Source organism: Bacillus sp. SIMBA_008 (genome assembly GCF_046535495.1).
Lineage (GTDB): Bacteria > Bacillota > Bacilli > Bacillales > Bacillaceae > Bacillus > Bacillus subtilis.
The window spans coordinates 230,687-288,357 of the sequence record NZ_JAWRWL010000005.1; the positions used below are offsets into that span (position 1 = coordinate 230,687).

General features: G+C 43.3%; 55 protein-coding genes, 4 tRNA genes and 2 pseudogenes (2 of these 61 running past the window's edge). 19 read left to right on the plus strand and 42 right to left on the minus strand.

Annotation, left to right across the window (positions count from 1 at the left end; translation table 11 throughout):
* Window positions 1-606: the 5' portion of a TetR/AcrR family transcriptional regulator gene (locus SB658_RS17445; protein WP_144500439.1), read on the minus strand. It extends 540 nt beyond the left edge of the window; only the first 606 of its 1,146 coding nucleotides appear in the window; its start codon is at window positions 604-606; the stop codon falls past the left edge of the window.
* A 142-nt stretch (window positions 607-748) separates the two neighbouring features.
* Between SB658_RS17445 and SB658_RS17450 the strand changes: the two genes are divergently transcribed.
* Together SB658_RS17450 and SB658_RS17455 are read left to right on the plus strand one after the other, a co-directional pair.
* Window positions 749-2,086 (plus strand): aldehyde dehydrogenase family protein, encoded by a 1,338-nt coding sequence (locus SB658_RS17450; protein WP_069837885.1) that lies wholly within the window; start codon window positions 749-751, stop codon window positions 2,084-2,086.
* Between the two features lie 164 nt (window positions 2,087-2,250).
* Entirely contained in the window at window positions 2,251-2,718 is a 468-nt protein-coding gene (locus SB658_RS17455; protein ID WP_029726141.1) for an RDD family protein, read from the plus strand.
* 43 nt (window positions 2,719-2,761) lie between these two features.
* Here the strand turns inward: SB658_RS17455 and SB658_RS17460 are convergent, their stop codons facing one another.
* Window positions 2,762-3,994 (minus strand): outer membrane protein assembly factor BamB family protein, encoded by a 1,233-nt coding sequence (locus SB658_RS17460; protein ID WP_128740870.1) that lies wholly within the window; start codon window positions 3,992-3,994, stop codon window positions 2,762-2,764.
* Between the two features lie 100 nt (window positions 3,995-4,094).
* On the minus strand, window positions 4,095-4,520 hold the full coding sequence (locus SB658_RS17465; RefSeq protein ID WP_144500438.1) for a DUF5391 family protein: 426 nt from the start codon (window positions 4,518-4,520) through the stop codon (window positions 4,095-4,097).
* A gap of 254 nt (window positions 4,521-4,774) precedes the next feature.
* Between SB658_RS17465 and SB658_RS17470 the strand changes: the two genes are divergently transcribed.
* Window positions 4,775-5,230 (plus strand): RDD family protein, encoded by a 456-nt coding sequence (locus tag SB658_RS17470; RefSeq protein WP_015250840.1) that lies wholly within the window; start codon window positions 4,775-4,777, stop codon window positions 5,228-5,230.
* A 29-nt stretch (window positions 5,231-5,259) separates the two neighbouring features.
* Here the strand turns inward: SB658_RS17470 and SB658_RS17475 are convergent, their stop codons facing one another.
* The 3 genes from SB658_RS17475 to yxaF form a co-directional block, all read right to left on the minus strand.
* Window positions 5,260-6,468: a DUF418 domain-containing protein gene (locus SB658_RS17475; protein ID WP_003227027.1), complete on the minus strand. Its 1,209-nt coding sequence runs from the start codon at window positions 6,466-6,468 to the stop codon at window positions 5,260-5,262.
* A 107-nt stretch (window positions 6,469-6,575) separates the two neighbouring features.
* Window positions 6,576-7,589, minus strand: a complete 1,014-nt coding sequence (qdoI, locus tag SB658_RS17480; RefSeq protein WP_019712605.1) for a quercetin 2,3-dioxygenase — start codon at window positions 7,587-7,589, stop codon at window positions 6,576-6,578.
* A gap of 93 nt (window positions 7,590-7,682) precedes the next feature.
* Window positions 7,683-8,258 carry a transcriptional regulator YxaF gene (gene yxaF / locus SB658_RS17485; protein ID WP_003227022.1) on the minus strand — a complete coding sequence of 192 codons (576 nt, stop codon included), beginning with the start codon at window positions 8,256-8,258 and terminating at the stop codon, window positions 7,683-7,685.
* A gap of 130 nt (window positions 8,259-8,388) precedes the next feature.
* Between yxaF and SB658_RS17490 the strand changes: the two genes are divergently transcribed.
* Window positions 8,389-9,459: an SDR family oxidoreductase gene (locus SB658_RS17490; protein ID WP_410602015.1), complete on the plus strand. Its 1,071-nt coding sequence runs from the start codon at window positions 8,389-8,391 to the stop codon at window positions 9,457-9,459.
* A 56-nt stretch (window positions 9,460-9,515) separates the two neighbouring features.
* Here SB658_RS17490 and SB658_RS17495 read toward each other — a convergent pair whose 3' ends face one another.
* Window positions 9,516-9,947: a MarR family winged helix-turn-helix transcriptional regulator gene (locus SB658_RS17495; RefSeq protein WP_003243994.1), complete on the minus strand. Its 432-nt coding sequence runs from the start codon at window positions 9,945-9,947 to the stop codon at window positions 9,516-9,518.
* 225 nt (window positions 9,948-10,172) lie between these two features.
* Between SB658_RS17495 and SB658_RS17500 the strand changes: the two genes are divergently transcribed.
* Both SB658_RS17500 and SB658_RS17505 read left to right on the plus strand, forming a co-directional pair.
* Window positions 10,173-10,577, plus strand: a complete 405-nt coding sequence (locus tag SB658_RS17500) for a CidA/LrgA family holin-like protein (RefSeq protein WP_009968420.1) — start codon at window positions 10,173-10,175, stop codon at window positions 10,575-10,577.
* On the plus strand, window positions 10,547-11,239 hold the full coding sequence (locus tag SB658_RS17505; RefSeq protein WP_014478506.1) for an LrgB family protein: 693 nt from the start codon (window positions 10,547-10,549) through the stop codon (window positions 11,237-11,239). The genes SB658_RS17500 and SB658_RS17505 overlap by 31 nt, the downstream gene beginning before the upstream one ends.
* A gap of 39 nt (window positions 11,240-11,278) precedes the next feature.
* On the opposite strand, the gene SB658_RS17510 is transcribed toward SB658_RS17505, so the two are convergent.
* The gene (locus SB658_RS17510; protein ID WP_014481442.1) at window positions 11,279-12,310 is read right to left on the minus strand and encodes a polysaccharide pyruvyl transferase family protein; all 1,032 of its coding nucleotides are present in this window, start codon (window positions 12,308-12,310) and stop codon (window positions 11,279-11,281) included.
* A 92-nt stretch (window positions 12,311-12,402) separates the two neighbouring features.
* Window positions 12,403-13,551, minus strand: coding sequence for a glycerate kinase (locus SB658_RS17515; protein ID WP_144500433.1), 1,149 nt, complete (start codon window positions 13,549-13,551; stop codon window positions 12,403-12,405).
* A gap of 195 nt (window positions 13,552-13,746) precedes the next feature.
* Between SB658_RS17515 and gntR the strand changes: the two genes are divergently transcribed.
* The 6 genes from gntR to ahpF all read left to right on the plus strand — a co-directional run bounded on the left by gntR (window position 13,747) and on the right by ahpF (window position 21,401).
* Window positions 13,747-14,478 (plus strand): gluconate operon transcriptional repressor GntR, encoded by a 732-nt coding sequence (gene gntR, locus SB658_RS17520; protein ID WP_003243132.1) that lies wholly within the window; start codon window positions 13,747-13,749, stop codon window positions 14,476-14,478.
* Window positions 14,471-16,012, plus strand: a complete 1,542-nt coding sequence (gene gntK, locus SB658_RS17525) for a gluconokinase (protein WP_410602017.1) — start codon at window positions 14,471-14,473, stop codon at window positions 16,010-16,012. The genes gntR and gntK overlap by 8 nt, the downstream gene beginning before the upstream one ends.
* Before the next feature lie 28 nt (window positions 16,013-16,040).
* On the plus strand, window positions 16,041-17,387 hold the full coding sequence (gene gntP / locus SB658_RS17530) for a gluconate permease GntP (RefSeq protein ID WP_003243139.1): 1,347 nt from the start codon (window positions 16,041-16,043) through the stop codon (window positions 17,385-17,387).
* Window positions 17,388-17,409: 22 nt separating this feature from the next.
* Entirely contained in the window at window positions 17,410-18,816 is a 1,407-nt protein-coding gene (gnd, locus tag SB658_RS17535; protein WP_144500432.1) for a decarboxylating NADP(+)-dependent phosphogluconate dehydrogenase, read from the plus strand.
* A gap of 478 nt (window positions 18,817-19,294) precedes the next feature.
* Window positions 19,295-19,858 (plus strand): alkyl hydroperoxide reductase subunit C, encoded by a 564-nt coding sequence (ahpC, locus tag SB658_RS17540; protein ID WP_003243686.1) that lies wholly within the window; start codon window positions 19,295-19,297, stop codon window positions 19,856-19,858.
* Between the two features lie 13 nt (window positions 19,859-19,871).
* A complete protein-coding gene (ahpF, locus tag SB658_RS17545) occupies window positions 19,872-21,401 on the plus strand; it encodes an alkyl hydroperoxide reductase subunit F (RefSeq protein WP_003243077.1) in 1,530 nt (509 codons plus the stop codon).
* Window positions 21,402-21,510: 109 nt separating this feature from the next.
* On the opposite strand, the gene SB658_RS17550 is transcribed toward ahpF, so the two are convergent.
* The 4 genes and pseudogenes from SB658_RS17550 to SB658_RS17565 all read right to left on the minus strand — a co-directional run.
* Complete coding sequence (locus SB658_RS17550) at window positions 21,511-22,863, minus strand: polysaccharide pyruvyl transferase family protein (RefSeq protein ID WP_144500431.1); 1,353 nt, start codon at window positions 22,861-22,863, stop codon at window positions 21,511-21,513.
* A gap of 287 nt (window positions 22,864-23,150) precedes the next feature.
* Entirely contained in the window at window positions 23,151-24,587 is a 1,437-nt protein-coding gene (gene bglA / locus SB658_RS17555; protein ID WP_144500430.1) for a 6-phospho-beta-glucosidase BglA, read from the minus strand.
* Window positions 24,588-24,600: 13 nt separating this feature from the next.
* The gene (locus SB658_RS17560; protein WP_144500429.1) at window positions 24,601-24,831 is read right to left on the minus strand and encodes a PTS sugar transporter subunit IIA; all 231 of its coding nucleotides are present in this window, start codon (window positions 24,829-24,831) and stop codon (window positions 24,601-24,603) included.
* A gap of 106 nt (window positions 24,832-24,937) precedes the next feature.
* Window positions 24,938-25,018: pseudogene (locus tag SB658_RS17565) on the minus strand (PTS sugar transporter subunit IIA); the annotation flags it as partial.
* 156 nt (window positions 25,019-25,174) lie between these two features.
* Here SB658_RS17565 and SB658_RS17570 point away from each other — a divergent pair.
* From SB658_RS17570 to fbp, 3 genes are all read left to right on the plus strand, one after another.
* The gene (locus SB658_RS17570; RefSeq protein ID WP_044052411.1) at window positions 25,175-25,885 is read left to right on the plus strand and encodes a GntR family transcriptional regulator; all 711 of its coding nucleotides are present in this window, start codon (window positions 25,175-25,177) and stop codon (window positions 25,883-25,885) included.
* A gap of 27 nt (window positions 25,886-25,912) precedes the next feature.
* Entirely contained in the window at window positions 25,913-26,071 is a 159-nt protein-coding gene (locus tag SB658_RS17575; protein WP_009968424.1) for a hypothetical protein, read from the plus strand.
* Window positions 26,072-26,277: 206 nt separating this feature from the next.
* Window positions 26,278-28,203, plus strand: a complete 1,926-nt coding sequence (fbp, locus tag SB658_RS17580) for a fructose-1,6-bisphosphatase (RefSeq protein ID WP_044052409.1) — start codon at window positions 26,278-26,280, stop codon at window positions 28,201-28,203.
* Between the two features lie 670 nt (window positions 28,204-28,873).
* Here the strand turns inward: fbp and SB658_RS17585 are convergent.
* From SB658_RS17585 to SB658_RS17605, 5 genes are all read right to left on the minus strand, one after another.
* Window positions 28,874-31,723 (minus strand): AAA family ATPase, encoded by a 2,850-nt coding sequence (locus tag SB658_RS17585; RefSeq protein WP_144500427.1) that lies wholly within the window; start codon window positions 31,721-31,723, stop codon window positions 28,874-28,876.
* Window positions 31,717-32,301, minus strand: coding sequence for an ABC-three component system middle component 1 (locus tag SB658_RS17590; RefSeq protein ID WP_144500426.1), 585 nt, complete (start codon window positions 32,299-32,301; stop codon window positions 31,717-31,719). The genes SB658_RS17585 and SB658_RS17590 overlap by 7 nt, the downstream gene beginning before the upstream one ends.
* The gene (locus tag SB658_RS17595) at window positions 32,285-33,826 is read right to left on the minus strand and encodes a hypothetical protein (protein WP_144500425.1); all 1,542 of its coding nucleotides are present in this window, start codon (window positions 33,824-33,826) and stop codon (window positions 32,285-32,287) included. Before SB658_RS17595 ends, SB658_RS17590 begins: the two co-directional genes overlap by 17 nt.
* Before the next feature lie 476 nt (window positions 33,827-34,302).
* Window positions 34,303-34,782 (minus strand): 23S rRNA (pseudouridine(1915)-N(3))-methyltransferase RlmH, encoded by a 480-nt coding sequence (gene rlmH, locus SB658_RS17600; protein ID WP_144500424.1) that lies wholly within the window; start codon window positions 34,780-34,782, stop codon window positions 34,303-34,305.
* Window positions 34,783-34,862: 80 nt separating this feature from the next.
* Window positions 34,863-35,033 carry a CxxH/CxxC protein gene (locus tag SB658_RS17605; protein WP_003219122.1) on the minus strand — a complete coding sequence of 57 codons (171 nt, stop codon included), beginning with the start codon at window positions 35,031-35,033 and terminating at the stop codon, window positions 34,863-34,865.
* 172 nt (window positions 35,034-35,205) lie between these two features.
* Here SB658_RS17605 and SB658_RS17610 point away from each other — a divergent pair, with 172 nt between their 5' ends.
* Window positions 35,206-35,619, plus strand: a complete 414-nt coding sequence (locus SB658_RS17610; RefSeq protein ID WP_041850290.1) for a hypothetical protein — start codon at window positions 35,206-35,208, stop codon at window positions 35,617-35,619.
* A gap of 33 nt (window positions 35,620-35,652) precedes the next feature.
* Here the strand turns inward: SB658_RS17610 and fdhA are convergent, their stop codons facing one another.
* The 6 genes from fdhA to SB658_RS17640 all read right to left on the minus strand — a co-directional run bounded on the left by fdhA (window position 35,653) and on the right by SB658_RS17640 (window position 40,004).
* Window positions 35,653-36,879, minus strand: a complete 1,227-nt coding sequence (gene fdhA, locus SB658_RS17615; protein ID WP_080287639.1) for a formaldehyde dehydrogenase, glutathione-independent — start codon at window positions 36,877-36,879, stop codon at window positions 35,653-35,655.
* 62 nt (window positions 36,880-36,941) lie between these two features.
* On the minus strand, window positions 36,942-37,112 hold the full coding sequence (locus SB658_RS17620; RefSeq protein ID WP_003244248.1) for a hypothetical protein: 171 nt from the start codon (window positions 37,110-37,112) through the stop codon (window positions 36,942-36,944).
* 104 nt (window positions 37,113-37,216) lie between these two features.
* On the minus strand, window positions 37,217-37,465 hold the full coding sequence (locus SB658_RS17625; protein ID WP_003243630.1) for a DUF2651 family protein: 249 nt from the start codon (window positions 37,463-37,465) through the stop codon (window positions 37,217-37,219).
* Between the two features lie 15 nt (window positions 37,466-37,480).
* The gene (locus tag SB658_RS17630; RefSeq protein ID WP_003243905.1) at window positions 37,481-38,644 is read right to left on the minus strand and encodes a hypothetical protein; all 1,164 of its coding nucleotides are present in this window, start codon (window positions 38,642-38,644) and stop codon (window positions 37,481-37,483) included.
* Between the two features lie 10 nt (window positions 38,645-38,654).
* Complete coding sequence (locus SB658_RS17635) at window positions 38,655-39,392, minus strand: YiiX/YebB-like N1pC/P60 family cysteine hydrolase (RefSeq protein ID WP_003243470.1); 738 nt, start codon at window positions 39,390-39,392, stop codon at window positions 38,655-38,657.
* Between the two features lie 141 nt (window positions 39,393-39,533).
* A complete protein-coding gene (locus SB658_RS17640) occupies window positions 39,534-40,004 on the minus strand; it encodes a GNAT family N-acetyltransferase (RefSeq protein WP_021481071.1) in 471 nt (156 codons plus the stop codon).
* A 110-nt stretch (window positions 40,005-40,114) separates the two neighbouring features.
* Here SB658_RS17640 and rapG point away from each other — a divergent pair, with 110 nt between their 5' ends.
* Both rapG and SB658_RS17650 read left to right on the plus strand, forming a co-directional pair.
* On the plus strand, window positions 40,115-41,212 hold the full coding sequence (gene rapG / locus SB658_RS17645) for a response regulator aspartate phosphatase RapG (RefSeq protein WP_046664038.1): 1,098 nt from the start codon (window positions 40,115-40,117) through the stop codon (window positions 41,210-41,212).
* On the plus strand, window positions 41,213-41,329 hold the full coding sequence (locus tag SB658_RS17650; protein WP_003226961.1) for a Phr family secreted Rap phosphatase inhibitor: 117 nt from the start codon (window positions 41,213-41,215) through the stop codon (window positions 41,327-41,329). It abuts the gene before it with no gap.
* A gap of 235 nt (window positions 41,330-41,564) precedes the next feature.
* Here SB658_RS17650 and rocF read toward each other — a convergent pair whose 3' ends face one another.
* From rocF to rocD, 3 genes are all read right to left on the minus strand, one after another.
* Window positions 41,565-42,455 (minus strand): arginase, encoded by an 891-nt coding sequence (rocF, locus tag SB658_RS17655; protein WP_003226959.1) that lies wholly within the window; start codon window positions 42,453-42,455, stop codon window positions 41,565-41,567.
* 73 nt (window positions 42,456-42,528) lie between these two features.
* Window positions 42,529-43,932 (minus strand): amino acid permease, encoded by a 1,404-nt coding sequence (locus SB658_RS17660; RefSeq protein ID WP_014481465.1) that lies wholly within the window; start codon window positions 43,930-43,932, stop codon window positions 42,529-42,531.
* A gap of 222 nt (window positions 43,933-44,154) precedes the next feature.
* Window positions 44,155-45,360 carry an ornithine aminotransferase gene (rocD, locus tag SB658_RS17665; RefSeq protein ID WP_003242970.1) on the minus strand — a complete coding sequence of 402 codons (1,206 nt, stop codon included), beginning with the start codon at window positions 45,358-45,360 and terminating at the stop codon, window positions 44,155-44,157.
* A 240-nt stretch (window positions 45,361-45,600) separates the two neighbouring features.
* On the opposite strand from rocD, the gene rocR reads away from it, so the two are divergent.
* Window positions 45,601-46,986, plus strand: a complete 1,386-nt coding sequence (gene rocR / locus SB658_RS17670) for an arginine utilization regulatory protein RocR (RefSeq protein WP_003244510.1) — start codon at window positions 45,601-45,603, stop codon at window positions 46,984-46,986.
* Here rocR and SB658_RS17675 read toward each other — a convergent pair.
* The 15 genes and pseudogenes from SB658_RS17675 to dnaB form a co-directional block, all read right to left on the minus strand.
* A pseudogene (locus tag SB658_RS17675) lies at window positions 46,968-47,156 on the minus strand (ATP-binding protein); the annotation flags it as partial. The gene rocR and the pseudogene SB658_RS17675 overlap by 19 nt on opposite strands.
* Before the next feature lie 116 nt (window positions 47,157-47,272).
* A complete protein-coding gene (locus SB658_RS17680) occupies window positions 47,273-47,401 on the minus strand; it encodes a hypothetical protein (RefSeq protein ID WP_003242634.1) in 129 nt (42 codons plus the stop codon).
* A gap of 19 nt (window positions 47,402-47,420) precedes the next feature.
* Complete coding sequence (gene htrC / locus SB658_RS17685; RefSeq protein WP_009969578.1) at window positions 47,421-48,623, minus strand: serine protease HtrC; 1,203 nt, start codon at window positions 48,621-48,623, stop codon at window positions 47,421-47,423.
* An 81-nt stretch (window positions 48,624-48,704) separates the two neighbouring features.
* Window positions 48,705-49,499: an MBL fold metallo-hydrolase gene (locus SB658_RS17690; protein ID WP_003242676.1), complete on the minus strand. Its 795-nt coding sequence runs from the start codon at window positions 49,497-49,499 to the stop codon at window positions 48,705-48,707.
* A 21-nt stretch (window positions 49,500-49,520) separates the two neighbouring features.
* Window positions 49,521-50,363 (minus strand): WalRK two-component regulatory system regulator WalI, encoded by an 843-nt coding sequence (walI, locus tag SB658_RS17695; protein ID WP_003244037.1) that lies wholly within the window; start codon window positions 50,361-50,363, stop codon window positions 49,521-49,523.
* On the minus strand, window positions 50,350-51,717 hold the full coding sequence (gene walH / locus SB658_RS17700) for a WalRK two-component regulatory system regulator WalH (protein ID WP_003242498.1): 1,368 nt from the start codon (window positions 51,715-51,717) through the stop codon (window positions 50,350-50,352). The genes walI and walH overlap by 14 nt, the downstream gene beginning before the upstream one ends.
* A complete protein-coding gene (walK, locus tag SB658_RS17705; RefSeq protein WP_009968432.1) occupies window positions 51,707-53,542 on the minus strand; it encodes a cell wall metabolism sensor histidine kinase WalK in 1,836 nt (611 codons plus the stop codon). Before walK ends, walH begins: the two co-directional genes overlap by 11 nt.
* A gap of 7 nt (window positions 53,543-53,549) precedes the next feature.
* Window positions 53,550-54,257 carry a cell wall metabolism DNA-binding response regulator WalR gene (gene walR / locus SB658_RS17710; RefSeq protein ID WP_003244363.1) on the minus strand — a complete coding sequence of 236 codons (708 nt, stop codon included), beginning with the start codon at window positions 54,255-54,257 and terminating at the stop codon, window positions 53,550-53,552.
* Between the two features lie 383 nt (window positions 54,258-54,640).
* Window positions 54,641-54,713: transfer RNA gene (locus SB658_RS17715), tRNA-Phe, on the minus strand.
* Window positions 54,714-54,748: 35 nt separating this feature from the next.
* Window positions 54,749-54,825, minus strand: a tRNA-Asp gene (locus SB658_RS17720).
* 81 nt (window positions 54,826-54,906) lie between these two features.
* Window positions 54,907-54,978: transfer RNA gene (locus SB658_RS17725), tRNA-Glu, on the minus strand.
* A 9-nt stretch (window positions 54,979-54,987) separates the two neighbouring features.
* Window positions 54,988-55,063, minus strand: a tRNA-Lys gene (locus SB658_RS17730).
* A 224-nt stretch (window positions 55,064-55,287) separates the two neighbouring features.
* The gene (purA, locus tag SB658_RS17735; RefSeq protein ID WP_003243325.1) at window positions 55,288-56,580 is read right to left on the minus strand and encodes an adenylosuccinate synthase; all 1,293 of its coding nucleotides are present in this window, start codon (window positions 56,578-56,580) and stop codon (window positions 55,288-55,290) included.
* A gap of 205 nt (window positions 56,581-56,785) precedes the next feature.
* Window positions 56,786-57,205 (minus strand): VOC family protein, encoded by a 420-nt coding sequence (locus tag SB658_RS17740; protein WP_003243491.1) that lies wholly within the window; start codon window positions 57,203-57,205, stop codon window positions 56,786-56,788.
* 120 nt (window positions 57,206-57,325) lie between these two features.
* Window positions 57,326-57,671, minus strand: the 3' end of a protein-coding gene (gene dnaB, locus SB658_RS17745) for a replicative DNA helicase (RefSeq protein WP_003226923.1). 1,019 nt of this gene lie beyond the right edge of the window; 346 of the gene's 1,365 nt are visible here — the last part of the coding sequence; the start codon falls outside the window, past its right edge; its stop codon occupies window positions 57,326-57,328.

The following is a 57,671-nucleotide window of genomic DNA, read 5'->3' on the forward strand; positions in this document are numbered from 1 at the left end:
TCGAACCACCCGCCTGTCGATTTGCTTCTCCTTCTCTCGCTCTCCTGGCACAGCTTTTCCAAACAGCCAATAAAACCGCTTTTGAGAAACAAGCTCCCATACCTTCTGGCTGATGGCTTCAGGAGACGCGGCCGCATCCTCATTCAGCCAATACAGGATAATCGCGTACGTGTACAAGGCCCGATAATGTCCATAAATGTCCCGTTCAATCGGCGTTAAATTCACATGGATCGGAGCCAGCAGCACATCCTGCTGAAACACATCCTTAAAAAAACGATGGAAATGCCCTCTGTTCATCATCACAGAAAAAAAGGATCGATGCTCATGAACAAAGGATAGCGTCGGATGCACCGTTTGCCGTTTTTTGTTCAAATGGAGGGTATCCATATGACTGAAGGCGTCAAAAAGCGCTTTGCCCAGCCCTTCCTTCATGTCTTCGATTAAATCCTCAATGATTGAAAACTTATCCTCATAATAAAGGTAGAGCGATCCGCGGCTCACTTTGGCCTTCTCAGCGATTTCTTTCATTGTGATGTGTTGAATATCTCTTTCTTTCAATAAAGCCAGCAGCGCCTCTTTCACTTGAGCTTCGGCAGATTCCGGCACAAAAGACACCTCCAATCATTAGACAGATCTTAGATATATGTACGGTAACGTATAGATGGTTCACCGTTGTCTTTCTTACAGAAAAGGTACCACCTTATAATAGGTCCGAGAAAAGAAGAAAGCAAATGAGGGGGATTTTACAATGGAACAGCAAGTAAAGGACGACATCCAGCGTGTCTTTCAGCTTCAGAAAAAACAGCAAAAAGCATTGCGCGCTTCAACAGCGGAACAGCGGAGAGAAAAGCTTCAGCGCTTTTTAGATTCCGTCATCGCCCATGAAGAAGAAATCATCGAAGCGATCCGCAAAGACGTCCGCAAACCATATCACGAAGTCAAAAAAGCGGAAATCGAAGGAACAAAAAAAGCGATTAGAGATAATATGAATAACCTGGAACAATGGATGGCGCCTAAAGAAGTCGGTTCATCGTTAAGCCCTGACGCAAACGGAATTCTTATGTACGAGCCTAAAGGCGTCACACTCATCCTCGGCCCGTGGAACTATCCGTTTATGCTGACGATGGCGCCGCTTGCCGCTTCTCTCGCAGCCGGAAACAGCGCGATTGTGAAGCTGTCCGATTTCACGATGAACACGAGCAACATTGCCGCTAAAGTGATAAGAGACGCTTTTGATGAAAAAGAAGTCGCGATTTTTGAAGGAGAGGTTGAGGTGGCAACCGAACTACTTGATCAGCCGTTCGACCATATTTTCTTCACTGGAAGCACAAATGTCGGGAAAATCGTCATGACAGCGGCTGCCAAACACTTGGCATCTGTCACACTTGAGCTTGGCGGCAAGAGCCCGACGATTATTGACAGTGAATACGATCTGATGGACGCAGCGAAAAAGATCGCCGTCGGGAAATTCGTAAACGCCGGCCAAACCTGCATCGCACCTGATTACCTGTTCATTAAAAAAGACGTTCAGGACAGGTTCGCGGGGATTTTACAAACAGTCGTCAACGCTGGATTTATGGAGGATGATCATACCCCAGACCGCAGCAAATTTACGCAGATCGTCAATGACCGCAACTTCAACCGCGTCAAAGATCTGTTCGACGATGCCATCGAAAAAGGGGCGGAAGTGGTGTTCGGCGGCGTATTTGATGCCAGCGACCGCACGATCTCGCCAACCGTTTTGAAAAACGTCACGCCTGATATGAAAATCATGCAGGAGGAAATCTTCGCACCGATTCTGCCAATGATGAACTATGAAGACATCGACGAGGTCATCGATTACGTAAATGACCGCGATAAACCGCTTGCACTTTATGTGTTCAGCAAAAACCAAGACCTGATTGACAACGTCCTTCAGCACACGACATCAGGAAATGCGGCCATCAATGATGTCGTCGTCCATTTTAGTGACGTCAACCTGCCATTCGGCGGCGTAAACACAAGCGGAATCGGCTCCTATCATGGGGTATACGGATTCAAAGAGTTTTCTCATGAGAAGGGTGTATTTATTCAAGCCTCCAAATAATCGTAACGAAGAGAATCTGCATCATCTTGCAGGTTCTTTTTTTATCTTTATATCACCTAAATAAAGAGATTAAAAGTGATAAAATACCATTTTTACTACGAGACCAAACCCTGCAGCCTCTAACGTATAATATCCCAGAAAACTTCAAAGGAGTAAAATGATACATGGAAAAACCAGCAGGATTTTGGATTCGGGCAGTTGCCTCTATTATTGATGATTTAATTATCTATTTTTTTGCTTTTATTATGATCCAAATTAACACCTTAATTGTCCTGCCTCTGATTGATGCAGGAAGCTCCTATATGACAGAAGGTCAATATAAATTTTATATCCTGATATTCGGGACGATCCCTGTTATCGCCATTATATATATCTTCGGCATTCTTTATTATAGCTTGCTGACTTCTTCAAAAATGCAAGCAACACTAGGCAAAAAACTTATGGGCATCATCGTTGTCAATCAGTATGGCGAGCGAATTTCATTTTGGCACAGCTTTGGCCGTTTTTTCGCTTACATACCATCCGGAATTTTGTATATCGGTTACATTATGGCGGCTTTCCCCTCTAAACTGGCATTACATGATTATATTTGCGGGACAAAGGTTGTCTATAAAAATAAATATCTTGATTGATCAAAAAAACAGGCTGCCGAGTTAACCTCGCCAGCCTGTTTTACTATTTCCCAAAAGCCATCAGCTTCGTATAACTTCCTATATAAAGCGTTCCGTCCTCAGCGAGCTGAGGAGAAGACACGACGTTGCTGTCGGTTTGATAGCTCCATAATTCATTGCCGTTTGCGTCTGCCGCATAAACCTTCATATCATCTGACCCGAAATACACCGTTCCCTTCGCGTCAATCAGCGGCGCCGTTCTGACAGGGCCGTCTGTGTAGAATGACCAGTTCATATCCCCGTTTTTGCTTATGGAAAACAGCTCGCCGCTTCCTGAGCCGATGTAGATATTGCCATTATGATCAATCGCAGGAGATGAGCTGGAGAACCCGTTTAACGGGAATGTCCATTTCAAACTGCCTGTTGATGTATAGGCATACAGCTGTCCATCTTGGTTGCCGGCATAAATGTTTCCGTCCTTATCAATCACCGGATATCCTTTAAACGCATTTGACGTCGTTCTGGACCATTTCACCTGTCCGGTTCCGGAGTTGATCGCATAAAACACGTCATTATATGTGCCGACATACACGGTGCCGTTTTTGGCAAGCACCGGCACAGAGCTGACGACACCATTTGTTTTCAACTTCCAGCGCTCTGTCCAGGTTGATTTTGACGTCGGTTTGATCGCGTGAACATAATTATCAAGTGTTGAGAAATACAACGTCCCGTCTGAACCGATCACCGTTTCAGAGCTTGGCCCGCCGCTTAACGGAACCGTTGTTAAAATTTCTCCCGTTTCTTTGTCAATAAAATAAATCTTTTTGTCATAGGATGCCAAATAGATAACGCCGTTGGTCCCAAGTACAGGAGATTGCGTATATGTTTTTCCAAGATTGCCAGTCACCCATTTGACTGAGCCGTCTGGATTAAAGGCTTTCATTTCCCCGTCTCTGGAATGAAGATATACTGTGCCGTCTCCGTCAATCACAGCCCCCGCTCCATTTTGCGGAGTCGTTCTGATGTCGTTTTGCCATTTCAGCGTCCCGTCTGTATTTCCGGCGAACCGGCTTTCGCGTGACCAGTTAAACATGGCAGGCGCCATCGCTTGTACATCATATCTTCCTGGCAAAAAGCCAGATGCTCCATTATTTTGAGAAAACACCGTTTCCGCCGCATAAGCAGCTGTCGGCTGAAGCACTTTGGCAGTGGGCACATCAGAAACAGCGCCGGCCGAAACAGCCGCCGCCACCGCAGCTCCCGCAATCAAAGCTTTCATACGAAATGACTTGACCATCATTGAGACCCCCATTATATGTAACTTCTAATTTGTGACCATCATAACATATTCATCCATTTTATAAATCTATTTCACAAAACCATCACAAACTAGAAAACTATGTAAGTGTATGGGCAGACGTTTTTTCAGCACCCGGCCGAAATGCAGACACAAACCAAATGACGTTGACAGCAGCCGCAGCGAGACTAATTCCGAAAACAAAGATCACCTCAGAAAGCAGATGGTCACTAAAGAAACTAAACATCAAGATAAAACCGGCCGAAGACAAATGAATCAAAAGCCCGAAGCCGCAAAGCACCGCCATGACATACCTCATTGCATCGACTCCGAGCATATAAACGAGAAATGGAATGAAATACAATACAAGGATCATACCGACAGCTGACCACATGCCAACTGAATTAAACTGATTGGCCGCCGCTCCCGTTCCGGCCAGCGGCGAAAGTGAAGCCGCCACGATCACAGCGCAAAAAAGAAACGCAGAAATGGCTGTCAGGATCGCCACGCTGTTTTTTCTAGACATCAAACTCCTCCTTAGATAGAAATATTAACCTTTTCATTATAAGAGAGCTGAGTAGAAAATTCATTATTTATTAAAAAATTCCAGAATGCATACACAAATGCTATACTTCTTTCTAGTATATTTATATAGTAAAAAACAAAGGATAAAAGACTCATTTTTCTGTAATATCAGGATTTTATCACCATACCATATTGCATGTACTTGTTTTTCAAAGTATACTATTCCAGATTAATTCAGAGGAGAGAGAAAAATACATGGAAAAACCAGCAGGATTTTGGATTCGTTTTTTAGCTTATTTTATTGATGGCATTATTGTATCTGTTCCTAGTTATATTATTCTATTTGTGATCAATTCTGTTTTTGTAGCTGGGGCTGTGGCAACAAACCCTTACATGACGGAAGAAGAGTATTTAGTGAAATACATGACGCTTGCATTTTTGCCTACTATGCTGATCATGATCGTCATCAGCGTATTATATTACGGGCTGCTCACAGCTTCTAAAATGCAAGGCACACTTGGCAAAAAAATTCTTGGCCTGAAAGTGGTCAATGAACAAGGTGAACGGGTTTCTGTCGGACAGGGAATTGGCCGTTACTTTGCCTATATCTTATCTGGAATCATCTTTTATATCGGGTTTATCATGATCGCCTTTGGAGAGAAAAAAGGCCTGCATGACATCATTTGCAAAACACGTGTCGTGTATAAATAATAGAAAAAAGTCTAGACGCCAATAGGCATCTAGACTTTTGTTTTCTTTACAATAGGCTGCCACGACAGATACGTAGCGCTTCTCCACAGCCACTCAAACGGCCCCATCCGAAAGACACGAAGCCAAAGGTGGCTGAAGGCCATTTGAACGGCACAAACAGCAATTGTAATGAGCACACCCGCAGCAGGGTACACTTTTCCATACAGGCCCAAGCCGTAATGATAAAAAATCCAAGTACACACAATAGACTGCATCAAATAATTGGTAAATGCCATCCTCCCAACAGCGGAGAATGATTGCAGCACTGTTCTCACTCTTGTTTTATGATAAAGATAGACAACCGTTGTAACATAGAAAAACATGAGGAAAGGCGCGCCAATCAGCAGAAATAGTTCCTTTTCCGTTACACTGTACAGCACATGGGCGCCGATGCCGATGACAAGCCCAGCCATCCATAATCGTTTTAATCCTTTGCGATGCTTTTCCGGTTCATGCAAATACCGTGATTTTGCTGCCTCAGCTCCCAGCAAAAACATGCTGAAATAAGGAATGGATGCAAAGAAGAAGTTGAGCGGATTATACGTAAGCATGCCATTCGAAGACATATAAACAAGACGGTCATGGATCCGCTGTTCTGCAATGTCCTTCAGGCTGCCGCTTCCATAAACATGAATCGCTTGTGTTGCCTGCTGTGTTACCGCTTGTACCCATTCCTGTCCGTTTGATTGATCAAAACTTATCAACATGAACGGAATGGAAAACAGAAGATACAAAGAGACCGCCCATATCAGCAGTGTTTTCGGCTTTGCTTTTCGAAACAAGAGCAGGACAAAACCGAGCAAGGCATATTCTGTTAAAATATCCCCGTCCCATATCAAAAAGGCATGAATCGTTCCAAACAAGAGAAGCGCCATTAACCTTCTCACATATAACGGAACAAACCGTTTCCCTTTGTTTTCTGCTCTCTCCATCATGACAACCATGCCAAATCCAAATAAAAAGGAAAACAATAAAATACATTTTGTTTGAATGAAGAATTTCAGTATATCTGCGGCGGCAAAATCAGCTTCAGACCACTTATCCATGAAAAAATTCTCTTTTCCAAGCATAGACAAATACATATCCGGATAACTGAAATGTGCCAGATTGACAAATAAGATGCCGAAAATCGCCATTCCTCTCAGCACATCAAGCACACCGATCCGCTCATTTGTTAAAGTCGGCTGTAATGAAGACATAGCCATCACGCTCCTTTTTTCTGTACCTTAAGGGTATGAAAAAATGAAGCGCGGAAACATCGATTTAGGTGTCAGGCCGGCATGAAAACCTTACAATCTTGTCATCTTTATGGTTTCATCACCTTTAAATCTAATGCTTCGATATTCTGCAAAACGCGATCAAAGCGCAAAGCCTGAGGCTCACATGGGAAGATGTGGCCTTCATACGGGTCGCCTAACGTCCGGAAAAACGGTTCAAATAAACCAGGAACCAATACGCCCACCATCTTTGTATAGTAAGAATCAAGGCGATAGGAGTGAACGGTATTTGCAGGGACATGCAGGAAATCTCCCGGATTCAGCTGAATTTCCTGGCCATCTGCCCACATCGTCATCTGGCCTTCAAGGCAATAAAATGTTTCTGTATGATGTTCATGGTAGTGATCAACGATTCGGTCACCTTTAGGGCCTTCAGAGGATACGACGATAAACTGGCCATCTGTATTTTTTTGTGCAGCCACAATGCGGTGAAGCTGATCTCCAGTCAACAGGCGATCTCCTTCTCCTGATTCAAGAACGTATGGAACGGCTCCATCTGGCAGCTCTGTAAGTTCCGCTAATTTGGCCGAACATGCAGGCTTTCCTTCATCTAGAAATACAATGTCCGCTACAGCGGCTGCTTCTGCAAACCGCTCGTTTGAGACTTCTTCGCTTGCGTACGGCGGATGTTCAGCGTGATCATACGGATTCCCAATAACGGAATACAAGTGCGCTACGTTTCCTTTCATCGTGTAAGATACCAGTCTTGTTCTGTGGCTCTGCATCCGGTAGCTGTGCGGTGTTCCCGCCGGAATGTTCGCATAATCACCTGATATTAATAAATAGCGTTCACCATCAAGTGTCAGTTCCAGTTTCCCGTCCAAAACGAGAATTCCTTCATGTGTGTCCTTGTGGACGTGAAGCGGAAAGGCATCTCCTTTTCCCCCGGAAAGAAGCACGATCTCAAACAAATCACCTGTGCTCCTCCCATTCGCCATCACCGTGGCAACCTGTCTGCCGAACAGATAGCGCTCGCCTTCTCCGCTCCGGAGCAAATAAGGCATTTTTTCTTTAGGCAATGAATGTGTACATAATGTTTTCATATTATCGCTTCCTCCAATTTAGACCAGTCTATATATTATCATTTATTTGTCTAGACCGTTCTATATAATTGTAGGAGAAAGGATAACAAAATGCTACCCTTTTTTTCTCACCAGCACTGGTATTTGTTCGGCAATGAGAAGAAGAGGCGTTTTGTCTTTATTCGTTAACGAAAGCATGATGCCGCCCTCAATCATCGAATTAATCAGCGTTCCAAGCTGATTTGCTTCTTCTTCTGCAAATCCGTTTTCCATTAATTTTCTGGCAAAAACCGCTTCCCAGCTTTTAAACACCTTCATGCAAACCGTCCGCAGCGGTTCACTGATTAACGCTGTCTCACTCGCCAGCAAACCGACTGGAATACCTTTAATGCTTTCTGTGTTGTCAAATTGGCTGGCTGTTTTTTTGATAAAAAGCTGAATCGCTTCAACAGGATCAGAGGATTCATCCATGCTTTGCTGTATCAGATGTTCAACGATCTTACCTGTATATGTAACCGCTTCAATTGCTAGTTCTTCTTTGCCATTCGGAAAAAAGTGATAAAGCGATCCTTTTGGAGCACCGCTTTCTTTTACAATCTGGTTCAAACCTGTCGCGTGATATCCTTGCAGCTGGAACAGACGTGACGCCGTGTGAAGGATTTTTTCACGTGAATCTCCTCTGCTAGTCATTAAAACATTCCCTCCTAGGTATGGTAGAGCGACTTATATAATATAAAAAAGAACCCCGTGATTGTCAAAAGGGGTAAGACCCTTCCGGATGGGGTAATGTACAAAAACAGCGTCTAGGAGGGATCTCTCAATGACAATCGATCATTCAGTCACAAATACAGAGCAGCTTGAACAACAGAACCCCGCCATAAAAACAAAGCTCAAACTGAAAAAGCTTAAGGATCAGGTGATCGTCATTACCGGCGCTTCAAGCGGTATCGGACTTGTCACGGCGAGAATGGCAGCTGAAAAAGGCGCAAAGGTCGTGGCAGCAGCGCGAAATGAAGAGGCGCTGAAGGAGCTCACTGATGAACTTAAGGAAAAAGGGCACGACGCCATATGGGTAAAGGCGGATGTCGGAAAAGAAGAGGACGTCAACCGCATCGCAGAAACCGCGATCAGCACATTCGGCCGCTTTGATACATGGGTCAACAATGCGGCCGTCTCGACTTTCGGACACGCCATGGACGTCACCGTCGAAGACATGAAGCGCATGTTCGACACAAATTTCTGGGGACCTGTTTACGGAACAAGAGCGGCTGTCAAACACTACACTGGCAGAGGTGTGCCGGGCGCACTCATTAATGTAGGAAGCCTGTTCGGAGACAGGGGAACGGTCATTCAATCCACATATGCATCTGCCAAATTTGCGCTTCACGGCTGGACGGAAAGCATCCGAATGGAGCTCGAAAAGGAACAGGCGCCCGTCTCGGTAACGCTCATCCACCCGGGCAGAATTGACACACCTTATAACGAGCACGCGCACAGCTACCTCGACAAACAGCCGGCTCATTACCGCTCCATGATCTATCCGCCGGAAGCGGTCGCTGAAGCTATCCTGTTTGCCGCCGAACACCCTAAGCGCGACATGTACATCGGCTCACAGGCCAAAGCCATCGCCATGCTGGGCGCGCTTTTCCCTCGTCTGACCGACAGACTGATGGAAAAAATCATGTATCACAGCCAGCATGCCGAAAGACCGTCCAAACCGCGAGAAGAAAGTGCTCTTTATGATGCGGGCTGCGGTATGCATGACAGAGGCACAAATAAAGGATGGATGAGGTCAAGAAGCTACTACACAAAAGCGACGAAGCGCCCCTTTGTATCGGCGGCTGTTGTTGCCGGACTAGTGGCTTGGGCTGCCGCCAAACGATGCAGATAATCTCTGACCATAAGAAAAACCCATGCTATTCCAGTTAACCATGGGTTTTTCAGCTGTTAATCGATAAAAGCCTTGTTCATACGCTGCAGCAGCTCGCCGAACATCTCTTTTTCCTGTGTTGACCATTCTTTCAGCATCTGTTCATAACGTTCAAGGCGCTTTTGCTGATCGGCTTTTAATAGTTGTTTGCCGAGTTTTGTAATGGTAAACAGGCTTACTCTCCCATCAGACGGGTCTGAGAAACGATAGATGAGCTCCTTTGCCTCTAATGCAGCTGCTTGTCTTGAAAGAGTAGAAATATCAAGCTTAAACGATTCTGCCAATTCCTTAACACGAGCAGGCCCAAACTCATCCAATTGTCTCAGTAATAAGTACGAAGATCTCTCCAAATTCCCTGTTCTTTTCTCTGATTGATCCAGATAAACAGCTCTCCTGATAAAAGTCGTCAGCTCATATTCAATTAATTCAACTGGATTTTGATTTTGCAATCGCTCTCGCTCCCTATTCCAATCTCCGGCATTGACAACATCATATTTACTTGTATAATACAAATGTACATTAACTGAATAAATACAAGTCGTTATATGACTAAATCAATTATTATACTTGTATAGTACAATCATATAAAAAGAAAGTAAAGCGATTCCTCAGAACCATCCTAGAAGCAAGCACCAGAAAGGAGGAAGCTGTTCTGATTGGAGAGCAGCCTTGATGTGAAAGTCATACGAATTATCTTGCAAGTGTTGATATTATATGTATTTTTTATGATCGGGGAAGCCATTCAGCATCTGTTTCATTTACCCGTGTCAGGAAGCATCGTTGGATTGGTATTGCTTCTGATCTGCTTGGGCCTCCGTATTGTTCCCGTCTCCATCATTGAAGACGGAGCAGGGTTTTTATTATCCTTCCTCCCATTGTTGTTCATCCCGGCAATGACAGGAGTGATAAACTATCCGTCTCTCATTTCATTCAATGGCCTGATGCTGCTGATTACAGTCGTTCTGAGCACCATCGTCACGATCATTGCGGCTGGATTCGCCAGCCAGCTATTAGAGAAAAAAGCAAAAAAACGGGAGGAGAAAGAGAAATGCAGCAAGCATGTATCGCGATCATTATAATTCTATTAACAGTTGCCGCTTATTTAGCGATGGTCAAACTCTATAAGCGATTCCCGCTTCCATTTCTGATCCCCGTTCTGACAACGACCATTTTGATTGTAGCGGTTTTGATGATGTTCCATGTTTCCTATGAAGGCTATATGATCGGGGGGAAATGGATCAATTCTTTGCTTGGGCCGGCTGTCGTGGCACTGGCCTATCCGCTTTATAAACAATGGCATATCATTGTCAAACATTGTGTTCCCATTCTAGGCGGCGTCCTGGTCGGATTATGCATGGGAATGATCAGCGGGCTGATCTTCGCAGAAGCATTCGGGATTGATCATGATCTCTTATTATCCATTCTGCCAAAGTCGATCACAACCCCTGTCGCTATTCAGATCGCCGCCGGTCTTGGCGGCGTCCCTTCTATGACAGTCGTATTTGTCATGATTGCGGGCTTTTCAGGCGTCATCCTCGGGCCGCTTTTCCTAAAATGGCTTCGCATACGCAGTTCCCTAGGACAAGGCATTGCATTAGGCAGCGCCTCCCATGCACTGGGCACCTCCAAAGCATTGGAATATGGAGAACTGGCCGTCTCCATGAGTTCCGTCTCCATGACGCTTTGTGCGGTGCTCGGCTCATTCTTCGGCCCGCTCGTCGTCTGGCTGTTTCATATTTAACAAAGAAAGACTGCCCCGGGGGAGGGCAGTCTTTTTCGTTTAAGAAGCAAAAAAATCAATCAGCGGCTGAAAGTCCTTAGATAAATCAACGTCATTCGGTTCTGCTTGAAGCAGGCGGTCAATCATACGCTCCAGCTCCTCAACATCATTCTTATCCGTATATTCAATGAAGTTTAAGCTTTCAAGCCAATCCCGGTATGAATGTTTGGCTTTGCCATAGCTGTTTCCAAAGACAAGGCAAGGTGTTTTGGTGATAATCGAGAAAATCATCGCGTGAAGGCGGTCGGTAATCACCAATTTACTGGAGCCGATGCGGTCCAGCATCTCCATAAAATGCTTTTCACGATCAGCGTAATCGATGGTGTCTACCGTATCCAGCACCGTATCGGTACGCTCTGTGTAAGTTGTTTTTTCTGCCCATTTCTTCATCTGTGAAATAAAATCTTCGTCAGTCACTTTCTCCTTATCCGCTCTTAAAATAAAGAGAACGCCGTCCCGCTCGAGCTCTCGCGGCACAATATCCAAGGAAAGCACCATGTCCGGTGTAAAGATCACATTGGAGTTGAAGGTCTCTTTCACAACATCCAGTGTTTGCGTCTCACGCGCAGCAATCGTTAAGTTTGTATTTTGATGGTACGCATCCTGTGTTTTTTTCTTTTCCTTCTGTCCTTCCTCTGTATCCTCAAAATAAACGGATTGTGGCAGAGAAATTGATTTGTAGTCTTTAAACGCCGAAAAGACCTTCCTTCTGTCTTCCTCAATATCGAGATAAAGGTTTCCTAAGTTCCCTCCGCCTGTAAAGCAGACAATATCGTCTTCACGAATGATCTCCTTCACCAGTTCAATGCCCTCATCCGTCGCATAATCCATAATCTCAATGTATTCATAATACGGAAAATGATTTTTGATAAATTTCTCTTCCGCATACGCAATCGCTTGGTCGCCAATGTTTGTGTAACTAGGGGAACCAAACAAAAATACTTTTCGTTTATCATTTAACAGAGCTTCCGGCTCCACATTTGGCGCAATGCCTTTTACTAGTTTTTTGCCTTTGATTTCTTGTACAGTCATATCTGCGTCCTCCTTCTGGGATGAATTCCTCATTGTGTGTTAACTGTCTCTACCCAAAAAGAAGGATGGCTATGCATTGGCGTGTGCATCGGCTATATCAGAAACATCGTTTTCGCCAATTTGATAGTCGCTGCAATGTCCCGCGCCGTTCTTTCCATATATTCCGCGGCATGTTCAAACGCGTCTTCTAGCGGCACGGCTCCGGGGACGATGCTGAAAAGCGCATCGATCCCGTGTTGATAGACGGCATCACTGTCTCGTGATACTGATCCCGCAATACCGATGACAGGCACATCGTATGATTTAGCCGCCTTGGCTACGCCGATCGGCGTTTTTCCATGAACCGTTTGGCTGTCGATCCGTCCCTCGCCGGTAATCACAAGATCTGCATCCTGAACGATACTTTCAAAATCAACCGCTTCAAGGACAATATCAATGCCTCTTTTCAGGTCAGCCTGAAAATAAGTCAGCAGGCTCCATCCAAGACCGCCCGCTGCACCGGCGCCCTCTGTATCTCGGAAGGTTGATCCGAGCTCTTTTTCTGCCATATCAGCGAAATGGCTTACGTTCTGTTCTAGTACATCCAGCATGTCGGCCGTCGCGCCTTTTTGCGGTCCGAAAACAGCCGTAGCACCCTTTGGTCCTGTTAACGGATTGTCCACGTCACAGGCAACTTCCAGTTTGACATTCCGCAATCTGGAATCAAGCCCGCTCACATCTATTGATGCAAGCTGAGATAACGCGCCGCCCCCCGGGCCAATCTCGCTGCCTGAGTTATCAAGAAGCCTTCCGCCCAATGCCTGAATCATCCCGGCTCCCCCGTCGTTCGTGGCGCTTCCGCCGATTCCGATGATCAAACGCTCCGCTCCTGCATCAAGAGCTGCCCCGATTAATTCTCCCGTTCCCCTTGTTGTAGTGATGAGCGGATTTCGCTTATCTACAGGCACCAGATGCAGCCCTGAAGCAGCAGCCATTTCAATCACAGCTGTTCTCCCATCTCCCATCATGCCAAAGAAAGCTCTCACCGGTTCCCCCAGCGGCCCTGTGACAACTTGCTCTATGATCCTTCCGTTGGTCGCATCGACCAGAGATTGAACGGTTCCCTCGCCGCCATCCGCCACCGGCAATTTTCTGTAATCAGCACCCGGAAAGACCGATTTGAAACCTCTTTCTATCGCTTCGGCTGCCTCCAGAGCTGATAAGCTTTCCTTAAAAGAATCAGGTGCAATGATGATTTTCATCCAAATCGCCTCTTTCAAAACATGATTCACTTATGCTAGTTATCTCCAATGTACCATATTCCATTTAGAAATAAATACCATAATGATTGGGAAAAATTTTATTAAAAATTAGAAATGAAAGTGTTTGCATAAAAGAAATATTCACGTTATCATACTTGTATACAAGTATACTTCTTGAGTGAGGAAGGTGAGTGTATGCTAGACTCCAAAGACCTGTTGTATCCCGCAAAATGGCTCTCAAAAGCGTCAACCGGGGTTCGTGTCGCATACGAGCTGAGAATGCGGATCGTTTCAGGCCTGATTGAAAGCGGTACCATTTTATCAGAAAATACAATCGCCGCAGAGTTTTCAGTAAGCCGTTCGCCGGTTCGCGAAGCGCTAAAAATACTCGCATCCGAAAAAATCATCCGCTTAGAACGAATGGGAGCGGTCGTAATTGGTTTAACTGAGAAGAAAATCGCGGAAATTTATGATGTGCGGTTACTATTAGAAACATTTGTCTTTGAACGGCTTGTCAAAATAGACATTGAGCCTTTAGTTAAGGATCTCAGCAAAATTCTTGAAATGATGAAAGTCTCAATCAAATATGAGGACGCTGACGAATTTTCATTTCAAGATGTACTGTTCCATGAAACCATTATCCGAGCGATTGATCATTCATACATTCAGATGATCTGGAACAATCTAAAACCCGTCATGGAAAGCTTTATTCTTTTATCGATGCGGGTACGGTTAAAGGAAAAGTATGAAGACTTCACAAGGATCTTAGATAACCACGAGCTTTATATTCAAGCCATCAAAACAAAGGATAGGGCGCTGATGATTCAGTCTCTTCACCAAAACTTTGATGATGTGCAGGATAAGGTAGAAGACCTATGGCTCTCACAACAAATGCTGGCAAAAGGAGCTGAATACAACAATGACTAGTTATATGTTAGGAATCGATATCGGCACGACAAGCACAAAAGCTGTGCTGTTCAGTGAAAACGGAGATGTGGTACAGAAAGAAAGCATCGGCTACCCGCTCTATACACCGGACATCTCAACAGCAGAACAAAATCCGGAAGAGATTTTTCAGGCAGTCATCCATACAACAGCGAGAATTACAAAACAGCATCCCGAAAAACGGATCTCTTTCATTTCGTTCAGCAGCGCCATGCACAGCGTCATTGCAATCGACGAAAATGACAAGCCGCTGACGCCATGCATCACATGGGCCGACAACAGAAGTGAAGGCTGGGCGCATAAGATCAAAGAGGAATTGAACGGACATGAGGTGTACAAACGGACGGGAACACCGATTCATCCGATGGCACCGTTAAGTAAAATTGTCTGGATCACGAATGAAAGGAAAGAAATCGCTTCCAAGGCAAAAAAATATATCGGCATCAAAGAATACATTTTTAAACAGCTGTTCAATGAGTATGTCATCGATTACTCATTGGCATCAGCGACAGGCATGATGAACCTGAAAGGCTTGGCTTGGGACGAAGAGGCACTGCGCATCGCAGGCATCACGCCGGATCACTTATCCAAACTCGTGCCGACAACCCAGATCTTTCAGCACTGCAGCCCGGAAATAGCGATCCAAATGGGAATCGATCCGGAAACGCCTTTTGTCATCGGCGCCAGCGACGGCGTGCTGTCCAACCTCGGCGTCAACGCCATTAAAAAGGGCGAAATCGCCGTCACCATCGGTACAAGCGGTGCCATTCGGACGATTATTGACAAGCCGCAAACCGATGAAAAAGGGAGAATTTTTTGCTATGCCTTGACGGACAAGCATTGGGTTATTGGGGGACCTGTGAACAATGGGGGCATCGTCCTTCGCTGGATCAGAGACGAGTTTGCCTCCTCCGAAATCGAAACAGCGACACGGCTGGGCATTGATCCATATGACGTGCTGACGAAAATTGCCCAACGCGTCAGACCCGGTTCTGACGGTCTGCTGTTCCACCCATATCTCGCCGGAGAACGCGCTCCGTTGTGGAATCCGGATGTACGCGGCTCATTTTTCGGCCTGACCATGTCGCATAAGAAAGAGCATATGATACGCGCGGCATTGGAAGGCGTCATTTACAACCTGTACACGGTGTTCTTGGCGTTAACTGAATGCATGGATGGCCCGGTAACCCGCATCCAAGCGACAGGGGGATTTGCAAGGTCGGAGGTTTGGCGCCAAATGATGTCGGATATCTTCGAATCAGAGGTTGTCGTTCCGGAAAGCTACGAAAGCTCATGTCTCGGCGCCTGCATTTTAGGCCTGTATGCAACAGGAAAAATTGACTCTTTCGACGCCGTGTCTGACATGATCGGCAGCACATACAGACATACGCCGATCGAAGACTCAGCCAAGGAATACAGAACATTAATGCCGATTTTCATCAATCTATCAAGATTATTAGAAAATCAATATACACAAATTGCAGATTATCAGAGGGGCTTAATCACACACAAATAGTACATGACATGAAGGGGAGGGCATTACCATGCCGTTAATCATCGTTGCACTTGGGATCTTAGCATTACTATTTCTGATTATGGGCTTAAAATTAAACACATTTATTTCCCTGCTGGTCGTATCGTTCGGCGTGGCACTGGCACTCGGGATGCCATTCGATAAAGTTGTCAGCTCCATCGAAGCAGGAATAGGGGGGACTCTTGGCCACATCGCGCTCATCTTCGGACTCGGTGCGATGCTGGGCAAGCTGATCGCGGATTCAGGAGGCGCACAGCGCATTGCGATGACGCTCGTCAACAAATTCGGTGAGAAAAATATTCAATGGGCCGTTGTCATTGCCTCATTCATTATTGGGATTGCGTTATTTTTTGAAGTAGGACTGGTTCTATTAATTCCGATTGTCTTTGCGATTTCAAGAGAATTGAAGATTTCTATTTTATTTCTCGGAATCCCGATGGTCGCGGCACTATCTGTCACACACGGTTTCCTGCCGCCGCACCCGGGACCTACGGCGATCGCCGGTGAGTATGGCGCAAATATTGGAGAAGTGCTGCTGTACGGCTTTATTGTTGCTGTTCCGACAGTGCTCATCGCAGGGCCGTTATTTACAAAGTTCGCGAAAAAAATCGTTCCTGCATCATTTGCGAAAAACGGCAATATTGCATCACTCGGCACACAAAAAACGTTTAATCTTGAAGAAACACCCGGCTTTGGAATCAGTGTCTTTACCGCAATGCTCCCGATTATCATTATGTCGGTCGCGACCATTATCGACCTGCTTCAAGAAACAATCGGGTTTGCAGATAACGGAGTTTTGGCTTTTATCAGATTGATTGGAAACGCATCGACTGCTATGATTATTTCGTTATTGGTCGCAGTCTATACAATGGGCATCAAGCGCAACATTCCAGTCAAAACCGTGATGGATTCTTGTTCAACTGCCATTTCACAAATCGGCATGATGCTTTTGATCATCGGAGGAGGCGGCGCCTTCAAACAAGTGCTGATCAACGGCGGTGTCGGCGATTACGTAGCAGACTTATTCAAAGGAACGGCATTATCGCCAATCATTCTGGCATGGCTCATCGCGGCGATCCTGCGCATTTCTCTAGGCTCAGCGACTGTTGCCGCACTAAGCACAACAGGTCTGGTCATTCCGTTATTGGGCCATTCTGATGTTAACCTGGCGTTAGTCGTACTCGCAACAGGAGCCGGAAGTGTCATCGCTTCACACGTCAATGACGCCGGCTTCTGGATGTTCAAGGAATACTTCGGATTAAGCATGAAAGAAACATTCGCCACATGGACATTGCTGGAAACCATTATTTCCGTTGCTGGACTGGGATTCATTTTATTGTTAAGTTTAGTTGTATGAAATTAAGAAGGAGCTGTAACACATGTTCAATTCGATTGGTGTCATAGGCTTAGGCGTAATGGGAAGCAACATCGCCTTAAACATGGCAAATAAAGGTGAAAACGTCGCTGTCTATAATTACACCAGAGATTTAACGGACCAGCTTATCCAAAAGCTGGATGGACAATCTCTCAGCCCGTATTACGAGCTTGAGGACTTTGTTCAATCGTTAGAAAAACCAAGAAAAATCTTTTTGATGGTCACAGCGGGAAAACCCGTAGATTCCGTCATCCAATCATTAAAGCCTTTGCTTGAAGAAGGCGACGTCATCATGGACGGAGGAAACTCCCACTATGAAGACACAGAAAGAAGATATGACGAGCTGAAGGAAAAAGGGATTGGCTACCTGGGAGTCGGCATTTCCGGCGGTGAAGTCGGCGCATTAACAGGGCCTTCCATCATGCCGGGCGGAGATCGCGACGTCTATGAGAAAGCCGCTCCTATCCTGACGAAAATCGCAGCTCAAGTCGGAGATGACCCTTGTTGTGTCTATATCGGACCAAAAGGGGCAGGGCACTTTACAAAGATGGTGCACAACGGCATTGAATATGCAGACATGCAGCTGATTGCAGAAGCGTATACGTTTCTAAGAGAAACGCTTCGTCTGCCGCTAGATGAAATTGCATCTATTTTTGAAACATGGAATCAAGGTGAGCTGAAAAGCTATTTAATAGAGATTACAGCTGAGATTTTACGCAAAAAAGACGAAAAAACAGGACAGCCTCTGATCGATGTCATCCTTGATAAAACCGGACAAAAAGGCACTGGGAAATGGACGAGCATGCAGGCGATTGATAACGGCATCCCGTCCACGATCATCACAGAGTCCTTGTTCGCCCGCTACTTGTCATCCTTAAAAGAAGAACGGATGGCAGCTCAAGACGTATTAGCAGGCCCGGAATCCGAAGAAAAACACTTGGATAAAGACACCTGGATTGAATACGTCAGACAGGCTCTTTACATGGGGAAAGTATGCGCCTATGCACAAGGCTTTGCCCAATATAAGATGTCATCTGAGCTTTACGGCTGGAATCTGCCGCTCAAAGACATTGCCTTGATTTTCCGAGGCGGCTGCATCATCCGCGCTGATTTCCTAAACGTGATCAGCGAAGCATTCAGTGAGCAGCCAAATCTGGCTAACCTGCTGATCGCGCCTTATTTCACAGATAAGCTCCATGCCTATCAAACAGGCCTGCGAAAAGTCGTTTGCGAGGGTATCAGCACCGGAATCTCTTTCCCATGCTTAACTACCGCGCTCTCTTATTACGACGGCTACCGCACAGGGCGTTCCAATGCGAACCTCTTGCAGGCGCAGCGCGATTACTTTGGCGCTCACACGTACGAACGGACTGATATGGACGGCGTTTTCCATACGAATTGGTCTGAATAACCTGTCATCAAAAACACGGTCAGTTTTCAACTGAACCGTGTTTTTTTCTTCTATGATTTCTTCTATCTCAAACAACAGAAGACATAAGTTATGTTTTAAATATCATAAACAGTGATACAATAATAGCTAGAAACAATCCCCAAGATCATCATGTGACAGCAGCTTGCTGTTCCGTTCTATTCTGCTTTTGGCCATTGTCCTTTGCCCCTTGTCCATGGTGTCATAAAATGTTCAAATGCCAAAACGGCCTGTCATTCTGATTTACAAAAGTCCCTGAAAACCTTGTCTAATTGAGAATCAGCCTCTCATTTGTTATAAAAGAAATGCCTAAATCCTACCTGTCACACCTTTAGTAAGATGAAAAAAAGTAGGTTATGGCTTGACAAAAAATATATATTAATTAATAATTCATATATAATTAGAATTATTATTGAAAGCGATTATGCTTTCTAATACATTTTTAGGAGGAATATACATTATGTCTTTAATCGGTAAAGAAGTACTTCCATTCGAAGCAAAAGCATTCAAAAACGGTGAATTCATCGATGTAACAAACGAAGATTTGAAAGGCCAATGGAGCGTATTCTGCTTCTACCCAGCAGATTTCTCTTTCGTATGCCCAACTGAGCTTGAAGATCTTCAAGAACAATATGCTGCTCTTAAAGAATTAGGTGTTGAAGTCTACTCTGTTTCTACAGATACTCACTTCGTACACAAAGGCTGGCATGACAGCTCTGAAAAAATCAGCAAAATCACTTACGCAATGATCGGTGACCCATCTCAAACGATCTCTCGCAACTTCGATGTTCTTGACGAAGAAACTGGCCTTGCTGACCGCGGAACATTCATCATCGATCCAGATGGCGTCATCCAAACTGTTGAAATCAATGCAGGCGGTATCGGCCGTGACGCAAGCAACCTTGTAAACAAAGTAAAAGCAGCTCAATACGTTCGTCAAAACCCAGGTGAAGTTTGCCCGGCTAAATGGGAAGAAGGCGGCGAAACTCTTACACCTAGCCTTGATCTAGTAGGTAAAATCTAAGGAGTGCATTCAATTGGTACTTGATGCAAACATCAAAGCACAATTAAATCAATATATGCAGCTAATTGAGAATGACATTGTTCTCAAAGTTAGCGCAGGCGAAGATGACACTTCTAAGGACATGCTGGCTCTCGTTGATGAGCTGGCTTCCATGTCATCGAAAATTTCAGTTGAAAAAGCTGAATTAAACAGAACGCCAAGCTTCAGTGTCAATCGTGTCGGAGAAGACACTGGCGTGACTTTCGCCGGTATCCCTCTGGGCCACGAATTCACATCATTAGTGTTGGCGCTGCTCCAAGTGAGCGGCAGACCGCCTAAGGTGGACCAAAAAGTCATTGATCAGGTGAAGAAGATCAGCGGTGAGTACCACTTCGAATCTTATATCAGCCTGACATGCCACAACTGTCCTGATGTTGTACAAGCTTTAAACATGATGAGCGTGCTGAACCCGAACATTACGCACACGATGATTGACGGTGCAGCATACAAAGCAGAAGTTGAAAGCAAAAACATCATGGCAGTGCCGACCGTTTACCTGAATGGCGAATCCTTCGGAAGCGGCCGTATGACGCTTGAAGAAATTCTTGCGAAAATGGGCAGCGGCACAGATGCATCTGAGTTTGCTGACAAAGAGCCGTTTGACGTTCTTGTGGTCGGAGGCGGACCTGCTGGTGCTAGTGCAGCGATTTATACTGCACGTAAAGGCATCCGCACTGGGGTTGTCGCTGAACGCTTCGGCGGACAGGTTCTCGACACCATGAGCATCGAAAACTTCATCAGCGTCAAAGCGACGGAAGGACCGAAGCTTGCGGCAAGTCTTGAAGAGCATGTGAAGGAATATGATATTGATGTCATGAACCTTCAGCGTGCGAAACGCCTTGAGAAGAAAGATCTGTTCGAACTTGAACTCGAAAACGGCGCTGTTCTGAAAAGTAAAACAGTGATCCTTTCAACAGGTGCACGCTGGCGCAATGTCAACGTACCCGGTGAACAAGAGTTCAAAAACAAAGGTGTCGCATACTGCCCGCACTGTGATGGGCCATTGTTTGAAGGCAAAGACGTTGCGGTAATTGGCGGCGGAAACTCTGGTATCGAAGCAGCGATTGATCTTGCAGGTATTGTCAATCACGTTACTGTGCTAGAGTTCGCGCCGGAACTGAAAGCAGACGAAGTCCTGCAAAAACGTCTCTACAGCCTGCCTAACGTTACTGTCGTGAAAAACGCACAAACAAAAGAAATCACAGGTGATCAGAGTGTTAACGGCATCACATACGTAGACCGCGAAACAGGCGAAGAAAAACACGTTGAACTTCAAGGTGTATTCGTCCAAATCGGTCTCGTGCCAAACACAGAATGGTTAGAAGGAACGGTTGAACGCAACCGCATGGGCGAAATCATTGTCGACAAACACGGCGCAACAAGCGTACCAGGCTTATTTGCTGCCGGCGACTGCACAGACAGTGCGTACAACCAAATTATTATTTCTATGGGATCAGGTGCAACTGCCGCTCTCGGCGCGTTTGATTACCTAATCCGTAACTGATATAAGAAAGCCGCAATTGCCAGATTGGCAGCATTGCGGCTTTCTTTTTTATTCCAAAAATATTGCAAGTTTTATACAACTGTAATATAGTTGTAATGTTAGTGATTGGTCACTTCACACTCAGCATATTTGCTGTTTTTAAAGCGATACGCACTGATTTTCTATTTAACGTGCCCTGATACTTTTTGACCTTTTTTTTCAGATCTTTAATGGTTTTTTCCTTTTTGGCATTTTCTAATGCCACTAGCGTTTCCCAGCGTTTCGCTGTTTCTGTGGAACTGCAGCCGCTAACTGTAGTCACAGCCGGAAGAAGCTTCGTCTTAGATAGTTTTTCGTCAAAAGGAACGGTATCAGGAATCGCTTTCTCTTTATAAATATGGTCTAATTCATTTTGATTCAAGAAGCTGATGAAGTGGTCAAAGTTTTGCGCTTGCCGTTTCTCAGGCTGATGAAAATCAAGTGTTTCAATTAATTCTGACAGTTTTGTCTGATCGGTTATCTCATTTGCCATGACATGCGTTAATTGATGGTACTCAGCTAATTCACGCATTCTGGCATCTTTCGGAAGCAACAGGCTCGGTGTACCGGCAATCGTCGCTGCGATATTTCCATGCAGCCTTGCGCCAAAGCTCAAATCGGCTTTTCTCAGGAAATCCAGCCAAGTCGGCACATTTAAAAAGAATCGGACTCTATCATTCTGATAAGCCGGGTCTTCCATGCTGACCGGATAATTATCAGCAGGCTTCGCTAGCGCAGGCGCACCCGCATACGTCAGAATCATTTCTTTTCGCCATTGCGGGATAAAGTAATGATTCGGGAACTCTTTCATGCTTCTCGTAATAAAGTCCAGCACATGCTTTGGAGACAGCCTTGATGAGTTAACCGTCACCATAGATTCTGTTGTGATATTAGTTTCTCTTATCTTCAGTTCTCTGCCAAACGCATACATAGAAGGACACCCAATCACCGTATGGTCAATGCCTTCACGGAAGCCTAATCTGGAAAGGTATTTCGCTGTAATTTCACCCCGGACACCGATCATATTTGATCTCTCCAGCACAGCACTTACAAACGCTTTTACATCCTCATCAAAAGGAAAACCTTCATTTAATTTTGGTTCAAACGGAGCCCGCAAACCAACACCAATCACAACAACCGGAATGGTTAGTTTCTTAATTAATTGGGTATATTTCCGTAAAGAAGGCACGAAATCCTCGCGGAATGCATCTGCCAGCGGAATAATATACATATCATAATTTTTATTAATTTGTTCAGCATCCGCTGGATTAATCCGATAATAATCAGGAGTAATCGTCGTTCCTTCTGTCATCAGCGTGCGAAACACACTGTAGGCATATACTAGGTTTCCTACGTTGCCGCCAATGGAGTTGCGAACAATCATTTCAGCTGCATTAAATGTATCAAATGGTGATATGCCAGCTCTTATTAAAATGTTTTTCAATGTGATGTTGCCCCTTCCTCGCCAAATTTTTGTCAGGAGATTTGCTTAGGGAACTCTATCATGATCTTAAAACTTCAGCCGGACACCCGCTTTCATCCCTTTTTACTCACAAACTCTCTCCCTTTCTTCCATTCTAATATTAAATTATACAAAAAAGGATCTTACAGGTGAAATCATAACATACAATCAGCGCTAGTAATCTATTCCCATTATTGGATATCGGGTCGGATCATATCAAAAACCCGAACCAGGCACTCCGGTAAAAGTGCTCGATTCGGGCCAGCTTCTTATAGTTCCTCTCCGTTCGTTTGAATGACATTTTTGTACCACTCAAAGGAGTCTTTCTTATACCGCTTCATGGATCCGTTTCCTTCATTGTCACGATCAACATAGATCATGCCGTAGCGTTTTTTCATTTCGCCAGTTGTGAAGGAGACAATATCAATAATGCCCCACGGCGTGTAGCCAATTAAATCAACACCGTCGTACGTGACCGCTTTTTTCAATGCTTCAATATGCGATTTTAAATATTGAATGCGTTCCGGATCATGAACCTTGCCGTCCTCCAGCGTATCCACTGCCCCAAAGCCATTTTCAACGATGAATAACGGGATTTGGTACCGGTCATAAAAACGATTTAACGTATATCTCAGCCCGGTTGGATCAATCGCCCATCCCCAGTCACTCGAAGTGATGTACGGATTTTCGACACCATTCGGCAAGCCGCCATTTACAATATCGCCAGTGTTATCATTTTTCACATCGCTTTTCACAGTTGTTGACATGTAATAGCTGAAGCCTAAGTAATCGACGGTTCCGTTTCTTAAAATCTCATCATCGCCGTCTTCGAATGTGATGTTGTAGCCTTCGCGTTCAAATTCCTTCAACGCGTAGCTTGGATAATAACCGCGCACCTGCACATCAGGGAAGAAATAGCGCTGCCTCATTTCTTCTTCAGCCAGCATCACATCTTTAGGATTGGAGGAGAAAGGATAAATCGGCACGTGTGATACCATGGCCCCGATCTGGAACTCTGGATTGATGTCTTTTCCTTTTGCCACTGCTAATGCGCTCGCCACTAATTCGTGGTGCGCCGTTTGATACATGACTTCCTTGGCGTTTTCGTTTTCGCCAACCACAACACCTGAATTCGTCCATAGGAACAACTGATTGTTCACATCCATTTGGTTGTTGATCTCGTTAAATGTCATCCAGTACTTCACTTTCTCTTTGTAACGGGTAAAGCAAGCCTCTGCAAAGTTGACGAAGAAGTCCACGACTTTCCGGTTTCTGAAGCCGCCATATTCTCTTGCCAGGTGCAGCGGCATTTCAAAGTGAGACAGGGTAATGACCGGCTCGATCCCATGCTTCAGCAATTCATCAAACACATCATCATAAAACTGCAAACCCGCTTCGTTCGGTTCAGCCTCATCGCCTTTCGGAAAAATGCGGCTCCAGCCGATGGACGTCCGCAGGCATTTTAATCCCATTTCCGCAAACAAAGCGATATCTTCCTTGTATCTGTGATAGAAATCAATGGCTTCATGGTTTGGATAAAATTCGTTTTCTTCAATCGTGTCCGTGATTTTTCTCGGCACGCCGTGCGCACCCGCTGTCATCACATCGACGACACTCGGCCCTTTACCGCCTTGATTCCATCCGCCTTCAAATTGGTGGGCAGCTAAAGCACCGCCCCATAAAAAATCCTTTGGCATGTTTCCCATGTTTAATTCCTCCTCAGCTTACGACTGTAAATATTTTTTGATGTAATGCACTTTCCTCAATCTCTTCAATGAAAGCTTTATCAAACTCAACAAGCACTTCGCCTTTTTTGACGGTATCGCCTTCTTTTACCTTCAAGGAAAAAGGAGTGCCGCCTAATGTCACCGTATCCAGCCCGATGTGCGCAAGCAATTCGACGCCGGACGCTGAACACAGGCCAATCGCATGCTTTGTAGGCGTAACCATGACAACCGTAATGACGCCGGGATGGTAGCATCGATTTCACGATATCCTTCGCTTTAGGGGTAGACCGCTTCAGCACCAATCGAAGTCTGGTAGCGCAGCGAGAAGCCCCAATCACATTCTCTTCCCCGCCTACGGCCTCTAAAATGTCTTTTGCTAGTCTCGTATAACCTCTCACTTTCCCCGACATTTTACCCACCCCTCCATTTTGGTTACGCTTTCATTATAATTGTACCGGTATAATTTATCAATGCCGAAACAAAATATTTACGCACTAACTATCATTGTAAGCGGTTTATGCTATAATTTTGACAAGTGAAACTAAACGAATAAATGAGGAATGCGTATGTTAAAATACCAGCAAATCGCAGCGGAAATTGAAACATATATAGAAGAACACCAGCTTCAGCAGGGAGACAAACTGCCAGTCCTAGAAACCCTCATGGCCCAGTTTGAAGTCAGCAAAAGCACCATCACAAAGTCCCTCGAGCTATTAGAGCAAAAAGGCGCGATCTTTCAGGTCAGAGGAAGCGGCATTTTCGTCAGAAAACATAAACGAAAAGGCTATATCAGCCTTCTGTCGAATCAGGGATTTAAAAAAGATCTCGAGGATTTCAACGTCACCTCAAAAGTCATCGAACTGGACGTGAGAAAGCCAACACCGGAAGCGGCGGAAAACCTGAATATCGAAATAAACGAGGACATCTACTATGTCAAAAGGGTCCGCTACATCAACGGCCAGACCCTTTGCTACGAAGAATCCTATTACACCAAATCCATCGTGACGTATTTAAACAACGAAATCGTCTCCCACTCCATCTTCCATTACATCCGGGAAGGACTGGGGTTGAAGATTGGTTTTTCTGATTTGTTTCTGCACGTGGGCCAGCTTAATGAGGAAGAAGCGGAATATTTGGGATTAGAGGCGGGACTGCCGAAGCTGTATATAGAAAGTATTTTTCACCTGACAAATGGGCAGCCGTTTGATTACTCGAAGATTTCGTATAATTATGAGCAGTCGCAGTTTGTGGTACAGGCTAATAGTTTTTTATTATAGGGCTCTTCACTACGGAAGGTGGTCGACATGTACAAAATTATCATTCCTGCCATACTAGCCATCTTTGCGCTCTGGATACTCTTACAGATTTCACTAGAGATGAGCATCGTTAAGAATCCAATGAACTACTTTATCGTATTCATTATCTTTTTCCTCTTTGTAAAGATGGTGAAAGAAAAACAATAATAGTTTGCTTTGAACAGGAAACCAGATTTAACATCTGGTTTTTTTGTGTTTCACTTTATTCACTCGTTTCAATTGTCTATAAAAGCAGTTATGCGGTACTATCATATAAAGGTCCAATGTTTAAAAATAATGTCATACTTTTAAATTCACCTTATCATGCACATGCTCATAAAGAGGGGTTTATTCTAAAAAGGGGATGGACGGTTTTGGAAAGCAAGTACCTAGATCTACTCGCGCAAAAATACGATTGTGAAGAAAAAGTGGTAACAGAAATCATTAATTTGAAAGCGATATTGAACCTGCCAAAGGGCACTGAGCATTTTGTCAGTGATTTGCACGGGGAGTATCAGGCATTCCAGCACGTGCTGCGTAATGGTTCAGGACGAGTCAAAGAGAAGATACGCGACATCTTCAGCGGTGTCATTTACGATAGAGAAATCGATGAATTAGCGGCATTGGTCTATTATCCGGAAGACAAACTGAAGTTGATCAAACATGACTTTGATGCGAAAGCAGCATTAAACGAGTGGTATAAAGAAACCATTAACCGAATGATTAAGCTCGTTTCTTATTGCTCCTCCAAGTATACCCGCTCCAAACTGCGCAAAGCACTGCCTGCCCAGTTTGCTTATATTACGGAGGAGCTGTTATACAAAACAGAACAAGCTGGCAACAAGGAGCAATATTACTCCGAAATCATTGATCAGATCATTGAGCTTGGCCAAGCCGATAAGCTGATCACCGGCCTTGCTTACAGCGTTCAGCGGCTGGTGGTCGACCATCTGCATGTGGTAGGCGATATTTACGACCGCGGACCGCAGCCGGATAGGATTATGGAAGAACTGATCAACTATCATTCTGTCGATATTCAGTGGGGAAATCACGATGTCCTTTGGATCGGCGCCTATTCCGGTTCCAAAGTGTGCCTGGCCAATATTATCCGCATCTGTGCCCGCTACGACAACCTGGATATTATTGAAGACGTGTACGGCATCAACCTGAGACCGTTATTGAACCTGGCCGAAAAATATTATGACGATAATCCAGCGTTCCGTCCAAAAGCAGATGACAACAGGCCAGAGGATGAGATTAAGCAAATCACCAAAATTCATCAAGCGATTGCGATGATCCAATTCAAGCTTGAGAGCCCGATTATCAAGAGACGGCCGAACTTTAATATGGAAGAGCGGCTGTTATTAGAGAAAATAGACTATGACAAAAATGAAATCACGCTGAACGGAAAAACATATCAACTGGAAAACACCTGCTTTGCGACGATTAATCCGGAGCAGCCAGATCAGCTATTAGAAGAAGAAGCAGAAGTCATAGACAAGCTTCTATTCTCTGTCCAGCATTCCGAAAAGCTGGGCCGCCATATGAATTTTATGATGAAAAAAGGCAGCCTTTATTTAAAATATAACGGCAACCTGTTGATTCACGGTTGTATTCCAGTTGATGAAAACGGAAATATGGAAACGATGATGATTGAGGATAAACCGTATGCGGGCCGTGAGCTGCTCGATGTATTTGAACGATTCTTGCGGGAAGCCTTTGCCCACCCGGAAGAAACCGATGACCTGGCGACAGATATGGCTTGGTATTTATGGACAGGCGAATACTCCTCCCTCTTCGGAAAACGCGCCATGACGACATTTGAGCGCTATTTCATCAAAGAGAAGGAAACGCATAAAGAAAAGAAAAACCCGTATTATTATTTACGCGAAGACGAGGCAACCTGCCGAAACATCCTGGCAGAATTCGGCCTCAATCCAGATCATGGCCATATCATTAACGGCCATACACCTGTAAAAGAAATCGAAGGAGAAGACCCAATCAAAGCAAACGGAAAAATGATCGTCATCGACGGCGGCTTCTCCAAAGCCTACCAATCCACAACAGGCATCGCAGGCTACACGCTGCTATATAACTCCTACGGCATGCAGCTCGTCGCCCATAAACACTTCAACTCCAAGGCAGAAGTCCTAAGCACCGGAACCGATGTCTTAACCGTGAAACGCTTAGTGGACAAAGAGCTTGAGCGGAAGAAAGTGAAGGAAACGAATGTTGGTGAGGAACTGTTGCAGGAAGTTGCGATTTTAGAGAGTTTGCGGGAGTATCGGTATATGAAGTGAGGGGAATGGGTCCAGAGATTACTTTCTCTGGGCTCTTTTTATGGTTATTCAACATCTCTTTTTACACTGCAAATCGCTAACAAGGTTTGGTCATCTGCCTATTACTAGTACGTTAAATATATCAATTCAATTTAATTTGATTTTACAGGAAGTCAACAAATCCTCGATTTTTCCACTTATACACAGGGTATATCTTGAAACAATTAAGATGATTTTCACATCCATTATCCGTTCCAGACAATAAGATACACCTTACTTATGGTACGGTTCTCCTTGACTATGCTATCGTTAACTCAATGGGATGAAGCATCATTCTCCTTAATGTCCTTATATTCCTCCTAAATACTTCATTTAACAACGAGAATACAAACGAAAATTAATTATAGAGCAAGGAATAAAAGTGCATTGCAACTGATATCGTATGTTGTTTGTCTGTACAAATTACTCAATAGAAAATTACTTCTTTTTTAAATTTAAATTGTTAGGCATAAAAACAAGTGATGCTATCGCTTGTCTTTCCAGAATCCACCTGTATATTCACTTTCGCCTTATCTTAATAATTCATATTTAGATAATAAAAAATATTATTAAAAAAACTCATGAAAGTTGTACCTTCATGAGCTTTTGATTCTTAAGTCTAATATGTTTTTAAGATTAAAATGCATATGAACTAATTAGTAATTATATCAATAATCGGACCTTCAATTCCATAACTACTAAACTTATATTCTACAAAAGACCGATTTCTCATTTTAATCGATAGTAACTTTGCAAAGTTATCATCGTGAGTGGATAATATAATCTTTTTATGTTTACTATTTGAATCAAGTATAGCTCGTAATACATCAATGAAAGCTAAAATATTCACATCGTCCATGCTCTGTATTGGGTCATCTAGAAATAGCTGTTTAATACTACTGTATTCTTGTGATAGTCCTAATCCTAAGAATATACTTAGAGCTAGTATATTTAGTTGGGCAGAACTAAATATCTGGTCCAAATTAATACTTGAATCCCCATTTTTAAAGTTAGTTCCGTTTTCTTCACTTGTAATAACTAACTTATTATAAAAAGGATGAGGGTTTATTGATTCATATATCCATGTAATTATTGGATGATTACTCAATTGATTTTCGACAGCTTTCTTCTGTGCCTCAGTGAGATTTTCATGTAATTTTTTTAATGACTCCTCGTACTTTTCAATTTGTTCTAGAGAGCTAGTAAGTTCCTTCTCTTCTAATTTAAATTCGTTATACTTTTGCAATTTAGATAAGTAATTATTATTTAGCTTGATTTCTATTACCTCTTCTAAATACTCCAATGACTTTTTGTATAAATTTATAATACTATTTATCTGATTGATTTCATTTAGTAAGGTTTCTAAGTTGTCTGGATAATACTGTACAATTCCATCTCTTTGTTGAATAAATACTACTTTTTGCTCAATTTCTTCTCTATTAGGAATAACACTGAATCCCAACGTTTCTTTATTATTTTTATACCAAGTTTCTTTTTCTTCACTAATCTTATCTAATTGACTCGTTAAATCTTCCAGTGCAATTGTATCTGAGACATGCTCAGTTTTAAATACTGCTTTATAGCATTCTTCATATCTGTTCTTACCTTCAATTATGATTGCTGTTTGCTTTTTCAAGCTATCCTCTTCTAATTCAAGTTCAGTATTTATTGCTGTTAAATGTCGATTTACTATTTCGTAATTCTGTGTATATATATTTGATATTTTTTGTAATTTTTCTCTTATAACCGAAATAAAATCACTCTCAATTGATTCATATATCTTTGTACGTAACAACATTAAGCTTGTAATACGTTGTGATAATTCCCTTAATTCATCATTACCTGACGCTATTGAGCTGTTAATTATAGATAAAATATGACTGGCCGTTGATTCATCGCTTGGTTTACTTTCAAAGCTTGAATTTAAACATACGGGACACTCTGTAATTTCTTTACTATTTTCCACTATAAATTTCCTTACATGTTGTAACATACCTAAGTTTTGTTCATTGATGGTAGATTTAGTACTATACTCAGTACCTAAAATGTCTATTTCTCTTTCTAAATCCTCGAGTTGTTTAACTAAATCCTCATATTTTATTCTTAATTTATAGATACCCTCAACTTCTTCAGGATTAATTTTTTTAGGGCTGACATTCTCGGGAAGTGTCTCACTTAAAAAGTGGTCAAACTTAATAACTGTTTCTTTTAAATATAAAAGCAACTGCCATAAGTTTTCCTCGATCTGTAGGCTATCATCATCTATTGTCCTCACATAGTGAGAAAAGTCGATTAGGAAGTTTGAAAGTTGATTTATTCTCTCTGTATTGATTTCTCTTCTGTTGTTTATACTATCTAATTTTCCATTAAGTTCTTTCTCTTCATTTAGTAGATACGAGTAATCAACATCTTTTAATAACTGGCTTTGTTCTATTTTATTTTGAATATCTAGGCCTGTTTTAAGTAACAAAAGTTTGTTTATTTCTTCATTTATAAAGCTTAATTCTGAAAAGTTTTTTTGAAATTTATCAATACTCTTAACAACCATATCTTTATTATTTTCGGTTGCAATCATTATTTCTTCATAATTTGTTAATGTCACCGGCAATAATGAAAACAATTTATCAAAAGACTCGACTTTAATCTCGTTTTCGGTAATGAATTTAAAAAAGTTCTCAAATATGTTATTAATTCTTAATATATACTCTTCGATACTACCCAAGTTATTTAATTTAAAGAAGTTGCTAATCCCTTCTAAAAACTCAGAAACCGCAACTAACTTATCATTTATTTCTCTTTTTTTATTTGAAAAACCTCTTCCTCTTCGCATTGAACTTGTTCTACTATATAAAGAATCAATATCACTTAAATTTAACAATTTCATAAACATACTTCTTCGTTTATTTGGATCAGTAGACCTCAGAAAAAAACTTAAATTTTCTTGGGTTAACATATTTGTATTTAAAAAAGTATTTGCATATTTTGCTTCTAATTCTCTAATTTCTTTTTTACTTTCAACTTCACTAATTTTAGATATTAAATCTTCAATATCCGGTATCAATAACTTAAAAATTGTTGCATTAGTAGCATCTTTAATTTGATCATTCCCATTAAAAATCCTCAATTCGGAATCATAATTATCTCCATTACCTGCAAAGTGAGATGTACTATAACTTGTTCTAGAGATTTTTATATTATTATCGAAAATAATCTCAACCTCTATTTTTCTTTCTTTTTTATCTACACTGTTATGAAATTTAAGGTATTGGGCTCTTTTGAGAACATTTACGTGGTATGTATCCTCAAACTTTTCTAATCGCCTAATTTTATCGGTTAAACACCATTCAATCGCTTCAAAAAAAGATGTTTTTCCAAAACCATTGTAACCACTAAGTAAAACAAAGTTACTGTCTAAATAATCAAAAACATAAAAGCCCTCTTCATCATCAGAATTGATTCCATATCCACGAAAATTCTTTATTTTAACTGTTTTAATCAACAATTAGAATCACCCTTTTCTAATGCTTTAGCAATTTCATCTAGAAAATCAAAAATATCTACACTTTCTATATGTTGTTTCTCGTTAATGTTTACATCTTTAATTATCTCTGAAATTATCTCACTATTAACTTTTTCAATTTTTTCTAAACACATGTCTAGTTCTGTATGTGGAAAAATGGTCTTCCTAAATTTCTCAATTAATTCTTCATGTGTTGTATATTCTATTACAATTTTGCGGGCTACAAAACGATCTCTTTGTATATCAGAAACCTTAACAGGGTCAAAGGAGCCTGTTTCAGTAATTTTGTGAAAGCCTACCAAATACATATCCCACAAAAATCTGGAGATAGGTATTCTATTATCTACTATTTGTTTATCTCTTTCACGATCTAGAATTTCTGCAATTTTCTTGTTGTTTTGAGGGATGAAGTTTGTAATATTTGTGAGTTCTTCAATTGAATTAACTTCAACACACATTATAATTTTATCTTTATTTGCATTAGTTAGATAACATGTACAATCATCATTTAGTTTTACTAAATTGTAATTTATTTTTAAGGTATTAAAGAGTTCCTCCATGACATCCTCCCAATAAAAAGCGTTGAACAGACGCTTTAGTATCCTCTACACATTCACCAAATTCTAAGCATTCTGTACATCTGTATTCCATTGACATAAATAATTGTTGATACATTACATTATTGAAAACTTGGGCATTATCAATAATTAAATTATTTAAACCTTCTTTAGCAAACTTACAAGGTTTACTTTTTGTTGCAAAGACAACAGTTTCTTCGCCATCCACTTTACTTAGAAATTTATGTTGAGTATCTTTAATAAATTCCATAATTAGAATATCCGCAAATTGATTTAAGTCACTGTTTTCTGTTCCTTTAAGAGTAAATTGCATTGAATTATTTAATGCAATATTATTGATTCCCTGTAAGTTATTAATATCTAGGTTTATTTTAATTTCATCCCCGCTAAAATTTACAACCACACTCATTGCCTTTAACATGTCCATAATTAGATGAGGAGATCGAGCATAGGAACCTAGAACATACCGACTTGCAACTTCTTTCACTGACTGCTTTTCAATCTCATTACAAAATTTCTCTTTAAACTTGATAAGGATATTTGAAAGATTGTCCAACTCTTCTTTATGGTTAGCTCTTTCTATTCTTAATCCAAAACTTTTTATACTCTCATCTATTGCCTGTTTAAACTCGATAAAGTTTTCATTTTCTAAATATTTTATTTTAAGATTCTTATGATTCGTAACTTCTTGTAAAGCATCCTTCACTGATATACCATTATTTATAGAATCCGAGATAGTTTCAAAAAATCTTTCAATAAACCAATTCCTAATTCTTACACAGTCTTCATCTCCTAGTGTTGAATCATGCTTTTTAAGCTCAACGTTTATATCATTGTAAATTTCATTTATAGAATAAAGTTTTGAAACACTCTTTGTTCCAAATTCAAATTTTATAGTATCAATAAACTTAATAATTTCTTTGTCAGTTAAAACATCAGCAAAATCAGAATAATTTTCTTTTCCATCCTTAATGTCTTCTTGTAAGGCATTATAGTAAATAGAAAAAGATACTTCTCCTTTTTTATTTGGTTGCACACTTGCCCTTTTCTTATATTCATTAAAAGCATCACTATAAGGTTTTCTTTTGATTGAATCACCTAAAATACTCTCTTTAACAAAATTAATATAATCATCATATTGGGTTATATTTTTATTTTTCCATAAATCAAAAAATTGTTTGTCCACACTTGACACTGGTACATTTGTCCTATAAATATATTCGTTAGGACTGCTTCCTTTTTTTAATTGATTTTGATAGTCATTATAGAAATTGTAAATTGTATGTTTAATAGACTTATGATTCCTAGTGAAATAAGTATCACTATAAAACTTTGCTTCTATACAAACGTCATTTTTCGAAAATATCTTTATATCTGATCCTTTTTCAATAGCAACATAATTACTTATATCCTCATGATTATTTATTAATATAACTAACTCTTTACAAGCAAGTAATAATTGATAAAAGTAGCCTGCTAGACTAGCTGGAACATCTGTATTTGCCATTTTAAAACTCCCTTATTTTGATTTATGTAAAACCCTTAGCTATTTTCAAGCAAATATTCAACAAATATCTTGCTTCTTATATAAAGCAAAATCCCCGTATGCCTCTAATTATATCTAAAACTAAATCTACAATTTGGCATAAAAGGTCTTTTCAATTCCATTTTATCATTAATAAAATGTTTATTTGGTAATTTATTTTATTAACAAAAATTAAATATAAAATCCTAATAAAATCGTTGAACTTAAAATGATTTGTTAAGGTTCGTTAACTTTCTATTAAAAGTGTTAGTCATTACATACCTATAAATACTTGCTTATATATTGTTATTTTAGCTAGAATCGATTTCTTATAATTAAATCAAAAAAAGAGGAAGGGCATTTGTCCTATCTCTTTTGGAATATATTTTATTTGAATGTTTTTTAATTTTCCTCTATTTTTTCTATCTGGATTGTAAATTCAAATTTCTTATTTACCATCACTTATGATAAGGCTCCCCACGATTAATCCGAAAAGCCCGATAAATCTGCTCCACCAGAATAAGACGCATCAACTGATGAGGAAACGTCATTTTCGAGAATGACAGCTTTTCATCCGCTCGCTTCATCACTGCGCCGCTCAGTCCGAGTGATCCGCCGATGACGAAGGTGACTTTGCTTTTTCCATATGTAGCCAGCTTATCTATTGTATCGGCTAGTTCTTCGGATGTTTTCATTTTTCCTTCGATGGCGAGGGCGATGACGTGGGCGTCGGGGCTGATTTTTGATAGGATGCGGTCGCCTTCTTTGTCTTTTATGATTTTCATGTCCTGGTCGCTTAGGTTTTCCGGCGCTTTTTCGTCCGGGAGTTCGATGATGTCGATTTTTGCGTAGGCCGAAAGTCGTTTGGTGTATTCTTCAATGCCTTGCTTGAGGTATTTTTCTTTTAGTTTTCCGATTGTCACAATATTGATATTCACAGGTCATCCCCACTTTAAAAACAAGTTATTCATATATGTTGTCCACAATTGTGGATATCTTTTCTGTATTTTGTGTAAGATCATTCGTTCCCCACTATATATACTGCGGGGTCTCCACATAATTCACAGGCTGTGGATAAACTGTTAGTATGTTCGATTTTTCTGATTTCGGGCGGCAGCTCGTGGTCGTCTATGTACATATCCAGCACCGTTTCGATGTGTTCTTCACAAGAATAATACGCTTGTTTCATGTTCAAATCCTCCGATGTTTTCTTCCATTTTTACAAATGTTCTCTTCTCAATATAACCTATTTATTCACATGTTAGTAGTGCTTCGGGCTGAGTTTTATCCACAATTCGACAAACAAGCTGTTGATGACTCTATTTCGCTCGTGTGTTAGTTTGGATGTAACCGATGTGCATTTGCGCTTTAGATGGGTTTGGCTTTTTGTGATCATATTGCTGCTTGTTGGGTGTAAGCCGTCTTATTGGGTGTTGGAGAAGGATCGAATCGGTGAAGGCAGTCCAGACTTAGAAATATACGCTACTTATCTCCAAATGCATGATGACGTGAAAGGATATCAAGTCTTCACCATTTCAGAAGGGAGAAAGATGGTTATTGTGTCTCTCGGAAGCAGCGAGAAAGATAAGAAGCTTGAGGTGTCAGACGTCAAATTCTCACCTAAAGAAACGATTGTAACTGTGAAACGAAACACAGCTCCTACGGTAAATGAGAAAAACCCTTATATTTTGATTGGACTGGACAAAATCGCAGGGGAATTCATCGTACAGGATGAAACGGGAAACCGCTTTGAAGAAACAGATTACCAGCAATAAAGCCGGCGTTCTGAGAACGTCCGGCTTTTTCTTTTACTTCAATGTCCCATGCGGGTCGATGACGAATTTTTTGGCTGCGCCTTTGTCGAAGTCGCTGTAGCCTTTTGGCGCGTCGTCCAGAGAAATGACGGTGGCGTTGACGGCTTTTGCGATTTGCGCTCTGCCGCTCAGAATCGCTTTCATCAAATTGCGATTGTATGTCATGGCGGGCGTTTGTCCGGTGACGAAGGTGTGGGCTTTGGCCCAGCCGAGTCCGAAGCGGATTTTTAATGAGCCTGTTTTGGCGTCCGCATCCTTTGCACCGGGATCTTCGGTCACGTATAAGCCTGGAATGCCAAGGCTGCCTCCGACCTGGGTGACGTCCATGATTGAGTTCAGCACGGCGGCTGGCGCTTCTCCTTGATTGCCGTGCCCAGATGCTTCAAAGCCGACACAGTCCACTGCAGCATCAACGGTTGGTTCACCTAGTATTTGTTCAATTTGCTCGCCGAGGCGGTCGTGTTTTTGTACGTTGACCGTTTCACAGCCGAAGCTTCTCGCCTGTGCCAGTCTGTCTTCGTTCAGATCGCCGACAATCACGGTGGAGGCGCCTAGGAGCTGAGCGGAGTGAGCGGCTGCTAAGCCGACAGGCCCCGCTCCCGCGATATAAACGGTTGAACCTGTTTGCACGCCCGCTGTGTAAGCTCCGTGGAAGCCGGTCGGGAATATGTCCGACAGCATGGTCAAATCGAGAATCTTTTCTAACGCCTGTTCTTTCTCAGGGAATACCAAAAGCTGAAAATCAGCGTATGGCACCATGACATATTCAGACTGGCCGCCGACCCAGCCGCCCATATCGACGTAGCCGTAAGCCGATCCCGGACGGTCCGGATTGACATTCAGGCACACATGCGTTTTCTGCGTTTTGCACATCACACAGCGTCCGCAGGCAATATTGAAAGGAACGGATACGATATCGCCCTTTTTGATAAATTCGACATCACGCCCCGTTTCAATGACTTCTCCGGTGATTTCATGTCCGAGCACCAAGCCTTCAGGCGCCGTTGTGCGGCCTCTGACCATATGCTGGTCGCTTCCGCAAATGTTGGTTGTAATGACTTTGAGAATAACCCCATGCTCACATTTTCGATTCACATTCGCCTTCGGGACGCCGGGCCCGTCCCTCAAGATTAACTCCGGATAACCGATATCCTCCACCGCTACAGTCCCTTTGCCTTTGTACACAACCGCTTTGTTTCCTGTCAACGCCATTCCTCCCATTCATGTGTTTGGACTCTCCGTCCTTGAACATGACTTCGGTTCGGCATGACTCTTTCCCTTTTTCACGACTGTTTTTTCTGTATTCTTACAACAACAAATATGCCAAGAAAGCATCCAATAATGGTTCCGCCGATGTCTAAGAAGTCGACTTTACATCCATTTAACAAGAACACAGTAATGGCCGAAACCAGGCAGATCATAACTGCCAGAAGAATAACCCGATTTGTCTGCATGTAATTCCTCCTTTGGATTCGTTTCTAAACCATACCCAAAATCCTCTGCAAACTTCGGTTCAACAAAAAAAGAGACTTCACACCAGTCTCTTCATAAACAGAGATCACTCAAAAAATTTCCTGAGAAATAATGTGGCAACACTCGTTACTAACGCAATTGCCGTATACATAACAACCCAAAATATGAATGAGCTATTCCCCGAAGCTAACGTAACTAACAATATCAAGCTCGTGATAAGAACGATGAGCGGTGCCACCCAAAATCTTTTAAATAAAAAATGACCCGCTATACCAAATACACCTGCGACGATCGGAAAACCAAAAACGATAAATAAAACGGCGATGGCTCCCATACTACCCTCCTTGCCTTAAAACCTCTTCATCACCTCAACATCATACAGCTTCAAATGACTCTTCGGCGTCACGACATCCTTTACCTTCCCAATCTCTTTTTCTTTCATTTTCTTTCCGGTTTTCAGGCTGTACTGTTCAATGTAGGCAGGCTTGTGATACGTGTATGTGAAGAAATAGAGGCTGCTGCCTTTTTGGGTGATTTCTTTGAATTCGGCTTTCATTTTGTCCGGGGAAAGGGTGAAGACGATGCTTGTTTTTCCTGTCTTGGCATCGATTTTGTGTACCTTTCCGAAGCCGTCAATGAAATACAGGTTCCCGTCATAAGGGAAAAAGCTGTTTTTAAAGCTGAAGGGCATGGAGCTGTATATCGTTTGTTCGTCGTTTTTGTATTCGGCGATATCGTGCAGCTCTACTTCGCCGCTTTTTTTGTTGATCTTGACCATTTGATAGAGATCGTGGGCTTTTTGGCCGCGAACCATAACATACACAGCTTGGTCGTCCACGGCAAGTTGGGATTCGACTGAGGCTCCTTCCCGGTACTGCCATTCCGTTATGCTGAGATAGGTAAGCTTCTTCTGATCTGCTTGAATCTGAAGGAGCTGATAGCCTTTTCCGTCATCTGTCGGGACGAGTGCGTAAATGGCGCCATCATGGAAACCGGAGGCTCGGATGTAGTAGGGGATGACGTCTTTTTTCCACTCTCCGTCCATTTGGCGGTACAGCTCTGAGCGGTATCCGTCTCCCTTTTTGTCGTAGCCGGAGTTGTATAAGGTGTAAAAGCCGTCCGTGTTTTGCAGAAAGCCCGCGCTGTCGCCTGTGTGCTGATAGGTTCTTTTATGGGAGCGCAGGCCGTTTTTGATCGTATAAATCGTGTTTTTGTCCTCCAGCATCACGCTGTCACCGTGAACCTTTGCTGAGCCCAGCTCAAGGCCCTTCATCTGAAAGGAAGACAGCGTCCCGTCATGGCTGATAAACAGGGCGTAGCTCTTCCCGCCGCCAAATGCATCTTGATCCGCAGAGGATGAGAAATACAGCAGGACTTCTTTGTCATCCAGGAAATCGGGATTTCTGAGATCCTGCTGACTCACGGTTTTATGGCTTTTGAGAGGAGAAATGAAGACAAATAGTGCGATTCCTGCGAGAATCAGCATGGCGATGGTAATCATCCACTTTTTCATAGCCTTCTCCTTAGTAAATGGTCATAATGGTTGTCGTATAAGAAGAACTAGTGATGTCGCGCGGATACACGCCTAAGCCTCCGTTGCTGTCTATATCAATCCCTGCTTTCAGCAAAAAGGCAGACCATAGGAGCTTTGAACAGTTTTTGGCGCCGTCATGGCCGGTATTTCTGTTATTGACGAAGTTAAATGAGTATGGGTCGCCGACTTTTGATACCGCCCAGTCGGCAGCAGCTGTTTTTTGAGATGAGGATACGCTGACGGTTTGCACAATGGAGTTGTCTTCCACGTCTCTGGCATTATACGCGATCTGCCTGACGCCGTCGCTCGGGACAGATTCAACAATTTTGTCAGCGGCGGAGTACATGCCGACATGGCCGTGATTGTAGTAGGCTGTGTAGGAGTTCGTGTAATAGATATTGCCTTTCGCGCTTGTCGGGAGTTTTTTCGTGCCGGACGAGCCGCCCATGATAGACATGCCGCTTTCCTTGGCGAGCCGGTCCCCCTCTGCTTTATCAGCCGTGATCTCCTTATAGAACTGTTTTAGGATAACGTCCTGCTTTACGTGCTGCTGTTTGGCAATCTGGCTGGCAGATTTCATGATTTCTTCCGGTGTCGTGCCTGGCTGCAGTGCGGCGATTTCTTCAGCATAATTTGTGGTCTTTACGGCTTTGGCGGGAGTAACAAACAGGCCGCCGCACATTGTGAGCGCTACCAAAAACATCGACACTCGTTTCTTCAACTTCATTACATCTCCTCTTTTCTTGTGAGTGTAGGAAAGGTAATTTCCTCACCCACATTATATTAGGAAAATAAGGAAAGTAACTAGGTTATTTACAGAATTTTTAGAAATCGTTTACAGAAAAAGGCCTTTATCAGGCCCTTTTCGTTAAAGCTTCTTGCTCATCACTACGTCTGTTTCTTGAAATCCGGTTTGCTCATATAGCTTTCGAGCCGTCTGATTATGGGCAAAGACATGAAGGGACAGCTTGCGGATTCCCATACTGCGTGCCGCTTGATCTAATGCCGCCAATGCTTGCTTTGCGTAGCCCTTTCCCCGATACGGTTCATATAACCCGAAATCATAAATAAACGCTTCCTGCTGCGGATGCTCCGGTTCAGCATGTATCCAGAGCCAGCCAACGATATCCTTTTCATTCAGCTTGAGGCTCCACAAATGGTGATGGGGTGTTTCCAGCCCTCTCGGAAGCAGATTAGAAAACGCCTGCTTAGACAAAAGCTGTGCATCTTCAGGCAGCCATGTTCCCGCTTTTACCTTTTCTTTCGCGTAATGCTTTGTTGTGTACGTGAGATAAGACCGAAATTCTTCTGTCTGCATAGGGCTCAGCATAATTGTCATATCATCTCTCCTTCATATATTGACTAGAGGATTTTACATAAAATAGAAAGAGGTGTTACTATCAGAATAAGCAACTGAGATTGATAAGTCACTAGAGAAAGGAGTTTCACATGAATAAGATCGCACCCGCAGAAATCGCTAGCATGCTCAACGATTGGTACCTTGCTATCAAGAAACATGAAGTTGAAGAGTCCTCCCGTTTATTTGAAGAAGTGAAGCCTTTATTGGATGACATGGAAGAGGATCAGGAGGTGCTGGCCTACTTCTCCTTATTGGAACTGCGCCACAAGGTTTTGCTTCACGAGGCGAGAGGACAGGGCTTTCAGCATGAGGAGCCTTCTCATATGAATGCTACGTCTGACATGCTGAAATATTACTTTTTTCTGTTTGAAGGCATGTATGAGGCCTATAAAAATAATTATGACATTGCCATTGGGCTGTATAAAGATGCAGAGCAGTATCTCGACAACATTCCCGATCCGATTGAAAAAGCCGAATTTCACCTGAAGGTCGGAAAGCTCTATTATAAGCTTGGACAAAATATTGTATCCCTCAATCATACACGGCAAGCAGTCAAAACATTCAGAGAAGAGACAGATTATAAAAAGAAGCTGGCTTCAGCGCTGATTACCATGTCAGGCAATTTTACAGAGATGAGCCAGTTTGAAGAAGCTGAGGCTTATTTGGACGAAGCAATTCGGATCACGAGTGAATTAGAGGATCATTTTTTTGAAGCCCAGCTTTTGCATAACTTCGGCCTTCTTCATGCGCAAAGCGGCAAATCAGAAGAAGCGGTTTCGAAATTAGAGGAGGCTCTACGGAACGATGAGTATGCCCGCTCCGCCTATTATTATCATTCTGCCTACTTGCTGATACGAGAACTGTTTAAGATCAAAAAGAAAGAACAGGCCTTATCTTATTACCAAGACGTGAAGGAAAAATTGACTGCTGAGCCGAATAGAATATGTGAGGCAAAAATAGACATTTTATATACCATTTATGCAGAAGGGGGTCATGCGGAAACGTTTCACTTATGCAAACAACATATGGATGACTTGTTGTCCGAGAAAGAGTATGACAGTGTAAGAGAACTTTCCATTTTGGCTGGCGAACGGTATAGGGAACTTGAGCTTTACAAAGAAGCTGCCCACTTTTTTTATGAAGCATTACAGATTGAAGAACTGATTAAACGAACGGAGGTTATATAAATGAAAAGATTTCTGATTGGCGCAGGCGTCGCAGCGGTGATTTTATCAGGTTGGTTTATTGCAGACCATCAAACCCACTCACAGGAAATGAAAGTCGCTGAGAAAATGATTGGATAAATGAAAAACCCCCGCGGGTGCGGGGGTTCAATTTAACGAAAGAATCCTAAAACGGTTTGTAGTTTTAGGATTCTTTCATCTTTTCAGCGTGATTGAAAACCCTTGAAGTCTAGGAAGAACGAGCATTGGAGCGCAGCGAATGTTTGGAATTCGTGAGCACCGAAGCGCAGGCCTGACAACGAATGCGAGGGTTTGTCGACACGCTGAAACCCCCGCGGGTGCGGGGGTTTTCTTATTACAGCAGCTTCTTCCCTAACAGGGATTCTACGAGCTCTACTGCTGTTTTGCCTGTTTTGTTTTTGTGATCAAGGATCGGGTTAACCTCAACGAATTCGGCTGAGGTAATGATGCCTGCGTCATACAGCATTTCCATAGCCAGATGGCTCTCCCGGTAGCTGATGCCGCCGACGACAGGGGTTCCGACACCCGGTGCGTCGTTCGGATCAAGTCCGTCCAGATCAAGGCTCAGATGGACGCCATCACATGCTGATAAATAATCAAGGGTTTCTTCAATGACCTTTGTCATGCCAAGACGGTCGATTTCGTGCATTGTGTACACCTTCATGCCGCTTTCCTTAATGTACTTGCGCTCCCCTTCATCAAGTGACCGGGCGCCAATGATAACGACGTTTTCCGGTTTGATTTTAGGCGCGTAGCCTTCAAGGTTAACCAGTGACTCGTGGCCAATGCCGAGGCTGACCGCGAGCGGCATGCCGTGAATATTGCCCGATGGTGAAGTTTCAAGTGTATTCAGATCGCCGTGCGCGTCATACCAGATGACGCCGAGATTATCGTAATGCTTCGCTGTGCCTGCAAGCGTGCCGATCGCAATACTGTGGTCACCGCCCAGGACAAGCGGGAATTTTTTCTCTTCAATGACTTTGTTGACCTTTTGCGCGAGTTTTTCATTTCCCGCCAAAACGGAATTCAGGTTTTTCAGTTCCTCGTCATTTTTGATTTTTTCGCGGTTGATCGGAATGTCACCGAGATCTTCAACCGTATACCCCATGTCCGACAGCCGCTCGATCAGATGAGCGTACCGGATGGCGCTCGGGCCCATATCCACTCCGCGTCGTGCTTGTCCTAAATCCATTGGCATTCCAATAACCGAAATCGTTTTATCCATCTGTGATTCCACCTCAACATTTAAGATAATGTCCTATGCGGGTTATAACAAAGATGACTTGCGGACAACGTTTTTAAAGCTCTAGCTGACGATTTGCCTGCTGGCGTTTTTTAATGACGACATGATAAATGATGTAGCAAATGACCATAAACGGTACGCCGCAATACAGCGCGATACGCTGCTCCGGATCAAATGCAAGACTGATGAGCACGACCGTATTTAATGTTAGGCCGATCAGCGGAAGCACCGGGTACAGCGGTGTTTTAAATTTCAAATCTTCTATCTTCCCGCCCTCACGGATATATTTGCGTCTGAACATGATTTGGGAAAGCGAGATCGTAATCCAGCCGACCTGCGCGCTCATGCCCGCCAAAGATAACAGTACCATATATACGGTTTCAGCCTGCGCAAACTTTGTCAGAAGTGATAGGCAGGCCACAGCCATCGTTACGATTAACGAGTACATCGGTACACCGCGCTGATTTGTTTTGCCAAGCGCTTTGAAGGCTTGTCCTTCATTCGCCATCGCGTACAGAATACGTGTTGATGCGTATAAACCTGAGTTCGCAACAGATAACAGTGCGATTAAAATAACAAAGTTCATGATATCAGCTGCATATGGGATTCCGATTTGCTCAAATACGGCAACAAATGGACTTTCCACGACACCCGCCTGTTTCCACGGAATCATGCCGGCAATGACAATGATTGAAAGCACAAAGAACACAAGCGTTCTCCATACTGTCTGTTTGATGGACCGCGGAATCGTTTTTTCAGGGTCTTCACTTTCTCCGGCTGCAACCCCGATCAGCTCAGTCCCCTGAAACGCAAAGTTCACAGTAATCATCGTAATCAGCATTGCCTTTATGCCGTTCGGAAATAACCCGTCTTCATAAAAATGTGTCAAAAACGGCGCCTGCTCTCCGCCCTTCAGATCAATCAGGCCAAACATGGCAGCTCCGCCGAGAATAATAAATAAAAGGATAATCAAAATTTTAATGCCTGAGAACCAGAATTCAGATTCCGCAAAGGCTTTTGTGGTGATCGCATTTAAAATAAACATCAGTGCCGCAAAGACCAGACACCAGATCCACACGTCTATATGCGGAAACCAGCGTTGCATCAGCTGCCCCGCTGATAAAAATTCAATGGCGCATGTAACCGCCCAGCCGAGCCAGTACAGCCAGCCGAACGCAAACCCGAAGGCCGGGCTGATAAATTTCGTGGCATAGGTCTGGAAGGACCCCGACACAGGAAAGGCGACTGCCAGCTCTCCTAAGCAGAGCATGGTCAAAAACATGATAAAGCCGCCCACTAAATAGGACAGAACCGCGCCGAGCGGTCCCGCTTGGTTAATGGTAAACCCGGTTCCAAGGAAGAAACCGGTTCCGATCACTCCGCCCAATGAAATCATGAACAAATGGCGTGATTTCATTGTCCGCTGGAGCTGATTTCCGTTATCTTGGTTTGTATTCACATTCTGCACCCCTTCAGCAACTTGTATTGGATCTAAGCTGGAACATCTGCATGGTGCTATCCCAGTTTGCTGTCCAAAGAGTCTCTATCTATTTAATATAAAATTCACTTCTTCTCATAAAGATACATTATACTAAAATACTGTAGCTGAGCAAATAGGGAGTGCTGATTTTTCTGTTGTAAATTTATACAAACGAAGTGAATATCCCGCCATGGTGCGGATTTATGCGTTTCGCAGCACGTGCTTAATTTTCTCTATCGCCCAATCCAAGTCCTCTTTGGAAATGATTAATGGCGGTGCAAAACGAATGACTGTATCATGCGTTTCCTTGCATAAAAGTCCCTCTTCCTTCAAACGCTCACAATACGGACGTGCCGCTTCAGTCAATTCCACACCGATAAACAGCCCTCTGCCGCGGACTTCTTTAATGACAGGGCTGTCAATACTCTCAAGCTCGCTTTTAAAGTATTCACCAAGTTCAAGAGAACGATCCGCCAGCTTTTCATCCTCCAGCACTTCTAATGAAGCGATAGACACTGCACATGCAAGCGGGTTTCCACCAAATGTTGAGCCGTGTGAGCCAGGGTTAAACACGCCTAGGATCTCGCGGTCCGCCGCAATGCAAGAGATCGGGAACACACCGCCGCCAAGCGCTTTGCCCAAGATATACATATCCGGAACAATGCCGTCCCAGTCACAGGCAAACGTCTTGCCTGTACGTCCGAGACCCGTCTGAATTTCATCCGCAATAAACAAGACATTCTCTTCCTTACAAATCGCCGCCGCTTCCTGTAAAAATCCTTCAGGCGGAATCACAATGCCCGCTTCGCCTTGAATCGGTTCAAACAAGAATGCCGCTGTATTCGGCGTAATGGCCTGTCGAAGCGCTTCCACATCGCCGTAAGGAATGAGTTTGATTCCTGGAAGCATCGGGCCGAATCCTCGTTTATATTCCTCTTCAGAAGAAAGAGATACCGCCAGCATCGTGCGGCCGTGGAAGTTCCCGACACATGCGATAATTTCCGCTTGATTGTCAGCTACGCCCTTCACTTCATACGCCCAGCGTCTCGCCGCTTTCACCGCGGATTCAACCGCTTCGGCTCCTGTATTCATCGGCAGAATCATCTCTTTGCCTGTCAGTTTAGCTGTTTTTTCGTAAAACGGCCCAAGCTGATCGTTATGAAACGCGCGTGACGTGAGGGTGATTTTATCAGCCTGATCCTTTAATGCCTGAATGATTTTCGGGTGTCTGTGCCCCTGGTTTACCGCAGAGTAAGCACTCAGCATATCCATATATTCATTGCCTTCCGGGTCCTTTACCCAAGCACCCAGCGCTTCAGAAATAACAATCGGGAGCGGGTGATAATTGTTGGCTCCGTAATGAGACGTCTGATCAATAATTTCTTTGGATTTAGATAAAGCTGTCATATTTGAATTCCCCCTTGTTTTCTGTTTCAACATGTTATCCTGCTTTCCCTTTATATAAATGCAAGTTCTGTGCCAAATCAAGAATTCGTGTGTTTTCTACAATTTTCGAGGACAAGGTGCAAAAACATTCTGATATTTCGAGCGAAAATTTCAGCAAGTGCAAAATTCTTTTGCATATCCTCTCCGTTTTTTTATAAAATAGAAGCAATATTAAGAAAATAATTGAGGGAGGTTCATACAGTGGTCAAAGACAGCGAATTCCTCACATTGGTTTTTCAGAGTATTTTAGATGAAATCGATGTTGGCCTGCACGTGGTAGACGAGCATGGAAACACAATCGTTTATAACAATAAAATGATGCAGATTGAAGATATGGAGAAGCATGACGTCTTGAATAAAAACCTGATGGATGTGTTTATGTTTTCAAAGCAGCAGGACAGCACACTGGTACAGGCTCTTCAGGAAGGCAAGACGATTAAAAACGTCAAACAGAGCTATTTCAATAATAAAGGCCAGGAAATTACGACGATCAATCATACATATCCCATCGTCCAAGACGGCAAAATCAGGGGCGCCGTTGAAATTGCCAAGGATGTGACAAAGCTGGAACGGCTGATCAGGGAGAATATGAACAAAAAAGGCAGCACAACCTATACGTTTGACAGTATTCTCGGCACCAGTCCGGCCATTCAAGACGTCATCGAAAACGCCAAGCGGGCAACCCGTACGTCATCATCTGTCCTTCTAGCAGGCGAAACCGGCACGGGAAAAGAACTGTTCGCGCAAAGTATCCATAATGGAAGCGATCGTTCTGGCGGCCCGTTTATTTCGCAAAACTGCGCGGCACTGCCAGACAGCCTTGTGGAAAGCATTTTGTTTGGGACGAAAAAAGGCGCGTTTACCGGCGCTGTCGACCAGCCCGGCCTGTTTGAACAAGCCCACGGCGGCACACTGCTGTTAGATGAAATCAACTCGCTGAATCTCAGCCTTCAGGCGAAGCTGCTGCGCGCCCTTCAAGAACGGAAAATCAGGCGCATCGGTTCAACAAAGGATACACCGATTGACGTACGTATTATTGCCACGATGAATGAAGACCCAATTGATGCAATTGCAGGCGAACGAATGCGGAAGGACTTGTATTACAGGCTGAGTGTCGTCACACTGATCATCCCGCCGCTTCGGGAACGAAAAGAAGACATTTTGCTTCTCGCGTCGGAGTTCATCCAGAAAAACAACCATCTGTTCCAAATGAATGTTGAACACATCAGCGATGACGTGAAGCAATTTTTCCTTTCTTATGACTGGCCGGGAAATATTCGCGAGCTTGAGCATATGATCGAAGGCGCAATGAATTTCATGACGGACGAGCAAACGATTACGGCTTCCCATCTGCCCTATCAATACCGCATGAAAATCAAGCCGGCTGACATCCCAGAGCCGGAAACACCAAGACACCAGCCAGCCGCGGACTTAAAAGAAAAAATGGAAAGCTTCGAAAAATATGTGATAGAGAACGTGTTAAGAAAACACGGCCATAACATCTCGAAAGCTGCTCAGGAGCTTGGCATCAGCAGACAAAGCCTCCAATATCGGCTGAAGAAATTTTCTCACTCGTCTAACGAATAATCCGGAGCAGGAAGCCTGATCAGAAAAACAGTGCCTCTGCCGATTTCACTTTTCACTTCAATCGTCCCATTGTGATTGTCGATAATCGATTTCGTTATGGCAAGGCCTAATCCCGAACCTCCATATTTCCGGGAGCGGGATGGGTCTGCCTTGTAAAACCGGTCAAACACTAAAAAACGTCACTTCTTATGCATTGAAGAAAGAAAATGGCACCTATGTGTATCACAGCCAGCAACCACACGGTACAAACCATTAAAGTCCATGCAAATAACGGAAGTATTTGCAGCTAACTGCCATTTGCTGTTTCACGTGTAACATCCATCTTGTATTTTTCTTCATATTCGATATATCCTTTTTCAACTGAACGGGCGTGACCCCTGTTCAGTTTTTTTTGCATATCAAAACAGCCTGGCAACGATGCCAGACTGCTTTTATTAACTGCCTAATTGGTCTGCGGAGGACAGCTTGATATCAACAGATTTTTCTTTTCCGCCGCGATAAAACTTCACCTTCACCCGGTCACCGACTTTTTTCTGATAAAGCCGTTTTCGCAGGTCAACAATATCATTTACTTTGTATCCGTCAAATTCCGTGATGACATCCAGTTCCTTCAGCCCCGCTTTTCCGGCAGGTGAAAAGGCGTCTACACCCATCACAACCGCTCCATTGGTGACGTTCTTAGGAAGCTTTAATGTTTCATCCCAATGATAGCTTGCGATGTCACTTAGCGATTTCATCTCAATGCCAAGGAACGGGCGTTTGACCTTTCCGTATCTCTCTAAATCCTCTATCACAGGGATCACGAGCTTAGACGGAATGGACAGGCCAATCCCTTCAACCGCTGACTCGGCAATTTTCATTGAATTGATGCCAATGACCTTCCCATCCATATTTAACAAAGCGCCGCCGCTGTTCCCAGGGTTAATGGCCGCATCTGTTTGCAGGACTTCAGCGTTCCAGTCAGGCTGTCCATCACCGTTTGAATCTACTGGGATCGCCCTCTCCGTACCCGAGATGACGCCTTGTGTGACAGAGCCTGCAAACTCAAGGCCTAACGGGTTCCCGATCGCAATAACCGGCTCCCCAGACTTCACTTTATCTGAATTTCCGAAATCAGCGACTGCTTTAATCTTATCGCTTTTCACCCGTAAAACGGCAAGGTCCATCAGCTGGTCGCTGCCGACAAGATCAGCTGATACACGTGAGCCGTCTTTCAAGCTGATTTCAATTTGGGAAGCGCCTTCGATGACATGATGGTTGGTCACGACATAAGCGGAATGGTCATTTTTCTTATAGATGACGCCAGAGCCGCTCCCAGCCTCGCCGCTCTCTCCCCAAATATCTGATTTTTGGATGTTCACAACACCGACAACGGCGGGCGACATATTGCTGACAATCTTGGTGACGGCATTGTTGACACTGACATTCACCGTCCTGATTGATTCCCGGCCATTGTTGTTTTGCTGCTGATCTAAGGCGCCTGTATCCAGCCCTTCATTTGAAAGGTACGGCATGATAAACGCCATTAATACGGCACCGACAATCACGCCAATCAGACTCGAAAGAAAATATCCTTTTTTGCTTCTCTTTGGCTGTTCAGGAGTAGTATGTTCTTCCTCACGTTCGTAATCCACCATATTCCATCCTTTCCAAGAACGTTAATATGGTTATATTGTGGGTTAGAAACTCCTAGAATAGTCATGATTTACATAGAAAAATTATACAGCGCAAAGCGGAGTGGCCTTCTTCGGATCGGTGTCGTATAAGTCAAATGTCTCACCCGTCACAAATCCTTTAGAAGCCAATGTCTGCTGCACAGACATTCTTGCCAGCTCCTTCATGTTGTTGTCCTGGCTCAAATGCGCCAGGTAAATACGAGACGTCTCATCGCCAATGACATCCGTCATCGCCAAGGCAGCATCTTCATTTGACACGTGCCCGACGTCACTTAAAATCCGCCGCTTAATGCTCCATGGGTATCTTCCCATTTGCAGCATACCGACATCGTGATTGCTTTCAAACACAAATACATTCGCTGAACGGATAATGCCTTTCATCCGGTCGCTGACATATCCCGTATCTGTCATTAACGCGAGCTTTCGGCCGCTATAATGGAATACATAAAACATCGGTTCCGCCGCATCGTGGGAAACGCCAAACGATTCAACATCAAGTCCGCCGAACGACTTCACCGTCTCCATTGGAAATACAAACTTTTGATCGGTGTCAATTTTGCCGATTTGATTCTCCATCGCTTTCCAAGTCTTCTCATTCGCATAGATCGGAAGCTTGTACTTTCTGGCGACGACACCAAGGCCCTTAATATGGTCACTATGCTCATGCGTCACAAAAATGCCGTCTACATCATCCAGCTTACGCCCGATCTGCGCCATCAGCCCATCCATGGCTTTTCCGCTCAAACCGGCGTCCACTAAAAATGCGTGATCCTCTGTTTCGAGGTAAAACGCATTTCCCGTACTCCCGCTCGCAAGTACGCTAAATTGCAAGCTCATGTTTGTCTCACTCCATTATTTTCATTGATCTGTATCTAAAATCGTACTCTCCAAAGCATTCACAGTAAAATACTCTTGTACTGTCTTTTTCTCACCGTTCACTTTTTTCTCGTACTCGACCGTAATTCTCCATACCGGCGCCAGCACCTGCGTACTTGTCAGCGGATATTGTGCTACATAGCCGAATTTACAGCTCTTCACAGTACTGTATTCTTTTAATTGATTTTGATAGTACAATAGCTCAACCGCATCCATTTCAGTAATTAAGCTTTCTTTCTGGATTTGCTTGAAGGTCTCAAGCGTAGTCTGGTCGTATGACACAACCTCGTTTTTACCGTTTAAGTGCAGCACCACTTGCCCGATCATATTAGAGGGATTGTCGGTCTTTTGGTAAATATAATGACCTTCGTACGTTTGGAAGAAAATAATTTCTTTCTTCGATTTATCAACCTTCCAAAGCTTATATTTTTCGCCATCTTGAATTTTCGAAGAAACAAGTGCCTGAGCATCGTCCTCGATATCCTTCTTTGATAGTGCGATTGGATTTGCAAACTTCATTTTCAGGCTCGTTACTTTATGATCATCACTAGGCATGTCCATCAAAGGCTTTTGATCCTTCAGCGCCTCAATTTCCTCCTTGGAGAAAGACTTTTGATTTGCCGTGATCCGATAGCCTTCTGTTGCTTCCTTATTCAAGCCTTCATACGTGATATGATCGGCCTTCATGTCATGCTCGACATCATTTTTAATGACTTCATATTCTTTGCCGGTAGCCTGCCATTTTTGAAAAAACTGATAGCCTAAGAAAATATCTAAAATGAGGAAGGCAACGATGAAGATTGATTTTGTCTTATTCCACTCCACTGTTAGCCCCCTCCTTCCTCAATAAATCCTTTGTAATCGGCACAATTTTTCCATTTACTTTCATCGCCCAAACCGGTTCCAGTTCAACGAGAGGATCATCGTTGGTTGATGTTGATACCAATTGATAAGCAAGGAAGATCTGATCAATTTTGTCCGTATCATAAGCGGTTTGTTTCGAAAGCAGCATCTTCACTTCGCTGCCGCCCATGAGCTCTGTTTCACTTGTTTTAATCGGATTCGTTCCGAGACTGTAATTCGGCCGCTTATAGCTGAGAATATCATCATTCGCCCATTGCACCGTAATCGCCGATGTCGCCCCGAAAGGTTTGGCGGTGCTGTTAATGACCGGGATCTGATCCATAAAAATATAGAAGCTCAACTGCTGGCTGTCATTGATATTGAAAAATTGATAGTGATCCGTCCAGCTTCCGGTATCCTCAAGGTATTTTTGGCTCTTTTTGATTAATTCACCTGTTTGATAGGATGTGCTCTGCACCAAATTGCGCTGCTGAAATTGCACCTGTCTCTGGCTTAGATTCACATCTAACCGGCTGATCCCATCTGTCAGCACATTTCTGTTGTTGTAATTCGAATCTTCTCTTACAATGCTCGGATCACTAAACAAAGCCTGCTTAAAGGTATTTGTTTTAATCGATTCTGTGACAAATTCTTTTTTGTCCATCGTAAGCGGTTTGTTCGGCAGCAAGAACTCTTTCTTTGAGCCAATGGAGAACAAACTGAACGCCGGCATATTTGATTGCCTGTTTTTCAAGTCGTTCATAATGTTCCGGTAGTTTGCTGATTCAACCGTCACTTCAAGAATGAGCTGCTTGCTGTATGACACCAAATAGATTTTCTTGTTCGCTTTTGTTTCATTGAACGGGATCAGAATATGGTCAAACGAACTGTATTCAAACGACTGATTAGACCATTTAAACAGCGTTTGGAAAATATCAATCGGGATCGTATCGCTGAATTGCAAGTCAAGCTTGGCTTCAGAACCGCCTATTCCATAAAACCAGCTTTTGAATCCAGCCTTGTCATACTGATCCGAAATATCTTTAATTCCTTTCACATCCCAATGCGGCAAGTCAGACCAAATTTCTTCATAGAGGGCATTGTCATCCACTTTGTAATGAGCGCCGTCATCATGGATAAACATGTCCCTTGGCCTTACCGTTTCAGACAGCTTTTGGGTGGTTTTTTCGATTTTATGTTTCACACGAACAGTAGACTCTGTTGAGGATGAGCCTTCAGAAAAGTTTGGCTGGAACGTCCATATCCCCCATGTAAAAACAAGACTGATGACGACGAGTACCGTAAGTAATATCGTTTTTATATTTTCACGCTTCATCCCAATCATCCTCTTGTTCCTCTTTATATGGAAGAGTAAATGTAATCGTCGTGCCTTTTCCTTCTATGCTGTCCGCCCAAATATCTCCACCGTGCGCCTGTACCATTTCCTTGGCAATCGCCAATCCCAGACCGGTGCCGCCAAGCTTTCTCGTTCTCGCTTTATCCACCCTGTAGAAGCGGTCAAAGACTTTTTCGACATCTTTTTTCGGAATGCCGATCCCTTCATCCTTCACGCTGATATAGAGAAGTTCTTCCTCTTCATTGACATCAATCGAGAACGTGACATGTCCGCCTTCCGGTGAATATTTTAAAGCGTTAGAAATAATATTATCGAGCACCTGCGTTATTTTATCCTGGTCAATCTCGACATACAGATCTCTGTCCGGCAGATTGCGGATAAACTCCACATGCTGCTCTTTTGTCATTTCAAAACGGTCAATAATAAGTGACATAAACCGGACAATCTGAATCCATTCCCGGTTAAATTGATAATCTTTACTGTCAAATTTCGACAGCTGAAGCAGATCATTGACAAGCCGGATCATACGCTCTGTTTCATTTTGCGTCACCATTAAGAAGCGCGGAGCAATGTCTTTATTTTCCCACGCGCCTTCAGCTAACGCTTCTAAATAGCTGCGCATTGTCGTAAGCGGCGTCCGCAGCTCATGTGATACATTCGCAACGAATTCTCTGCGTTCCTGATCCATTTTCTCTTGTTCGGTTACATCGTAAATGACAGCGATTAAACCATCAATTTTGCCGTGTTCCCTTTGAATCACAGAGAAATTCACGCGAAGCACCGTTAATTCATCATCGCGCTCAATTTCAAGCAGCATAGAATCCTGCTGCTCCACTAAATCTTCAAAAGTATAATTCTCTTGAAGCCCCAGCAAACTCGTAATCGGCATTTCTAAGGCTGTTTCACGTGAAACGTTCAACAGCTCCAGAGCCGGGCTGTTTAAGAGAATAATTGCTCCGTTTCGGTTTGTGGCGATTACGCCGTCTGTCATATAGGCAATGACAGAGGCTAGCTTTCTGCGTTCTCCTTCAGTCATCGCCTGGGCATCTTCAAGCTCTCTCGTTAAGTGGTTAAACGTTGTGGCCAGCTGCCCAATTTCATCATGCCCGTACTTTTTAACCTTCCTCGAGAAATTCCCTTTCGCAAGCTCCATCGCCTGCTTTCGCATATCTGAAAGCGGGTGGGTAATGGTTCTTGCCAGAAAAATACCGAGAAGAGCCGTCAAAACAAGTGCCAAACCTGTGCCGGACGCCAATATCGTGTTGATCGTCTTCATTTGATTAAAGACATCTTCCATACTCGCGACAACATAGATCGCGCCGACAACCTCTTGGTTTTCAGTCATGACAGGCTTCGCGGAAATAAGAACTCTGATTTTGCTTTTCGGGTCATAATATTTTCTTAAATACGACTGTTTGGTAGAAAAAATTCTTTTGAAAATCAGATCGGTCGTTTGTTTCCCAGCCACTTCCTCACCGTACGGCTTTGAAGAACCGACCACTTCATAGCTTTTATCTACAAAGCTAATTTCCCGAACCTCATCACTTTTCGTGAAGTCATTCAAAATACGGCTGACGTCATCCTTTATGACGGTACTGTCGTTATCGCTCTTATATTCTTGTTCGATATAATAAGAAAGGTTGTCGATTCGCTGATTCAGCGATTGTTCATAAGAGCTGATCAGCGACTTCTCTACCTGATTGACAAAATACACACCAATGATTTGCATGGCAATGATAATCAAAAGCACATAAATCAAGGTAATCTTAAATTGGATCGACCGAAAAAAACCAACCTTATTCATATGGGCATTAGTCCTGTTCTGGGTTTCTCAAGTAATAACCTACACCACGGCGTGTGACGATCCAATTTGGATGGCTCGGGTTGTCCTCGATTTTTTCACGAAGCCGGCGGACTGTTACGTCAACCGTTCTGACATCGCCGAAGTAATCATAGCCCCAAACGGTTTGAAGCAAATGTTCACGGGTCATCACTTGTCCGATATGTTTTGCTAAATAATGAAGCAATTCGAACTCACGATGAGTCAATTCGATTGTTTCGTCTCGTTTTGATACAACGTACGCGTCAGGGAAGATGACGAGAGAGCCGATATGAATCTCGTTAGAGGAAGGCTCTTCCTCCGCAGGCGCTGTTGTCAGCTGGCGGCGCAGGTTCGCTTTTACACGCGCCAAGAGCTCGCGTGTGCTGAATGGTTTTGTGACATAGTCATCAGCACCGATTTCAAGCCCGATAACCTTGTCAATTTCTGAATCCTTAGCCGTCAGCATAATGATTGGCATATCGTATTTCTTTCTGACTTCGCGGCATACTTCAACGCCGTCTTTATTTGGGAGCATAATATCTAAAAGAATTAAATCAGGCTGAAGCTCTTCTACCATTTCAACGGCTTCGTTTCCGTCGTGGGCACAGTGCACTTCATAGCCTTCTTTTCTTAAGTTAAATTCCAATATATCTGCAATCGGTTTTTCATCATCTACTACAAGGATCTTTTTATCCATCATTTTGATTTTCCTCCTGCCGAATGACTTCATTTCATCTATATAACATTCGTTTCATCACTTATGGCCCATGTAAAGAATGGGTCCTTGTCTATTATAACGGTTTAAGGTCAAAAGATAAAAAAAATAAAGGTTTAGAAAAAAAACACATGTTTCACCTTTATCGCCAGTTGTTTATCTATTGTCATGCTGGTCAACTTTTTTTAAAAAAGATAACTTTATTGAAACCTCCCCTCACCGGAGTGCGTCTTTATCAATGACGTCTTCTTCTTTGAACCGGCCGCAGGGCCGGTTCTCCCTTTTTCTTCTATTATAACACTCCTCATGTTTGCCTTTTTCCTAAAAGAAAAAACGCACCTACGATTGCAGATGCGTTTGGTAAGTGGCTCGGGACGGAATCGAACCGCCGACACACGGATTTTCAGTCCGTTGCTCTACCAACTGAGCTACCGAGCCAAATGTTTTATTTTTCTCTACTAAGTAAAGTAAAATGGCGGTCCGGACGGGACTCGAACCCGCGACCTCCTGCGTGACAGGCAGGCATTCTAACCAACTGAACTACCGGACCTTACAGTAATTGCCCGGAGAGCTGTCGTGTCAGCTCTCACAGACAAATAAGGAATTTAGCAATAACGCTAAAGTAAATCAATGACCCGTACGGGATTCGAACCCGTGTTACCGCCGTGAAAGGGCGGTGTCTTAACCGCTTGACCAACGGGCCTTCACGAAATGGTGAGCCATGAAGGACTCGAACCTTCGACCCTCTGATTAAAAGTCAGATGCTCTACCAACTGAGCTAATGGCTCTTAAAGATGTCGGAATTTCTATAGAGCAAACGACTTAAATCTAGTTCTCATCTTGTACTCTATTGAAGCAGTTTCCGTAACAACGAGATTTATAATATCACGAACAAATAGAAGTGGCAATAACTTTTTTGGTTTTTTTTCATATTTTTTTCTCAGACCAACTTATATGCGGCTTTCAAACAAAAAACAAGCCCCTTAAATAGGGGCTTGCAGACATATTCTATTTAGTTCGCACGGTACACACTGCGAAGGACATTTGTTTGTGAGCGGTCTGGACCGACAGAGAAAATAGAAAGCGGAATGCCTGTCAGCTGAGACACACGCTCAAGATAATGGCGCGCATTTTCCGGAAGCTCGCTCAAGCTCTTCGCACCTGTAATATCCTCAGTCCAGCCCGGCATTTCTTCATATACCGGCTCACATTCAGCAAGTGCCTTAAGACTTGCTGGGAATTCTTCAATGATTTCGCCTTTGTAGCGGTACGCCACACAGATTTTCAACGTTTCAATTCCTGCTAGGACGTCAATTGAGTTCAGAGAAAGATCTGTAATTCCGCTCACACGGCGGGCGTGGCGGACAACAACGCTGTCAAACCAGCCGACACGGCGCGGGCGGCCTGTTGTTGTTCCATATTCGCGTCCGACTTCACGGATTTGATCGCCGATTTCATCTTTCAGCTCAGTCGGAAAAGGACCGTCGCCGACACGAGTCGTATATGCTTTTGATACACCGACAACGTGCTTGATTTTGGTCGGGCCGACACCAGAACCGATCGTGACACCGCCGGCAACCGGGTTAGATGACGTAACAAACGGGTATGTTCCTTGGTCGATATCGAGCATAACCCCTTGTGCGCCTTCAAATAATACACGGCGCCCTTCATCAAGAGCATCGTTTAAGACAACAGATGTATCGCAAACATACTTTTTAATCTGCTGTCCGTACTCATAATATTCGTCTAAGATATCCTCAAGTTTAAACCCTTCTGTCTCGTACATTTTCTCGAGAAGACGGTTTTTTTCTTCAAGATTGCGCTCAAGCTTTTCCGCAAACGCGTCACGGTCTAACAGATCCGCGATGCGAATTCCGATGCGGGCTGCTTTATCCATGTAAGCAGGGCCGATTCCTTTTTTCGTTGTGCCGATCTTGTTAGCCCCTTTACGCTCTTCTTCCACTTCATCCAATTTCAAATGATACGGCAGAATGACGTGAGCTCTGTTGCTGATTCTCAGGTTATCTGTACTCACGTTGCGCTCATGAAGATACGCAAGCTCTGTGACTAATGCTTTCGGATCTACAACCATTCCGTTTCCGATTACACACGTTTTATCCTTATAGAAAATTCCAGACGGGATTAAGTGAAGCTTATATGTGATTCCGTCAAACTTGATTGTATGCCCTGCGTTATTTCCGCCTTGATAACGGGCGATCACTTCTGCATTTTCTGATAGGAAATCTGTAATTTTACCTTTTCCTTCATCGCCCCATTGCGTACCTACTACAACTACTGAAGACATGTCCGTGCACCTCCGTTAACCTTTCAAAACGATTCTATTCAAACAAATCAAGTTTATCAGTGAAGAAACAGAAAGTCAATTGTAAATCCGAACATTAATTTATTGTAAATCTATATTCGTTCGCTTCCATTCGTTTTATAAGCGTTTTCTCACTGCTTTGTCATAAAAAGCTTGCGAAACTTTCATCCTTTAGCATAAGAAAGAATCACTTGCCTGATATCCCTTTTGAATTCATAAAAACGATCCGCCAGCCGTCCGGGTCCTCTATCGTCACGCCCCCATTGCTCCAGTACGGGTTCTCTGATTCGACCTCTTGATAGCCCATGTGCTTTAGCTTTGAAGTGATCGCTGCCAGTTCAACTGCATTCGGCACATAAAAAACAAGAAGGCTGTCGGGATGGGGAACGGGGGCAGTGCTTCCCCCTTCATACTGGGTGAATTCCAAATGATAATCGGCATGAGGAAGGCCGAACATGACACCGTCATACCCGTTATGCTGTGAAAATTCTCCTATTCGTTTCAAACACAGTCCCTCTTCGTAAAAACGAATAATCTCATCAAGCTGGCCCGTAGGACGCGCAATTCGGATTTGTGCTGCTTGAAAAGACGAAAAACGTTTTCCCATATTGTTACCATCTCCTTTTTGCACCATTTTATTAAAACGCTTTCAATTTTTCATCCGCTGAGCGAACGTCATTTCTTCCATCTTTCGAATGAAAAAAACCCCAAGAGCAGCTCTTGGGGCTTATGCGCCGGGCGGAACGCCTGCGTCATCAAAACGCCGTTCCAGGTTGACGAATTTGTTGTATTCTTTTACGAACGCAAGAGACACGGTTCCTACCGGGCCGTTACGCTGTTTGGCGATAATAATTTCGATAATATTTTTATTCTCGGTTTCTTTGTCATAGTAGTCATCACGATAAAGGAACGCGACAATATCCGCGTCCTGCTCGATACTTCCTGATTCCCGGATATCAGACATCATCGGACGTTTATCCTGACGCTGCTCAACACCCCTGGAAAGCTGAGAAAGCGCGATAACAGGGACTTGCAGCTCCCTCGCAATCGACTTCAGTTCACGGGAAATTTCA

Bases quoted from the DNA above. Each gene is read 5' to 3' on its own strand.
- htrC (WP_009969578.1), bottom strand. From the start codon at position 48,623: ATGGTGGATTACGAACGTGAGGAAGAACATACTACTCCTGAACAGCCA.
- SB658_RS17450 (WP_069837885.1), top strand. From the start codon at position 749: ATGGAACAGCAAGTAAAGGACGACATCCAGCGTGTCTTTCAGCTTCAG.
- gntP (WP_003243139.1), top strand. From the start codon at position 16,041: ATGCCGTTAATCATCGTTGCACTTGGGATCTTAGCATTACTATTTCTG.
- gnd (WP_144500432.1), top strand. From the start codon at position 17,410: ATGTTCAATTCGATTGGTGTCATAGGCTTAGGCGTAATGGGAAGCAAC.
- SB658_RS17595 (WP_144500425.1), bottom strand. From the start codon at position 33,826: ATGGCAAATACAGATGTTCCAGCTAGTCTAGCAGGCTACTTTTATCAA.
- SB658_RS17505 (WP_014478506.1), top strand. From the start codon at position 10,547: ATGCAGCAAGCATGTATCGCGATCATTATAATTCTATTAACAGTTGCC.
- SB658_RS17575 (WP_009968424.1), top strand. From the start codon at position 25,913: ATGTACAAAATTATCATTCCTGCCATACTAGCCATCTTTGCGCTCTGG.
- ahpC (WP_003243686.1), top strand. From the start codon at position 19,295: ATGTCTTTAATCGGTAAAGAAGTACTTCCATTCGAAGCAAAAGCATTC.
- purA (WP_003243325.1), bottom strand. From the start codon at position 56,580: ATGTCTTCAGTAGTTGTAGTAGGTACGCAATGGGGCGATGAAGGAAAA.
- SB658_RS17635 (WP_003243470.1), bottom strand. From the start codon at position 39,392: ATGAAGTTGAAGAAACGAGTGTCGATGTTTTTGGTAGCGCTCACAATG.
- bglA (WP_144500430.1), bottom strand. From the start codon at position 24,587: ATGGGAAACATGCCAAAGGATTTTTTATGGGGCGGTGCTTTAGCTGCC.
- SB658_RS17470 (WP_015250840.1), top strand. From the start codon at position 4,775: ATGGAAAAACCAGCAGGATTTTGGATTCGTTTTTTAGCTTATTTTATT.
- SB658_RS17625 (WP_003243630.1), bottom strand. From the start codon at position 37,465: ATGGGAGCCATCGCCGTTTTATTTATCGTTTTTGGTTTTCCGATCGTC.
- gntR (WP_003243132.1), top strand. From the start codon at position 13,747: ATGCTAGACTCCAAAGACCTGTTGTATCCCGCAAAATGGCTCTCAAAA.
- SB658_RS17620 (WP_003244248.1), bottom strand. From the start codon at position 37,112: ATGCAGACAAATCGGGTTATTCTTCTGGCAGTTATGATCTGCCTGGTT.
- SB658_RS17590 (WP_144500426.1), bottom strand. From the start codon at position 32,301: ATGGAGGAACTCTTTAATACCTTAAAAATAAATTACAATTTAGTAAAA.
- fdhA (WP_080287639.1), bottom strand. From the start codon at position 36,879: ATGGGAGGAATGGCGTTGACAGGAAACAAAGCGGTTGTGTACAAAGGC.
- SB658_RS17640 (WP_021481071.1), bottom strand. From the start codon at position 40,004: ATGACAATTATGCTGAGCCCTATGCAGACAGAAGAATTTCGGTCTTAT.
- SB658_RS17650 (WP_003226961.1), top strand. From the start codon at position 41,213: ATGAAAAGATTTCTGATTGGCGCAGGCGTCGCAGCGGTGATTTTATCA.
- SB658_RS17455 (WP_029726141.1), top strand. From the start codon at position 2,251: ATGGAAAAACCAGCAGGATTTTGGATTCGGGCAGTTGCCTCTATTATT.
- yxaF (WP_003227022.1), bottom strand. From the start codon at position 8,258: ATGACTAGCAGAGGAGATTCACGTGAAAAAATCCTTCACACGGCGTCA.
- rocF (WP_003226959.1), bottom strand. From the start codon at position 42,455: ATGGATAAAACGATTTCGGTTATTGGAATGCCAATGGATTTAGGACAA.
- SB658_RS17465 (WP_144500438.1), bottom strand. From the start codon at position 4,520: ATGTCTAGAAAAAACAGCGTGGCGATCCTGACAGCCATTTCTGCGTTT.
- SB658_RS17460 (WP_128740870.1), bottom strand. From the start codon at position 3,994: ATGGTCAAGTCATTTCGTATGAAAGCTTTGATTGCGGGAGCTGCGGTG.
- SB658_RS17510 (WP_014481442.1), bottom strand. From the start codon at position 12,310: ATGACTGTACAAGAAATCAAAGGCAAAAAACTAGTAAAAGGCATTGCG.
- walR (WP_003244363.1), bottom strand. From the start codon at position 54,257: ATGGATAAAAAGATCCTTGTAGTAGATGATGAAAAACCGATTGCAGAT.
- SB658_RS17570 (WP_044052411.1), top strand. From the start codon at position 25,175: ATGTTAAAATACCAGCAAATCGCAGCGGAAATTGAAACATATATAGAA.
- SB658_RS17490 (WP_410602015.1), top strand. From the start codon at position 8,389: ATGACAATCGATCATTCAGTCACAAATACAGAGCAGCTTGAACAACAG.
- SB658_RS17630 (WP_003243905.1), bottom strand. From the start codon at position 38,644: ATGAAAAAGTGGATGATTACCATCGCCATGCTGATTCTCGCAGGAATC.
- SB658_RS17560 (WP_144500429.1), bottom strand. From the start codon at position 24,831: ATGGTTACGCCTACAAAGCATGCGATTGGCCTGTGTTCAGCGTCCGGC.
- SB658_RS17740 (WP_003243491.1), bottom strand. From the start codon at position 57,205: ATGGGAAAACGTTTTTCGTCTTTTCAAGCAGCACAAATCCGAATTGCG.
- rocD (WP_003242970.1), bottom strand. From the start codon at position 45,360: ATGACAGCTTTATCTAAATCCAAAGAAATTATTGATCAGACGTCTCAT.
- rapG (WP_046664038.1), top strand. From the start codon at position 40,115: ATGAATAAGATCGCACCCGCAGAAATCGCTAGCATGCTCAACGATTGG.
- walH (WP_003242498.1), bottom strand. From the start codon at position 51,717: ATGAAGCGTGAAAATATAAAAACGATATTACTTACGGTACTCGTCGTC.
- SB658_RS17515 (WP_144500433.1), bottom strand. From the start codon at position 13,551: ATGAAAATCATCATTGCACCTGATTCTTTTAAGGAAAGCTTATCAGCT.
- SB658_RS17475 (WP_003227027.1), bottom strand. From the start codon at position 6,468: ATGTCTTCATTACAGCCGACTTTAACAAATGAGCGGATCGGTGTGCTT.
- gntK (WP_410602017.1), top strand. From the start codon at position 14,471: ATGACTAGTTATATGTTAGGAATCGATATCGGCACGACAAGCACAAAA.
- SB658_RS17605 (WP_003219122.1), bottom strand. From the start codon at position 35,033: ATGAAACAAGCGTATTATTCTTGTGAAGAACACATCGAAACGGTGCTG.
- SB658_RS17690 (WP_003242676.1), bottom strand. From the start codon at position 49,499: ATGAGCTTGCAATTTAGCGTACTTGCGAGCGGGAGTACGGGAAATGCG.
- qdoI (WP_019712605.1), bottom strand. From the start codon at position 7,589: ATGAAAACATTATGTACACATTCATTGCCTAAAGAAAAAATGCCTTAT.
- walK (WP_009968432.1), bottom strand. From the start codon at position 53,542: ATGAATAAGGTTGGTTTTTTTCGGTCGATCCAATTTAAGATTACCTTG.